Here is a 57,064-nt window from a genome sequence, read left to right as displayed (position 1 = left end):
GACGAGCGACGTCGACGATTCGATCGGTTGAATGGATGTCATGTTGTTTGCTCCCCTTCCGTTACGCGCGATCCGCGACCCGTTCGCCCAGCAGGCCCGACGGACGGAACACCAGCACGACGATCAGCACGATGAAGGCGAACACGTCCTGGTAGTTGCTGCCGAATACGCCGCCCGTGAGGTTGCCGATGTAGCCGGCCCCGAGCTGCTCGATCAGGCCGAGCAGCACGCCGCCGACCATCGCGCCGCCGAGGTTGCCGATCCCGCCGAGCACCGCCGCGGTGAACGCCTTCATGCCGGGGATGAAGCCCATGTAGAAGTGCACGTTGCCGTATTCGGACGCGATCATCACGCCGGCCAGCGCGGCGAGCGCGGAGCCGATCATGAAGGTTGCCGAGATCACGAAGTTCGGGTTCACGCCCATCAGGCTCGCGGTGTTCGGGCTTTCGGCGATCGCGCGCATCGCGCGGCCGAGCTTGGTCTTGTGCACGAGCAGCAGCAGGCCGCCCATCACGATGAACGCGACCGCGATGATCACGATTTCAGTGACCGAGATCACGGCGCCGGGCGTCGTGTCGGTCGCCTTGATCACGTTGATCGGGTCGGTCGGCAGCAATTGCGGGAACGGCAGCGGGTTGCGCGACCAGATGATCATCGCGGCCGTCTGCAGCAGGATCGACACGCCGATCGCGGTGATCAGCGGCGCGAGGCGCGGCGCGCGGCGCAGCGGACGGTACGCGACGCGCTCGATCGTGAAGCCGACGAACGCACAGACGACCGCGGCGATGCCCAGGCCGATCGTCAGCGTCGCGACGTTGCCGAGTCCGGGAAAGTGGTTCTGCAGCACGGTGATGGCCGACAGTGCGACCATCGCGCCGATCATCAGCACGTCGCCGTGCGCGAAGTTGATGATGCCGAGAATGCCGTACACCATCGTGTATCCCAACGCGATGATGGCGTACACACTGCCGAGCACCAGCCCGTTGAGAACCTGCTGGACGAAAATATCCATTTAAAGCTCCTTGGCCCATGCTGCCGGAGGACGTTGCGCCCCGCCGGTAAGCGAGGAATCGCGCCTTCTCGGCGACACTGCGGGTACTAGTTCGATACCGGTAAGGGTGGATCGTCCCGGCGCGCGCCGCCCGGCCTGTACGGCCGGGCCTGCCGCCGGAGCGGATACGAAAACGGCACCGCACTGTTTCGGTGCCGTCGTGAGTCCCGTCGCTAAATCGTCACGACATCGAGGACGGTGTTCGTGGCCTCCTTGAAGTCGTGGGGCAGCATGCCGAGACGGCCGTCGTCCGGTTGCCCGGCATCCGTGCCTTGGCCCGTCCGGTGCCACGCAAACATCGCGCCCGGACGGAGCGGATTCCGCGCCGCGTCGCCCGGCAAGGCGTTGCGGCAATCGCGCCCGACTTCCGTCAGGACTGCATCGGAATCCATCGTACGAACCAGGCTGCGCGCCCCGACACGGGCGGTCGCGGCGGCATGCCGTTTCGTCGAATCGAATCGAAGGGGGGACAGTGGCCTCGGCACGCTGCGGGCAACGCCGCGATCGTCCGGCATCCGTCGACCGGCCGCTTGCCGCGACGCAGCCTGCATGCCCGCTGCCGGCCCGCTCGTCGGGCCAAGCGCGTTGATTTCCTCGATCGTCAAACGTGCCCCGTATTCCTTGTCCCTGCCCAGTTGCGCGAGACGGCGCGCCGATGGCGCCGCACGTCCGCTTCCGGCGACGCGCCCGCCGCTGGCCGATGGCGCCGCGAACCCCGCAGCTTCCCTGCCCGCCCCGTCGTCGCTCTTTTTGCTGCAGCCGGCAAGGATTGCAACCGGTGCGGCGACGGACACGGCGTAAGCCAACTTCACATGCATTGAATGGTCTCCCGCGCCTTGCCAAAACCCGATTTCAAAGCCATTCCGGCTTGAAAACGGGCGCATTGTAACTCCATTTACAGGACGCCAATATTCCTGATTCGATGGGGTTTTCCTGCATTGCAACCAATTTTGAGACACGATTGAGCGCGCCGGGAGCAACCGGGTTGCACCACGATTGGGAATCATGGTTGCGATCGCAATTTCGACACACAAAAAAAGCGCGCCGGGAGGCGCGCTTCGGTATTCCGCGGGTGCGATGCGGCAATCAAGTGGCGGGCGGCAGGTTCAACCCGCGCGGCAGCGGAAACGACACGTTTTCCTCGATGCCGTCGAGTGCGCGGACGTTGCGCACGCCGAGTTCGCGCAGCCGTGCGATCACGGCCTGGGCGAGCACCTCGGGCGCCGACGCGCCGGCCGTCACGCCGATGCGGCGCTTGCCGGCGACCCATGCCGGATCGATCTGGTCGGGCGCGTCAACCATGTACGCGGCCACGCCGCGCTTTTCCGCCACTTCGCGCAGCCGGCTCGAATTCGAACTGTTCGGGCTCCCGACCACGATCACGACATCGCATTGCGGTGCCATGAACTTCACCGCGTCCTGGCGGTTCTGCGTCGCATAGCAGATGTCCTGCTTCTTCGGTTCGCGGATCTTCGGATACTTCGCCTTCAGCGCGCCGATGATTTCGGCCGCGTCGTCGACGGACAGCGTCGTCTGCGTGACGAGCGCGATGCGCTCGGGATCGGCGAGCTCGAGCTTCTGCACGTCCTCGACGCTTTCGACGAGGTGCATGCCGCGCTCGACCTGGCCCATCGTGCCTTCGACTTCGGGATGGCCCTTGTGCCCGATCATGACGATGTCGACGCCGTCCTGGCGCATCTTCGCGACCTCGACGTGCACCTTCGTGACGAGCGGGCAGGTTGCGTCGTAAATGCGCAGCCCGCGTACGTCGGCCTCGTCGCGCACGGCTTTCGACACGCCGTGCGCACTGAAGATCACGGTATTGCCGGCCGGCACTTCCTCGAGCTCTTCGACGAAGATCGCGCCCTTCTTCTTCAGATCCTCGACCACGTACTTGTTGTGGACGATTTCGTGACGAACGTAGATCGGCGCACCGTGCATCGCGATGGCGCGCTCGACGATCTCGATCGCGCGGTCGACGCCCGCACAGAAGCCGCGCGGCTGGGCCAGCAGGATTTCGGCGTCGGCGGCGACGGTCTGCCCGGACAGCATATCGGTGGTACTCATGATTACAGGATTCCGATGATTTTCACTTCGAACGTGAGCGCCTGGCCCGCGAGCGGATGATTGAAGTCGAACAGTGCCGAGGTCTCGCCGACTTCCTTCAGCACCCCCGCGTAGCGCCCGCCATCCGGTGCATTGAACTCGATGAGTTCGCCCGGCGTGAAATCGTCGCCGACCATTCCGTTCTCGCGCAGCGTCGACAGCGTCACGCGCTGGAGCATGTCGGGATTGCGGGGGCCGAACCCCTGATCGGGGGCTAGCTGAAAAGTCGAGTGGTCGCCGACCCTGAGCCCGAGCAGAATCTGTTCCAGCGATGGCGCCAGTTGCCCCGCGCCCAGCAACAGCGTGGCCGGCTTGTCCGAGAAGGTGTTGACGATGTCGGCGCCGTCGGCCAGTGCCAGCCGGTAATGCAACGTGACGTGGGAACCGGGCTTCACTTCGGATAGATCGATGAGGCTCATGAATTACTCGTTCAGTCGGCGCCCGATACGGCCGAATGGCCCGGCGCAAAGCCAATATTGTAAGTCACCTGAGCGTGCAAGGCGGAAAGTGCGACGACGTTGCGCACGCCGCCTGCCGCCAATGGAGTTCCGATCATGCCGTCACCCCGCCCCATCCTGCCGTCGGCCGAATGCCGCGACACCGCCGACACGCCGGCCGATCCGCCCGGCCGCGTCATCCCGATCAACCGGCGCAGGCGCCGCACGGGCGACTGGCGGCCCGAGCGGCCGCGCGAACGGCTGGTGGAACGCGGGCCGGCCGCGCTGACCGACGACGAGCTGATCGCGCTGCTGCTCGGCACCGGCAAGCCCGGGCACGACGTATTCGTCACCGCCCGCGGACTGGTCGAGCAGTTCGGCACGTTGCACGGGCTGCTCGAAGCGACCACCGACGATTTCGAGGCGCATCCCGGCATCGGCCCCGCGCGCTCCGCGCGCCTCGTCGCGGTCACCGAGATCGCGCGGCGCATGCTGGTGGAGAAAGCGGAAGAACGGATGCAGATCGACTCGCCCGGTGCCGTCGAGGATTGTTTGCGACTGAAGATCGGCACGCGCCAGTACGAAGTGTTCATCGCGGTCTACCTGGACGCGCGCAACTGCCTGATCGACATGGAGGAAATCGCGCGCGGCTCGCTTACGCGCATGGCCGTCTATCCGCGCGAGATCGTGCGCCGCGCGATGAAACACAACGCCGCGGCGCTGATCGTCGCGCACAACCATCCGTCGGGCACGGTGCAGCCGAGCGCGGAAGACCGCCGCCTGACCCGCGTGCTGAAAGACGCGCTCGAGCTCGTCGACGTGCGGCTGCTCGATCACATCGTCGTCGGCGTCAGCGATACTTTTTCGTTCGCGCGGGCCGGTTGGCTGTAGACTGTGGCGCGGCGGCCCATCCCAAGGCGCCGCAACGGCGAAGCGAAATTAGGTTTGATTTTTCTGAACTTTTTCTGCTAGAATCGCCGTCTGTCTTTTTTCCAACCAGTTCTAGCCATCGAAGGGCCTTGTCTGTAAGGGCTACGGCGTTCTGAGTGCAGCCATGGATCACGTGGCGGTGCGATGGAACCTTCACCGGCGATCGAACCCCGAATTTAGCGTATTAGGAGTGCTCTCATGGCACGCGTATGCCAAGTAACTGGGAAAGCGCCGATGAGCGGCAACAACGTTTCCCACGCCAACAACAAGACGAAGCGTCGCTTCCTGCCGAACCTGCAAAACCGCCGGTTCTGGGTAGAGAGCGAAAACCGCTGGGTGCGCCTGCGCGTCTCGAACGCCGGCCTGCGCCTGATCGACAAGAACGGCATCGATTCCGTGCTCGCTGACCTGCGCGCACGCGGCGAAGCCTAAGCCCAAGGAGCACAATCATGGCAAAAGGCGCCCGCGACAAGATCAAGCTCGAGTCGACCGCTGGTACGGGTCACTTCTACACGACCACGAAGAACAAGCGCAACATGCCGGAAAAGATGGCGATCAAGAAGTTCGATCCCGTCGTCCGCAAGCATGTGGAATACAAAGAAACCAAGATCAAGTAATCTCCGGTTTCTGCCAGCCTGACGGCGACCGAAAAGCCCCGCATCTGCGGGGCTTTTTGTTTTGGCGCGCGCGCTCGCGCCCGACGCGGTATGCTCTCCCCTTTCCGCGGCGACGGCCGACGGAACGCAAGATCAAAAAGCGTAACGATGGAGATGCAGCATGAAATTCGACGTGGCGATCGTCGGCAGCGGCCTGGCAGGGCTGTCGGTCGCACTCAACCTGGCCAGCACGCGACGTGTCGCGTTGATCGCGAAACGTTCGATGATGGAGGGGGCGAGCGATAACGCGCAGGGCGGCATCGCGGCGGTCCTCGACTCGGCGGACAGCATCGAGAACCACGTCGACGACACGCTGGTCGCCGGTGGCGGCTTGTGCGACGAAGGCGCGACGCGCTACATCGTCGAGCACGGCCGCGAAGCGATCGAATGGCTGATCTCGCAAGGCGTGCCGTTCACGAAGGACGACGCGGCCGAACTCGGCTTTCACCTGACGCGCGAAGGTGGCCACAGTCACCGCCGGATCATCCATGCGGCCGATGCGACCGGCCATGCGGTGCTGGCGACGCTGTCGGCGCGCGCGCGCCAGCATCCGAACATCACGTTCTTCGAAAACCACCATGCGATCGACCTGATCACGTCGGACCGGCTCGGCCTGCCCGGCCGCCGCTGTCACGGCCTGTATGCGCTCGACGTCGACAACGACCGGACGATCACGATCGAGGCACCGCATACGGTGCTCGCCACCGGCGGCGCCGGCAAGGTCTATCTGTATACGACGAATCCCGACACCGCGACCGGCGACGGCATCGCGATGGCGTGGCGTGCCGGCTGTCGCGTGTCGAACATGGAATTCATCCAGTTCCACCCGACCTGCCTGTTTCATCCGTACGCGAAGTCGTTCCTGATTTCGGAAGCCGTGCGCGGCGAAGGCGGCCTCCTGAAGCTGCCCGACGGCACGCGCTTCATGCCCGCGCACGATCCGCGCGCCGAACTCGCGCCGCGCGACATCGTCGCACGCGCGATCGACTTCGAGATCAAGAAGCGCGGGATCGACTGCGTGTATCTCGACATCAGCCACCAGCCGGAAGCGTTCCTGCGCGAACATTTTCCGACGATCCATGCGCGCTGCCTCGAATTCGGCATCGACATCGCGAAACAGCCGATCCCCGTCGTGCCGGCCGCGCACTATACGTGCGGCGGCGTCGTCACCGATCTCGCCGGCCGCACCGATCTCGCCGGCCTGTATGCGGTCGGCGAAACGTCGTACACGGGGTTGCACGGCGCGAACCGGCTCGCGAGCAACTCGCTGCTCGAATGCCTCGTGATCGGCCGCGCGGCGGCCGGGGCGATCGAGGCGGCCGGCTTCGACGCCGACGCGCCCGCCGCGCTGCCCGCCTGGGACGAAAGCCGCGTGTCGGATGCGGACGAGGAAGTCGTCGTTGCACACAACTGGGACGAACTGCGCCGCCTGATGTGGAACTACGTCGGCATCGTGCGCACCGACAAGCGCCTCGAGCGCGCGAAGCACCGGCTGTCGCTGCTGCGCGACGAGATCCACGAGTACTACGCGAATTTCCGCGTGACGCGCGATCTGCTCGAACTGCGCAACCTCGTCGACGTGGCGACGCTGATCGTGAAGAGCGCGCACTCGCGCCGCGAAAGCCGCGGGCTGCACTACAGCCGCGACTGGCCGCATACGCTGCCGAAGGCATTGCCGAGCGTGCTCACGCCGCGCGTACGCCGCTGAGCGGCGCGCCGCCCTTCCCCGTCGCGTCCGCAGCAGAAGAAAAAAGCCGTTGGCGTTTGCGCGCCAACGGCTTTTGTCTGATCGAACGACGTTCGATCAGTCGACAATCCGCATCGAATAGTCCGTCGCCCGCACGTCCTTCGTCAGCGCACCGATCGAGATGCGATCGACGCCCGTCTCCGCGAACGTGCGCACCGTATCGAAATTGACGCCGCCCGATACTTCGAGCACGGCCTTGCCATTCGCCACACGCACCGCTTCGCGCATCATGTCGAGCGTGAAGTTGTCGAGCAGCACCGACTGCGCGCCATGCGCGAGCGCCGTGTCGAGCTGCGCGAGCGTCTCGACTTCGACCTGCACGGGCACGCCCGACTCCAGCGCGAACGCCGCATCGAGCGCCTCGCCGACACCGCCAGCCGCCGCGATGTGGTTCTCCTTGATCAGGATGCCGTCGTCCAGCGCGAGACGCTGGTTCTCGCCGCCGCCCACGCGCACGGCGTACTTCTGCGCGAGCCGTAGCCCCGGCAGCGTCTTGCGCGTATCGAGGATCTTCGCGCGCGTGCCTTCGACGCGATCGACGTAACGTCGCGTCGCGGTCGCGACGCCCGACAGCAGTTGCAGGAAGTTCAGCCCGTTGCGCTCGGCGGTCAGCAGCGCGCGCGCCGGCCCTTCGAGTTCGCACACGGTCGAATCTGCCGTCATCCGGTCGCCTTCGCGATAGCGCCATTGCACGACGATCGACGGATCGATCCGGGCGATCACGGCGTCGAACCACGGTACGCCGCACAGCACGGCTTCCTCGCGCACGATGATCCGCGCACGGCGGCGCTCGCCGGCCGGCACGAGCCGCCCGGTCTGGTCGCCGGTGCCGACATCTTCGGCGATCGCATCGGCCACGTTGCGCGCGATCGCTGCGTCGAATGCCGCGCCGTATTGCGCGCGGACGGCTTCGAACAGCGGGGAGACTGCAGTCGCGGCGCCTTCCGCCGGGCCGCCCCCAGGGAAGGCGGCCGCCCCCTCGGGGGGGGCCGAACGAATGTGAGCGTGGGGGCCGTTCATTACGCCGCCCCCACGTTCGCAAACAGTTGCTGGTCGCGCTGCAAGTCGCCGCTCGCCTGCACGCGCTTCTTGTGCGCGGCCGCGAATTCGAGCATCCGGTCGATCGGCAAACGCGCGCGCTCCCCGATCGCGGGATCGACGAAAATCTCGTTGTGGCCGCGTTCGAGCACGTCGGCCAGGTTCGCGAGGCCGTTCATCGCCATCCACGGACAGTGCGCGCAGCTCTTGCAGGTCGCGCTGTTGCCGGCCGTCGGCGCCGCGATGAAGGTCTTGCCGGGCGCCGCAAGCTGCATCTTGTGCAGGATGCCGAGATCGGTGGCGACGATGAAGCGCTTCGCGTCGAACTTGACGGCCGCGTCGATCAGTTGCGTGGTCGAACCGACGACATCGGCCTGCGCCACGACGTTTTCCGGCGACTCGGGATGGACGAGCACCTTCGCGTCCGGATATTCGGCGCGCAGCAGATCGAGCTCGATGCCCTTGAACTCGTCGTGGACAAGGCACGAGCCCTGCCACAGCAGCATGTCCGCGCCGGTCTTCTTCTGGATATAGCTGCCCAGATGGCGGTCGGGCGCCCAGATGATCTTTTCGCCGCGCGCGTGCAGGTCGGCCACGATCTCGAGACCGATCGACGACGTGACCATCCAGTCCGCGCGCGCCTTCACGGCCGCACTGGTGTTCGCGTAGACGACGACGGTACGGTCCGGATGCGCATCGCAGAAGGCCGAGAATTCGTCGACCGGGCAGCCGAGGTCGAGCGAACAGGTCGCGTCGAGATCGGGCATCAGGATCCGTTTGTTCGGGCTCAGGATCTTCGCGGTTTCGCCCATGAAGCGCACGCCGGCGACGACCAGCGTCTGCGCGTCGTGATCGCGGCCGAAGCGAGCCATTTCGAGCGAATCGGCCACGCAGCCGCCGGTTTCGTCGGCCAGTTCCTGCAGTTCGGCATCCACGTAGTAGTGGGCGACCAGCACGGCCTTTTCACGGGCGAGCAACGCCTTGATGCGCGCCTTCAGCGCAACGCGCTCCTCGGCGGACGGCGCCTCGGGCACCTTGGCCCACGCCTGTCCCACGCCGCATACGGTCCCTGCGGCGACGGGCCGGTCGTACTCGACGGGTTTGATCGTCGATTGCATCTCCATATCTCCTGTCGATCAGAGTTAGCGCTTCAGCGCTTACTCTAATCCCATGCTTCGCGGTCGATCAGCGTTAGCGCTTCAGCACTTACTCCGATCCCATGCTTCGCGGTCGATCAGCGTGGGCGCTTCGGCGCCCTGCCCCGATCCCATCCCTTGCACTCGCCCGGGGCGCCCACTCGCCATCTCCCCAAGCCTCATACCCATTCAGGCGCTGCCGATCCGTCAAAAACCGGTGGCCCAAATGAAAAAACCCCGCCAACGCGGGGTTTGTGACGTCCTGAGATTCTAATCGATTTCGAATCAGGCGTAGCGACGCAGGCGCATCGCGAATTCCTGCAGCGCCTTGATGCCGCTTTGTTCTGCACGATGGCACCAATCCTGCAATTGCGCGAGAAGTTGTTCGCGCGACGCGGTCGAACGATCCCAGATCGCGGCGAGATCCTGGCGCAGCTGGAAGTACGTATGCAGCTTCTGGCTGTTCGCGAAGATTTCCGGCAGCAGCTTTTTCTGCGGCTCGTCGAGGCCGTCGGCATCCTTGTGGAACCACTTGCGCGCGCTGCGCATCAACTGATACTTCTCGCTCGAACCGAGCTCCTTCAGGTGCGCGAGCTCCTGGCGGTACGCACGCTTCACGGCCTTGCCGTAGCGCGCCATCACTTCGTAGCGGTTCGACAGCACGGCCTGCAGCGTTTCCTGGTCGAGCACCGTCTTCGGCTTGTTCAGGCGCGGCGTGGGCGCAACCTTCTTGACCTTGGCGAGACCGAATGCCGACATGATCCGGATGTACATCCAGCCGATGTCGAACTCGTACCACTTGTTCGACAGCTTCGCCGACGTCGCGAACGTGTGGTGGTTGTTGTGCAGTTCTTCGCCGCCGATCACGATGCCCCACGGGAACAGGTTCGTGCTCGCGTCGGCCGAGTTGAAGTTGCGATAGCCCCAGAAGTGACCGAAGCCGTTGACGACGCCCGCCGCCCAGAACGGGATCCACACCATCTGCACGGCCCACACGGTCAGGCCGAGCACGCCGAACAGCGCGACGTCGATCACCATCATCATGCTGATGCCGAGGATCGGGTACTTCGAGTAGAGATTGCGCTCGAGCCAGTCGTTCGGCGTGCCGTGGCTGAACTTGCGCATCGTCTCCTCGTTCTTCGCTTCCGCGCGGTACAGCTCGGCGCCCTCGAGGAACACCTTCCAGATGCCGCGCGTCTGCGGGCTGTGCGGATCTTCCTCGGTTTCGCACTTCGCGTGGTGCTTGCGATGAATCGCGGCCCACTGGCCGGTCAGCATCCCGGTCGTCATCCACAGCCAGAAACGGAAGAAATGGCTCGCGATCGGATGCAGCTCCAGCGCGCGGTGCGCCTGGCAGCGGTGCAGGTAGACCGTTACGCCGATGATCGTGACGTGCGTGACGGCGAGCGCGAACAGCGCGACCTGCCACCACGAAAAATGCAGAAGCCCGTGGGAAAGAAAATCGAGCAGGGAATTCAACAAGGCAGTTACCTGTGATGAGAGCGACGCCGGCTCACGCCAGCGTCAGAAAAATGAAAGCATACCGCGTGTAGACCAGAATTTTACTTCAACCGTTCCAAGTCTTTGTAAAAAATGAATATTTTCTTGCCTTGACGCAATCCGCGCGGTCCACGGGCGGACTGGAAAAGGTCTACGATCCGGTTTCGACCGCGGAATCGGTACGATCGACCGCACCCGCCCGCTACGCCGCCGGTGTGCGCGCGTCCAGCGCACCATTGGCAGCCGCCGGATCGCCCCCGGCCGCCATGCCCGGCGCGGGAAAGCCGTCCGGCAGCCCGACCACGCGCACTTCGCGCTGCGGAAACGGAATCGAAATCCCGTGCTCGCTGAACAGCCGCCAGATGTTGCGGTTCACGCTCGAGCGCACGCCCGACGTGCCTTTCGCCGCATCCTCGATCCAGAAGCCGAGCTCCAGGTCGATCCCGTCCGCGCCGAAACTCACGAGATACGGAGTCGGCGCCGGCTCGGCCAGCACGCGCGGCACGTCCTTCGCGGCGTCGGCGAGCAACGTGAGCGCCCGCTCGACGTCGCTCGTGTACGCGACCTGCACCGCGACTTTCGCGTAGCCGCGCGTCAGGTACGACGACTGGTTCTGCACGACGTCGGTGATCAGCTTCTCGTTCGGGATCAGCGTCTCGTTGCCGTCGAGGCCGCGCACGACCGTGTAGCGCGTGCGGATCTGCGTGACGACGCCCTGCAGCCCGCCGACGCTGATCGCATCGCCGAGCCGCAGCGAGCGGTCGAGCAGGATGATGAAGCCCGACACGTAGTTGCTCGCGATCTTCTGCAACCCGAAACCGAGGCCGACGCCCACCGCGCCGCCGAACACGCCGAGCACCGTCACGTCGATGCCGACGAGCGACAGCCCGATCAGGATCGCCGCGAACACGAGCAGCGCGCGGCCGACCCGCGACAGCACGACCTTCAGGTTCGCGTCGAGCGTGCTCGCGCGCGACAGGCGATCCTCGAGCACCGAGCCGAGCCACATCGCGACCATCAGCGTCACGCAGACCCACAGCGCGCCGGAAATCACCGACAGCAGCGTGAGGTGCGCAGTCGCGACCCGGAACTGCACGCTGTCGAGCCAGCCGAGCACGTCGTGCTGGATGCCGAGCACGGTCATCACCATCGCGGCCCACACGACGGTCGACACGATCTTCTCGACGATCGACAGCCATGCGTGCGTGTGGCCGTCGCGCGCGAACACGCGTCGCGCGAAGAAGAACAGCACGTAGATCAGCCCGATGCCGAACAGCGGCACGAGCGCGAGCGACAGCAGCGACGTCGACATGAACGGGTCGAACGCGAGCTGCGCGCCGCCGACGAACACGCTGCCGAACAGCGGAAACAGCGCCCGCTTCAGGCTTTGCGCGCCCGCGCCCGGTGCGCGTCCAGCGGCCCGACGCCGAGCGTCGATCCGGCCGTGCACGAAGCGCGCGGTTACCCACGCGAAACACAGCGCCCCGACGAGGATCGCCGCCTGCCAGATCATCACCGGCTGGTGGAAATCGCGAATCACCGACGCCAGCCGGTGCGACAGCAGGCGACTCTGCAGATTCTCCATCGTCCGTCCGGGCGTCGTTACTGCGCGGCGCGGCGTTCGAGCACCGCGGCGAAGAAGCCGTCAGTCGCGTGACGATGCGGCCACAGCGACAGGTAATCGCCCGTCTCGAGCGCGATGCGCTGGTCGGCCAGCACCTGCTGCGCCGGCACCAGCACGAAGTCGGGATGATCGGCCAGGAACTGTTCGACGATGCGCTCGTTCTCGGCGTCGAGCACGCTGCAGGTCGCGTAGACGAGCCGGCCGCCCTTCTTCACGAGCCGCGCGGCGCTCGCGAGGATCGACGCCTGTTTGGGCGTCAGCTCGTCGATCGCGGTGCGCGTCTGGCGCCACTTCAGGTCCGGATTGCGGCGCAACGTGCCGAGGCCGCTGCACGGCGCGTCGACCAGCACGCGGTCGATCTTGCCCGCGAGCCGCTTGATCTTCGCGTCGTGCTCGCTGTCGATCAGCACCGGGTTCACGTTCGACAGCCCGCTGCGCGCGAGGCGCGGCTTCAGCTTCGCGAGGCGCTTTTCCGAGATGTCGAACGCATACAGGCGCCCGGTCGAGCGCATCATCGCGCCGAGCGCAAGCGTCTTGCCGCCCGCGCCCGCGCAGAAATCGACGACCATCTCGCCGCGCCGCGGCGCGACCAGCGAGCACAGCAGCTGGCTGCCTTCGTCCTGCACCTCGATCGCCCCTTCCTCGAACAGCTTCAGGCGCGTCAGCGCCGGCTTGCCGACCACGCGCACCCCGAACGGCGCGAACGGCGTCGCGCCCGCGTCGATGCCGCTCACGCGCAGCGCTTCGATCACCTGGTCGCGGCTCGCCTTCTGCGCGTTGGCACGCAGGTCGAGCGGCGCCGGGTAGTTCAGCGCGGCGGCGAGTTGCGCGAGCTCGTCGGCGTCGAAACGGGCCGACAGCGCCTGGTGAATCCAGTCGGGCAGATTCGTGCGAATGCGCACGGGCAGGCTCGCCGGATCGATCTTCGACACGTGCTCGAGCCATGCGGACTCGGTGTCGGACAGGAACGGCTTCAGCGCATTGCGACCGACCGTCTGCATCAGGCCGAGCAGCGTGAGGCGTCGCGCGGGCGTGCCCGTGCCGCTCTCGGCCAGATGCGAAAACTCCATCTTCCGGCGCAGCACCGCGAACACGGCCTCGGCGATCACACCGCGCTCGGCATGCCCGAGCTTCGGGTGCGCACGGAAGAACCGGCTCGTCGTCGCGTCGGCGGGGCCGGCGAACTTCAGCACCTCGGCCAGCAAAGTCTCGGTCTGGCCGATCAGGAATCCGTGCAGCTTCATACGCCCTCACTCGTTTCGGTATGCGGTTCATCCGCGAAAATCCAGCGCGCCTCGTCGGGCGCCACCACTGCACGGCCGTTCTCGAGGCGCAACCGGCCGTCGACGAACCAGCGCACCGCGCGCGGATACAGCACGTGCTCGACCGCCAGCACGCGCCGCGCGAGTGCCGCTGCGTCGTCGCCGGCGCGCACGGGCACCGCGCCCTGCGCGACGATCGCGCCGCTGTCGAGCTCGGGAATGACGAAATGCACGCTCGCGCCATGCAGAGCGACGCCGGCATCCAGCGCCTGCTGGTGCGTGTGGATGCCCTTGAAGCTCGGCAGCAGTGACGGATGGATATTCAGCAGCCGGCCCTCGTAACGTCTGACGAAAGCGGGCGTGAGGATGCGCATGAAGCCGGCGAGGACGACGAGATCGGGCGAGAAACGATCGATCTCCGCGGCGAGCGCCGCGTCGAAGCTGTCGCGGCCGTCGAACGACCGGTGGTCGACCACCGCCGTCGCCACCCCGTGCGACGCGGCAAAAGCCAGGCCGGCCGCGTCGGGCCGGTTGGCGATCACGGCGGCGACCTCGGCCGGCCAGCGTTCCTGCGCGCACGCGCGGACGATGGCCTCCATGTTGCTGCCGCGACCGGAAATCAGGATCACGAGTTTTTTCATCCGCGAATTTTACCATTCGCCCTCGCGTTTCCCGCCTTCTCGGCCGCCGGCCCGCCCGAACGTTTATAATCTTCTGCTTTGCGGCATCCCACCGCCCATTCCCCGACGCTGCATCCGCTATCGTGAAAGTCTTCCGCGGCCTGCCCAACGCCGAGAGCCGCGCCCCGTGCGCGCTGACGATCGGCAACTTCGACGGTGTCCATCGCGGCCACCAGGCCTTGCTCGCGCGCGTGCGCGCGGCAGCGGACGCGCGCGGCCTGCCCGTGTGCGTGATGACGTTCGAGCCGCACCCGCGCGAATTCTTCAACCCGGCCGGCGCGCCGCCGCGCATCGCGATGCTGCGCGACAAGCTCGAGGCGCTGCGCGACCACGGGGTCGACCGCGTCGTCGTCGAGCACTTCAATCACACCTTCGCGAGCCAGTCGCCGCAGGCGTTCGTCGAGCGCACACTGGTGAACGGGCTGCACACGCGCTGGATGATGGTCGGCGACGATTTCTGCTACGGCGCGAAACGCGCGGGCACCTTCGACACGCTGAAGGCAGCCGGCGAGCAGTACGGCTTCGAAGTCGAGCAGATGGGCACGGTCGCCGGCAGCGACGGCACGCGCATTTCCAGCTCCGGTGTGCGCGCGGCGCTCACCGCCGGCGATCTCGACGCGGCCGCGCAGGCGCTCGGCCACGGCTACTTGATCAGCGGCCACGTCGCGCACGGGCTGAAGCTCGGCCGCGATCTCGGCTTTCCGACGCTAAACCTGCCGATCGCGCACAAGCGGCCGGCGCTCAAGGGCATCTTCGTCGTGCAGGTGCACGGCCTCGGCCCCACCCCGCTGCCGGGCGTCGCGAGCCTCGGGCTGCGCCCGACGGTCGACGATTCCGGCCGCACGCTGCTCGAAGTCCATCTGCTCGACTGGCACGGCGACGCATACGGCAAACTGATCCGCGTCGAATTTCTGAAGAAGCTGCGCGACGAGGCGAAGTTCGACGATCTCGAGGCGCTGTCGCGGGCGATCGCGCTCGACGTCGCGAATGCGCGCGCGTACTTCGCCGAGCGCGACCGTGCGCCGGGCAGCCGCGCGACCGGCTTCGCGACGTCGGCCACCGACCGAATTAGCTGATCCGGCCGGCGGCGCACCGCGCCGCACCCTCGCGCCGCCGACGCGCGCGCATCCCCGATTCACGACGCACGAGCGTCCCCCGATTTAGATAGCGATCCCATCATGAGCAACAAGAAAGCCGATTCGAAACCGCAGGCCAAGTATCCGGTCAACCTGCTCGACACGCCGTTCCCGATGCGCGGCGACCTGCCCAAGCGCGAGCCGCAGTGGGTCAAGGAGTGGGAAGAGCGCGGTATCTACGACAAGATCCGCGCGGCCAGCAAGGGCCGGCCGAAGTTCATCCTGCACGACGGCCCGCCGTATGCGAACGGCGACATCCACCTCGGCCACGCGGTCAACAAGATCCTGAAGGACATCGTCGTCAAGTCGCGCAACATGGCCGGCTTCGACGCACCGTACGTGCCGGGCTGGGATTGCCACGGGATGCCGATCGAGATCCAGATCGAGAAGCAGTTCGGCAAGTCGCTGCCGGCGGCCGAAGTGATGAGCAAGGCGCGCGCGTACGCGACCGAGCAGATCGAGAAGCAGAAGGTCGGCTTCAAGCGCCTGGGCGTGCTCGGCGACTGGGCCAACCCGTACAAGACGATGAACTTCGTGAACGAGGCGGAAGAAATTCGCGCGCTCGGCAAGATCATCGAGAAGGGCTACGTGTACCGCGGGCTGAAGCCGGTCAACTGGTGCTTCGACTGCGGCTCGGCGCTCGCGGAAGCGGAAGTCGAGTACAAGGACCGCACCGATCCGACGATCGACGTGATGTTCCCGTTCGCGGAACCCGAAAAGACCGCGCAGGCGTTCGGCCTGGCGGCGCTGCCGCGCGCCGAGGGCGGCATCGTGATCTGGACGACCACGCCGTGGACGATTCCCGCCAACCAGGCGCTGAACCTCCATCCGGAAATCGTCTACGCGCTGGTCGACACCGAGCGCGGGCTGCTGATCATCGCGGAAGAGCGCGTCGAAGCCTGCATGACCGACTTCAAGCTGACCGGCCGCGTCGTCGCGACCGCGCCCGGCGTGAAGCTCGCGAACCTGCGCTTCCACCACCCGCTCGCGTCGGCCCACCCCGGCTACAAGCGCACCGCGCCCGTCTACCTCGGCGACTACGTGACGACCGACACCGGTACCGGCGTCGTGCACTCGTCGCCCGCGTACGGTATCGAGGACTTCATGTCGTGCAAAGCGCACGGAATGACCGATTCCGACTTCATCAACCCGGTGATGGGCGACGGCCGCTATATCGAATCGCTGCCGCTGTTCGGCGGCCTGTCGATCTGGGATGCGAACCCGAAGATCGTCGACGCGTTGAACGCGGCGGGCTCCCTGCTGCGCAGCGAGAAGTACACGCACAGCTACATGCACTGCTGGCGCCACAAGACGCCGATCATCTACCGCGCGACGTCGCAGTGGTTCGCCGGCATGGACGTGAAGCCGCACGACGGCGGCAAGACGCTGCGCGAAACCGCGCTCGAAGGCGTCGACGCGACCGCGTTCTACCCGTCCTGGGGCAAGCAGCGTCTGTTCAGCATGATCGCGAACCGTCCGGACTGGACGCTGTCGCGCCAGCGCCAGTGGGGCGTGCCGATGGCGTTCTTCGTGCACAAGGAAACCGGCGAGCTGCACCCGCGCACGCTCGAGCTGCTCGAGGAAGTCGCGAAGCGCGTCGAGCAATCGGGCATCGAGGCGTGGCAGTCGCTCGACCCGCGCGAGATGATCGGCGACGATGCGAACCTGTACGAAAAAAACCGCGACACGCTCGACGTGTGGTTCGACTCGGGCACGACGCACTGGCACGTGCTGCGCGGCTCGCACAAGGATCAGCTGCAGTTCCCGGCCGACCTGTACCTCGAAGGCTCGGACCAGCATCGCGGCTGGTTCCATTCGTCGCTGCTCACGGCATCGATGCTCGACGGCCGCGCGCCGTACAAGGGCCTGCTCACGCACGGCTTCACCGTCGACGGCGAAGGCCGCAAGATGAGCAAGTCGCTCGGCAACGGCATCGACCCGCACGAAGTCGCGAACCGCCTCGGCGCGGAAATCATCCGCCTGTGGATCGCGTCGACCGACTACTCGGGCGAGCTCGCGATTTCCGAGGAAATCCTGAAGCGCGTGACCGAAGGCTATCGCCGCATCCGCAACACGCTGCGCTTCCTGCTCGCGAACCTGTCGGATTTCGACTTCGCGCAGCACGCGGTGCCGGTCGACGAATGGCTCGAGATCGACCGCTATGCGGTCGCGTTCTCGCAGCAATTGCAGACGGAACTGCTCGGCCACTACGAGAAGTACGAATTCCACCCGGTCGTCGCGAAGCTGCAGACGTACTGTTCGGAAGACCTCGGCGGCTTCTACCTCGACGTGCTGAAGGATCGCCTGTACACGAGCGCCGCCGATTCGCGCGCGCGCCGCTCCGCGCAGACCGCGCTGTACCACCTGACGCATGGCCTCTTGCGCGTGCTCGCGCCGTTCCTGTCGTTCACGGCCGAAGAAGCGTGGAAGGTATTCCAGCCTGCCAGCGACACGATCTTCACGGAAACCTACTATGCGTATCCGGAAGTCGCCGGCTCGGCCGCGCTGATCGAGAAGTGGGCGCTGCTGCGCGACGTGCGCGGCAACGTGACCAAGGCGCTCGAGGAAGCGCGCACCGCGAACCGCATCGGTTCGTCGCTGCAGGCCGAAGTGGCCGTGCACGCGAGCGGCGCGCGCTACGACGCGCTCACGAGCCTCGGCGACGACCTGAAGTTCGTGCTGATCACGTCGGCCGCGACGGTCGTCAAGGTCGACGACGAAGCGCAGGAAAGCGTCGACGTGGCCGCGTCGAAGTACCAGAAGTGCGAGCGCTGCTGGCACTACCGCGAAGACGTCGGCGCGCACGCCGAGCATCCGACGCTGTGCGGCCGCTGCTTCTCGAACCTGTTTGAAAACGGCGAAATCCGGAGCGCTGCTTAAACCATGGCGAAGACCCTGTCGAAACCGGCCAGCGGCGCGCTCGCGCCCTGGCTCGGTATTTCGCTGATCGTGATCCTGTTCGATCAACTGTCGAAGATCGCGATCCTGAAAACGTTCGCGTACGGCGCGCAGCATGCGCTGACGTCGTTCTTCAACCTCGTGCTGGTATATAACCGCGGCGCCGCGTTCGGCTTCCTGTCGACCGCGAGCGGCTGGCAGCGCTGGGCGTTCACCGCACTCGGCGTCGGTGCGACGCTCGTGATCTGCTTCCTGCTGCGCCGTCACGGCCAGCAGCGGCTGTTCAGCCTGTCGCTCGCGCTGATCCTCGGCGGCGCGCTCGGCAATGTGATCGACCGGCTCGTCTACGGCCACGTGATCGACTTCCTCGATTTCCACCTCGGCGCGTGGCACTTCCCGGCGTTCAACCTCGCCGATTCCGCGATCACGGTCGGTGCGGTGCTGCTGATCTACGACGAGCTACGGCGCGTGCGCGGCTCGCGCTGAGCGCGCATACTCCGTGTCGACGGCCGGCTTCGCGCCGGCCGTTCCGTTTGACCCCAGGAGGCCTGAGTTGGCACACGCAGAACTCGCAGGAAAACACCTCGTTCTCGGCCTGACGGGCGGCATCGCCTGCTACAAGATCGCCGAGCTCACGCGCCTGCTCGTGAAGGCCGGCGCGACCGTGCAGGTCGCGATGACCGACGCGGCCACCCAGTTCATCACGCCCGTCACGATGCAGGCGCTGTCGGGCCGGCCCGTCTATACGAGCCAGTGGGATGCGCGCATCGACAACAACATGGCGCATATCGACCTGTCGCGCGAAGCCGACGCGATCGTGATCGCGCCCGCGTCGACGGATTTCCTCGCCAAGCTCGCGCATGGGTTCGCCGACGATCTGCTGTCGACGCTGTGTATCGCGCGCGACTGTCCGCTGCTCGTCGTCCCCGCGATGAACCGCCAGATGTGGCAGAACCCGGCCACGCAACGCAATGCCGCGCAACTGCGCGCCGACGGCGTGTCGGTGCTCGGCCCGGATTCGGGCGCGCAGGCGTGCGGCGAAGTCGGCGACGGCCGCATGCTCGAACCCGAGGCGATCTATGAAGCGATCGTCGCGCACTTCGCGCCGAAGGTGCTCGCGCACCGTCGCGTGCTGATCACGGCCGGGCCGACGTTCGAACCGCTCGACCCCGTGCGCGGCCTGACGAACCGCTCCAGCGGCAAGATGGGGTTCGCGCTCGCCCGGGCCGCGCAGCAGGCCGGCGCCGACGTGCATCTCGTCGCCGGGCCGGTCGCGCTCGACACGCCGTGGGGCGTCTACCGTCAGGACGTGCAGACCGCGCAGCAGATGTACGACGCGGTGATGCATGCGGTCGCCGACGCAGACATCTTCATCGCGGTGGCCGCGGTCGCCGACTGGCGCGTCGATCAGCCGGCCGAGCACAAGATGAAGAAGACGGCCGACCGCAAGATGCCGGCGCTCGCGTTCGTCGAGAACCCCGACATCCTCGCGTCGGTCGCGGCGCTGCCCGATGCGCCGTTCTGCGTCGGTTTCGCGGCCGAAAGCGGCGACCTCGACGTGCACGGCGACGAGAAGCGCAAGCGCAAGAACGTGCCGCTGCTCGTCGGCAACCTCGGCCCGCTGACGTTCGGCCGCGACGACAACGAAGTCGTGCTGTTCGAGGCCGCCGGCCTCACGCGCCTGCCGCGCGCGCCCAAGGACGAACTCGCGCATGCGCTCGTCGCGGAAATCGCGAAGCGCCTGCCCGACAACCGCCTGATCTGATCCCCGCGAGGCGGCCCTTGCCGCCGCGCCCTTCCCGACCGATTCGACGACCGCATGAAACTCGACCTGAAGATTCTCGACGCGCGCATGCGCGACTACCTGCCCGCCTACGCGACCACCGGCAGCGCCGGCCTCGACCTGCGCGCCTGCCTCGACGCACCGGTCACGCTGCAGCCGGGCGAAACCACGCTCGTGCCGACCGGCCTCGCGATCCACCTCGCCGATCCCGGCTATGCGGCGCTGATCCTGCCGCGCTCGGGCCTTGGCCACAAGCACGGAATCGTGCTCGGCAACCTCGTCGGCCTGATCGATTCCGACTACCAGGGCCAGTTGATGGTCTCGACGTGGAACCGCGGCCAGACCGAGTTCGTGCTGAACCCGTTCGAACGGCTCGCGCAACTCGTGATCGTGCCGGTCGTGCAGGCGCAGTTCAACATCGTCGACGAATTCCCCGCGAGCGATCGCGGCGCCGGCGGCTTCGGCAGCACCGGTCGCCACTGAGCCACGCAGCACGAAAAGATGGGGCCTCGCGGCCCCTTTTCCTTTTCATGCGCCGTCACTTGCCGGTCAGTTGCGCGCTTCGCGCGAGCGCCGGCTCACGCCGCCGCGCCTGCGCGATGCTGGCATAGACGACCATCGCGACCAGCACGCCGAGCAGCACAACGGAACCTTGGTAAGTGTGAAGAATGGCATCGGCCGCCGCGGCGGCGCGGTCAACGCGCGTGTTGGTGCCGGTAATGCAGTGCGTAGGCGAGCGTCAGCAGCACGACGAATACGACGCCGACCGCCATCGTCATCCGGAATTCGCGCGTGAAAGCGGTCGTCAGCAGGATCGCGGCCACGAGCCCGGCGCCGAGCAGGCTGCCGAACGGGTGCCCCCACATCCGGAACGCGAGCGCGGGGCCGCGATACCGCGAACGGAACCGCAGATGCGTCACGAAGATCATCAGCCATGTGAACAGCGCGCCGAACATCGCGATCGCCATCATCACCGTGAACGCGGTGTCGGGCGCGAGCGCGACCAGCACGGCCGCCACCGCGACGCCGCTCGTCGAGATCCACAGCGCCGCGCGCGGCACGCCGTTCGCGCCGAGCCGGCCGAACACCGCGGGCGCGAGGCGCGCGCGCGACAGGCTGAACATCATCCGCGTCGTCACGTAGAGCTGGCTGTTCATCGCCGACAGCGCCGCGATCAACAGCACGAAGTTGATCACGCCCGCCGCGTACGGCACGCGCGTCGCGGCCATCACCTTCACGAACGGGCTTTCGTCGGTGCCGGCCTGCGTCCACGGCACGATCGCGAGCATCAGCGCGAGTGTCAGCAGGTAGAACAGCACGAGCCGGAACACGGTCGAGCGGAATGCGCGCGTGACCGCGTGCTGCGGATCGCGCGCCTCGCCGGCCGCGATCGCGACGGCTTCGATGCTCATGTAGCTGAAGATCGCGACGATCACTGCGACCCACGTCCCCCACGGCCCCTTCGGCATGAAGCCGCCGTGCGCGGTGTAGTTCGCGAAACCGATGCCCGCTGCGGCCGGCGCCGACCAGACGAGATAGCCGCCGAGCACGATGAACACGACGATCGCCGCGATCTTCAACAGCGAAAACGCGTATTCGACCGTCCCGTACAACGTCACGCTCGCGAGGTTCACCGCGATCAGCAGCGCGGAGAAGCCGATCACCCAATACCAGCCGGGCACGGCCGGGAACCAGTACTTCATGAACACGGCGATCGCGCTGATCTCGGTGCCGATCGCGAACACGACCGCGAACCAGTACGCATAACGCACGAGAAAACCCGCGAGCGGGCCGACGTAATGCTCGGCGTACGCGCCGAACGAGCCGGCCGTCGGATGCGCGACGGTCATTTCCGCGAGCGCGCCCATCAGCAGCAGCGCGATCAGCGCGCCGATCGCATAGGAAACCAGCACGCTCGGGCCGGCGAGCCCGATCGCGAACCCGCTGCCGAGGAACAGCCCCGTGCCGATCGCGCCGCCGATCGCGATCATCGCCATCTGCCCCGACGTCAGCGCATGGCGCAACCCTTGTTCGCGCGCGACGATATCGTCGAACGACCGTTGTTGTTGTGTCACTGCGTTACCACTCCCCTGCACCACCATCGCGCCGCCGGCGCCGGATAAAACGAAACGGCGCGGAGAACTTCCCGCGCCGTTCGCATGAACAACGAATTATCGCTTACTCGACTTCGACCGTCTCTTCGTTCGGCTTGTGCGGCGGATTCGCCAGCTTGTCGAACGACAACTGCACCTTGTCGGCCTCGTCGACGTCGACCGTCACGTGGCCGCCGTTCAGCAGCTTGCCGAACAGCAGTTCGTCGGCCAGCGCGCGCCGGATCGTGTCCTGGATGAGCCGCTGCATCGGCCGCGCGCCCATCAGCGGGTCGAAACCGTGCTTCGCGAGATGCTTGCGCAACGCGTCGGTGAAGAGCGCGTCGACCTTCTTCTCGTGCAGCTGCTCCTCGAGCTGGATCAGGAACTTGTCGACCACGCGCATGATGATTTCCTCATCGAGCGAACGGAAGCTGATGATCGCATCGAGGCGGTTGCGGAACTCCGGCGTGAACAGCCGCTTGATGTCGGTCATCTCGTCGCCGGTTTCGCGGCGCGTCGTGAAGCCGATCGTCGCCTTCTGCATCGATTCGGCGCCCGCGTTCGTCGTCATGATGATGATGACGTTACGGAAATCCGCCTTGCGGCCGTTGTTGTCCGTCAGCGTGCCGTGGTCCATCACCTGCAGCAGCACGTTGAAGATGTCCGGATGCGCCTTCTCGATTTCGTCGAGCAGCAGCACGCAATGCGGCTTCTTCGTGACTGCTTCGGTCAAGAGGCCGCCCTGGTCGAACCCGACATAGCCCGGCGGCGCGCCGATCAGACGGCTGACCGCATGACGCTCCATGTATTCCGACATGTCGAAGCGGATCAGCTCGATGCCGAGCGTGAACGCGAGCTGACGCGCCACTTCGGTCTTGCCGACGCCCGTCGGGCCGGAGAACAGGAACGCGCCGATCGGCTTGTCCATCTTGCCGAGGCCCGCGCGCGCCATCTTGATCGAGGCCGCAAGCGCGTCGATCGCCGGATCCTGGCCGAACACGACGCTCTTCAGGTCGCGATCGAGCGTCTGCAGCTTGCTGCGGTCGTCCTGCGACACGCTTTGCGCCGGCACGCGCGCGATCTTCGAGATGATTTCCTCGATCTCGCTCTTGCCGATCGTCTTCTTCTGCTTCGACTTCGGCAGGATGCGCTGTGCGGCGCCCGCTTCGTCGATCACGTCGATCGCCTTGTCCGGCAGGTGACGGTCGGTGATGAAGCGCGCCGACAGTTCGGCCGCGGCCGACAGCGCGCCCGACGAATACTTGACGCCGTGGTGCTCCTCGAAGCGCGACTTCAGCCCGCGCAGGATCGCGACCGTCTGCTCGACGCTCGGCTCCGTCACGTCGACCTTCTGGAAGCGCCGCGACAGCGCCGCGTCCTTCTCGAAGATGCCGCGATATTCGGTGAACGTGGTCGCGCCGATGCACTTGAGCGTGCCCGACGACAGCGCGGGCTTCAGCAGGTTCGATGCGTCGAGCGTGCCGCCCGATGCAGCGCCCGCGCCGATCAGCGTGTGGATTTCGTCGATGAACAGGATCGCGTGCGGACGCTCCTTCAGTTCCTTGAGCACCGTCTTCAGACGCTGCTCGAAGTCGCCGCGATACTTGGTGCCCGCGAGCAGCGCGCCCATGTCGAGCGAGTACACCTGCGCGTTCGCGAGGATGTCCGGCACTTCGCCGCGCGTGATCCGGTACGCGAGGCCTTCCGCGATCGCGGTCTTGCCGACGCCGGCTTCGCCGACGAGCAGCGGGTTGTTCTTGCGGCGGCGGCACAGCACCTGCACGACGCGCTCGACCTCGGGCTCGCGGCCGATCAGCGGATCGATGCGGCCGTCCTTCGCCATCTGGTTCAGGTTCTGCGTGAACTGCGCGAGCGGCGTTTCCTTCTGCGCGTTCGCGTCTTCGCTTTCCGCGTTCGCGTCGGACGACTTCGCGGCTTCGCCGCTGTTCGTCTTCGCGATGCCGTGCGAAATGAAGTTCACCACGTCGAGGCGCGTGACGCCCTGCTGCTGCAGGTAGTACACGGCGTGCGAATCCTTCTCGCCGAAGATCGCGACCAGCACGTTCGCGCCGGTCACTTCCTTCTTGCCGTTCGACGTCGACTGGACGTGCATGATCGCGCGCTGGATCACGCGCTGGAAACCGAGCGTCGGCTGGGTATCGACATCGTCGGTGCCCGGGACGGTAGGTGTGTTGTCGTGGATGAAATTGCGCAGGTTCTGACGCAGGTCCTCGATGTTTGCCGCGCACGCGCGCAACACCTCGGCCGCCGTCGGATTATCCAGCAGGGCCAGCAGCAGATGCTCGACCGTAATGAACTCATGGCGCGCCTGGCGTGCTTCCATGAACGCCATGTGCAGGCTGACTTCCAATTCCTGGGCAATCATGCTTCCTCCATCACGCACTGCAGCGGATGCCCTGCCTGCCGCGCATGGGTAACGACTTGCTCAACCTTGGTCGACGCGATGTCCCGCGTATAGACCCCACAAACCCCTCGCCCTTCGCGATGGACCTTCAGCATGATCTGCGTGGCCGTCTCGCGATCCTTCTTGAAATACTCCTGGACCACCATCACGACGAACTCCATCGGCGTGAAGTCGTCGTTCAGCAGCACCACCTTGTACATCGAAGGCGGCTTGAGCTTCTGCTGCTTGCGTTCCAGGACGGTACTGTCCTGCTTGTCCGGGATAATCGCCATACACCCATTCTAAACAACTCGGACAGGCCCGCAATCCTGCCATTACCCGACCGACCGGCCGGCGCCCTCCCCGGTATCCCGGAACACGCGATCGCCCTCGCGCCATACGAAAGCCGGCTGCGGTGCCGGCTTTCACGCGTGGCGCGGAACACGAACCGTCAGGGGGAATCGCACCGGAACGTCGTGTCCGCATCCAGTATCCCACAAGCCGGGACGACTCGAACGCGTGTCACTCGAGCCTGGTATATGAGCCGATTATGCGGCTTTTCAAGCCCTCGCGCTTGGCCGCATGCTGCAAAGCAAAGCCGGAAAAACCCTGAAAATGGGTTCTTTACAACGACCCTCTAAACGTCGAAAAATTCCACTTGACACTCCAATAAAGAGCGCCAACAATCAAGCTGGCACTTTTTTCAATTCGCCGATTGGCGAAACGAAAGAGGCCGAGGTGAGCTTGTGAGGGGGGAACGGCTGTATTTTCAGTCGTTTAGCTTTTCGAGCGTGCTCGTGGTAAGTAGCAGCGACTGTGTGACAGGGGAAGTAGGAAAATGGCAACTGGTATCGTTAAGTGGTTCAACGACGCGAAGGGCTTCGGCTTCATCACTCCCGACGAGGGCGGTGAGGATCTGTTTGCGCACTTCTCGGCTATCAGCATGAATGGTTTCAAGACGCTGAAGGAAGGCCAGAAGGTGAGCTTTGACGTCGTTCAAGGGCCGAAGGGCAAGCAAGCGTCGAACATCCAGGCCGCATAAAGGCATCGGATATCGGACGAAGAAACCCGGCGCACAGCGCCGGGTTTCTTTTTTGAGGCCGGCCAATCGATAATCGATTGGCCGGCCTTTTCGTTCAATCCCGATAATTGAACGCACATTGTCTCGTCACGCATGCGGATCGCGTATCGAATCCGCACGTGGAACACATTCGCGGTTTCGTTACACGACCTTCAGCGTACCCATCATGCCGAGATCCTCGTGTTCGAGAATGTGGCAGTGAAACATGCGCTCTCCGGGCATGTCTTGCGTGACGAGAATCGACACGGTTTCACCGCTGCGCACGTTCACGGTATCGCGCCACGCGCGGAACGGTTCGCTCGTGCGCGAACCGGCCGACGCCCGCTCGATGACCTGGAACTGCGTGCCGTGCAGATGGAACGGGTGATCCATGTCCGTCGTATTGCGGATCTCCCAGCGCTCGACGTCGCCGCGACGACTCGTCAGCGTCGCGCGGTGCGGCGCGTAGGTGTCGCCGTTGATCGTGAAGCGCATGCCGGCCGGGCGGCCGTGCGTCGCGCCGTTCATCATCGCGTCCATGTCCATTTCTTCGCCGAACGCGACCGTCTTGTGCGCCACCGGTTCGCCCAGCGGCCGCACCGCGCGCAGCGTGGCAGGCAGCGCACGGGCCTCGGCGGGCGCAAACGCGACATCGGCCAACGCCAGCGCCGGATCGGGCGGCAGACTGCCGTGGCCGTCGTCGTGCGACATCGCCATCTTGCGGCGGTCGTACTCGGCCGCCTGCAGCACCGCGCGCGACGCGCGCTCGCCGGCGCGCACCAACAGCTCCGCGCGCTCGCCCGGCGCAATCAACAGCGACGTCGCGCGCCGCGGCGCGTCGAACAACCCGCCATCGGTGCCCACGTGCTCGAACGCGCGGCCGTCGTCGAATGCGATACGCAAGTAGCGGGCGCTGCACGCGTTCCAGACACGCCAGCGTTCGTCGCCCGCGACGTCGATGCGCGGCCGACGCGCGCCGTTGACCAGCACGAACTGGCCTTCACGGCCGTTCATCCAGTCCATCATGTCGTTCGGCGCAATCGTGCCGTCGCGTGCAAGCTTCAGGTCCGACACGAACAGGTGGCGCTCGGGCCAGCCGGCAAGCGGATCGTCGGCGGCGCGCACGACGAACGGGCCGGCCAGCCCGCGGAACACCTGCTCGGCGGTCATCATGTGCGGATGCGGGTGGTACCAGTAGGTGCCGGCGCTGCCCTTCGGCAGCGTGAAGCGATACACGCGCGACGCGCCGGGCGCGACGGGATCGGACGGGTTGCCGTCCTGGTCGGGCGGCACGGGCAGGCCGTGCCAATGGATCGTCGACGGCTGCGGCAGCTTGTTTACGAACCGGATCTCGACCGTATCGCCCTCCCGCACGTCGATCAGCGGGCCGACGACGGGGCCTTGCGTGCCCGCGCCGAACTGCCAGAAGGTGGTCGGCCGCGCACCGTGCAGCATCGAACGCGCGACGGGCTGCGCCACCAGCGTGGCGCGGAACGTGCCGGGCTCGCGACTTTCGTTGGCCAGCGTGCGCAACGTCGCCAGCGGCGCGCCGGCCGGCAGCGCGTCGGAGGCCGCCAGCGCGACCCGCGCGGGCTTACCGTGCTGCGCGTGCGCTGACGTCCCTGACATACCCGGCATGCCCGGCATGTCGGTCATCGAATCCATGCCGGCCATGCCCGCGTGACCGGCATGCTGCGCCCACGCAGTGCGTGCGCATAGCGACGCGGCCGCGACGCCAACGGCGTGCGACAGGAAGGTTCTCCGTCTCATCAATCGATCCTCGTTATTCATGCGGCGCCGCGCGGCAGCCGCGGCGGTCGCGTCATCATAACCGCAGGCCTTCATCGAAAAACGCCGTCGCCGGGCGGGCGGCGATACGCCGCAGCAGAGCGTCGCGACCGGGCCGGACACAAGCGCCACGCTTGGCATCGCCGAGCGGCGCTTCGGCAACCATCGCTGCCCTCTCCCCGTGCCTTGCACCCGCCGTGCAAACGAGCTTCGCGCGTTCCGCCTCGACCTCGCGCTTGCTCCCGCTGCATCGACGATCCGCAAACCGGCCAATTTTTCACGATGCGGAACAAGTCACTGCGTTATAAAAATTCGTGGTGCAGGGCACAAATTTCCCGTTTCGCGATGCCGAAAAACGTTCCGCAATACAAAACAACAGAAATAATTATTTGTTTTTAAAATAGAAAATTTGTTTGGAGAAGCCGTTCTACCTACACCATCCGAGCAGGTCCCGGACGTAGACTTTGTTCCATGCACTGACGCTTCGCCACGACGTTCGTTCGATACGAAACGCGGCGCAAGCAGCCAGTCGGGCCACAGCCGGCCGAGCCGGCAGGCGGCACACCAGAATCGCTCGTGATCAGAAAGGGAGAACGGAAATGAAGGGATTTCGCTTTGGTTCAGCGCTCGGGTCGTTCTACATCCTGCCGGCAAACGGCGGCTGGGAAGCGACGTTCGGCAACGCCCTGCTCGGCGCATTCTCGTGCCCGGAAGCGGCGGCCGACCACATCTCCCGCGGCGACTGCGCGCAACCGTCCGAACTGGACACGGCCACGCTCGAAGTGCCGGACGAAATCGCGGAATGGGAAATCGTTCACGTCTGAATGGCAAGCCTGCAACGACAAACGCCCCGGGCGACCGGGGCGTTTTTCTTGAGTGCCGGGCGGCGAACGGTTCAACCCGCCGCGCCCGCACATGCATCGGCTCGCGCGATTGCGCGGCCGGCGTCAGGCAACCGCGTCGACGATGCCGTTCAGCGTCGCGCTCGGGCGCATGGCCTGGCTCGTCAGCTCGACGTTCGGACGGTAGTAGCCGCCGATCGCCTGCGGCTTGCCTTGCGCGGCCGCCAGCTCTTCCAGGATGCGCGCTTCGCTGTCGGACAGCGCCTTCGCCACGCCTTCGAACTGCGCCTTCAGCGCGGCGTCGTCGGTCTGCTCGGCCAGCGCCTGCGCCCAGTACAGGCACAGGTAGAAATGGCTGCCGCGGTTGTCGAGGCCGCCGACCTTGCGCGCCGGCGACTTGTTCTCGTCGAGGAACTTGCCGGTCGCCTGGTCGAGCGTCTTCGCGAGGACGAGCGCCTTCGGGTTCCGGTAAGCGTTGCCGAGATGTTCGAGCGACGCGGCCAGCGCGAGGAATTCGCCGAGCGAATCCCAGCGCAGGAAGCCTTCCTCGACGAACTGCTGCACGTGCTTCGGTGCGGAGCCGCCCGCCCCCGTTTCGAACATTCCGCCGCCGGCCATCAGCGGCACGATCGACAGCATCTTCGCGCTGGTGCCGAGTTCCATGATCGGGAACAGGTCGGTCAGGTAGTCGCGCAGCACGTTGCCGGTGACCGAAATCGTGTCCTTGCCCGCGCGAATGCGCTCGAGCGAGAAACGCGTCGCTTCGACCGGCGTCATGATGCGGATGTCGAGGCCGTTCGTGTCGTGATCCTTCAGGTAGCGTTCGACCTTCGCGATGATCTGCGCATCGTGCGCGCGCGCCGGATCGAGCCAGAACACGGCCGGCGCGCCGGTCGCGCGGGCGCGGTTGACGGCCAGCTTGACCCAGTCCTGCACCGGCGCGTCCTTCGTCTGGCACATGCGCCAGATGTCGCCCGACTCGACTGCGTGCTCGAGCAGCACGTTGCCGGCTTCGTCGATGACGCGCACGACGCCGTCCGCCGGGATCTGGAACGTCTTGTCGTGCGAACCGTATTCTTCGGCCGCCTGCGCCATCAGGCCGACGTTCGGCACGCTGCCCATCGTGACCGGATCGAACGCGCCGTGCTGCTTGCAGTCCTCGATCACGGCCTGGTAGACGCCCGCGTAGCAGCGGTCCGGAATCACGGCCTTCGCGTCGTACAGTTGACCGTCCGGGCCCCACATGCCGCCCGAATCGCGGATCATCGCCGGCATCGATGCGTCGACGATCACGTCGCTCGGCACGTGCAGGTTCGTGATGCCCTTGTCCGAGTTGACCATCGCGAGACGCGGGCGCACCGCGTATTCGGCCTTGACGTCGGCCTCGATCGCTTCGCGCGTGTCGGCCGGCAGATCCTTCAGGCGCGCGTACAGATCGCCGATCCCGTTGTTCGGGTTGAAACCGACCTTCGCCAGCACGTCCGCGTGCTTCGCGAGCGCGTCGCGGTAGAACACCGACACGAAGTGACCGAACAGGATCGGGTCCGAGACCTTCATCATGGTCGCCTTCAGGTGCACCGAGAACAGCACGTCCTGCGCCTTCGCGTCGGCGATCTGCGCTTCGATGAAGCTGCGCAGCGCCTTGCGGCTCATCACCGAAGCGTCGATCACTTCACCGGCCTTCACGGCCGTCTTTTCCTTCAGCACCTTCTTCACGCCGTCGGCCGTCGTGAGTTCGATCTTCACGCTGCCGGCATCGGCGATCAGCGCCGACTTCTCGCTGCCGTAGAAGTCGCCTTCGGTCATGTGCGCGACGTGGGCCTTCGACGTCGGCTTCCACGCGCCCATCTTGTGCGGATGCTTGCGTGCGTAGTTCTTGACCGACAGCGGCGCGCGGCGGTCGGAGTTGCCTTCGCGCAGCACCGGGTTCACCGCACTGCCCTTGATCTTGTCGTAGCGCGTCTTGACGGCCTTCTCTTCGTCCGTCGACGGATCTTCCGGATAGGCCGGCAGCGCGTAGCCCTGCGCCTGCAGTTCGGCGATCGCGGCCTTCAGTTGCGGCACCGATGCGCTGATGTTCGGCAGCTTGATGATGTTCGCTTCCGGCTTCAGCGTGAGCTGGCCCAGCTCGGCCAGATCGTCGGAACCCTTCTGCTCCGACGGCAGGACGTCTGCGAATGCCGCGATGATGCGGCCGGCGAGCGAGATGTCGCGCGTTTCGACGGCGACGCCGGACGAACGCGTGAAGGCCTTGACGATCGGCAGCAGCGAATAGGTCGCGAGCGCCGGCGCTTCGTCGGTGAGGGTGTAGATGATCTTGGGCGAAGTGGACATGGTGGTCAAAGCATTGCTACGTGATGATGGGACTGAGGAGCGCCGGCGGTAACCGGCGGGGAGCGACCGGGTCGATCGCGAAAGGGGCGCGCCGGTTCAGCCGGGCGGTGGTGTTGCGAGGGCCGTCATGGTCTACCTTGCAGGGCTTGCGGGCCGCATCGCGGCGCCGCGGCCCGCATGCCGGGCCGCCCTGCCAACAAAACCTGCCATCCACGAAACGCTCCGGCGCCGGCAGTCAGCGCCGGGGCGGCCGGCAACCTGCCGGCCCACCCCGGAAGGGGTCTTACATGTTCTCGATCAGCACTTCGCCGAAACCGGAGCACGATACCTGCGTCGCACCTTCCATCAGGCGCGCGAAGTCGTACGTGACGCGCTTCTGCAGGATCGACTTCTCCATCGCGGCGATGATCGTATCGGCTGCTTCCGTCCAGCCGAGGTGACGCAGCATCATTTCCGCCGACAGGATCTCGGAACCCGGGTTCACGTAATCCTTGCCTGCGTACTTCGGCGCCGTGCCGTGCGTCGCCTCGAACATCGCGACCGAATCCGACAGGTTCGCGCCCGGCGCGATCCCGATGCCGCCGACCTGCGCGGCCAGCGCGTCGGAGATGTAGTCGCCGTTCAGGTTCAGCGTCGCGATCACGTCGTATTCGGCCGGGCGCAGCAGGATCTGCTGCAGGAACGCATCGGCGATCGAATCCTTGATCACGATCTCGTTGCCCGTCTTCGGGTTCTTCACGCGCATCCACGGGCCGCCGTCGATCAGCTCGCCGCCGAATTCCTTTTGCGCGAGCGCGTAGCCGGCATCACGGAACAGGCCTTCCGTGAACTTCATGATGTTGCCCTTGTGCACCAGCGTGACCGACTTGCGATCGTTGTCGATCGCGTACTGGATCGCCTTGCGCACGAGGCGCTCGGTGCCTTCGGTCGACACGGGCTTGACGCCGATCCCCGACGTTTCCGGGAAACGGATCTTCTTCACGCCCATCTCGTCCTGCAGGAACTTGATCACTTTCTTCGCCTGCTCGGAGCCCGCGGCCCATTCGATACCCGCGTAGATGTCTTCCGAGTTCTCGCGGAAGATCACCATGTCGATCTTCTGCGGCTCGCGCACCGGCGACGGCACGCCCTTGAAGTACTGGACCGGACGCAGGCACACGTACAGGTCGAGTTCCTGGCGCAGCGCGACGTTCAGCGAACGGATGCCGCCGCCGACCGGGGTCGTGAGCGGCCCCTTGATCGACACCACGTATTCCTTCAGCACCTGCAGCGTTTCGTCCGGCAGCCACACGTCCGGACCGTACACCTTGGTCGCCTTCTCGCCCGCGAAGATCTCCATCCAGTGGATCTTGCGCTTGCCCTTGTAGGCATGCGCGACCGCCGCGTCGACGACCTTGATCATGACCGGCGTGATATCGAAGCCCGTACCGTCGCCTTCGATATAGGGAATGATCGGCTGATCGGAAACGTTGAGCGAGAAGTCCTTGTTGACGGTGATCTTGTCACCGCCCTCCGGAACCTTGATGTGCTGATACGGCATGATCGACTCCAGTGACGTGGCTGAGCAGGTGATGCTGGTCGAAACTGCGCGCGCGGCGGGGGCGCGGCATGGCCACCCCGTGACGGCAACAGCGAGCCGCTATTCTAGCGCCCCAACCGGGCACTTCGGCGCGAACCGCGGCACTGCGCATCAAGACCTCACTTATGTCTTATATAAGACAGAGGACTTGCCGTTCCGTATTATGCATTAAGATTCCGCCATTTGCCATAGACCGCCCGCCCCGGCTTCCCGCGGGGCGCCGGGCGGCCCCCGCCATGAACCTGATCGCCCTCAACAAGCCGTTCGGCACGATTTGCCAGTTTTCCGCGCACGAGACGCGGCCGTCGCTCGGCGACTGGGTAAAAACGCCCGGCGTGTACGCGGCCGGCCGGCTCGACGCGGACAGCGAGGGGCTGCTGCTGCTCACCGACGACGGTGCGCTGCAGGCCCGCATCGCGGAGCCGCGCCACAAGCTGGTGAAACGCTACTGGGCGCAAGTCGACGGCGCGCCGGGGCCCGCCGACCTGAAGGCGCTCGCACGCGGCGTCGACCTCGGCGACTACGTGACGCGCCCGTGCCGCGCCGAATTCATCGAGCCGCCCGACACGCTGTGGCCGCGCAATCCGCCGATCCGCTACCGCGCCGCGATCCCGACCACCTGGATCGAGCTGGCGATCACCGAGGGCAAGAACCGGCAGGTGCGCCGGATGACGGCGGCCGTCGGCTTCCCGACGTTGCGCCTGGTGCGCGTCGGCATCGGCGCGCTCGATATATTCGCGCTCGGCATTGCGCCGGGCGAAACGATCGCCCTGCCGCCGCGCGCGCCGTGGGACGGTTTCGCGCCCGCCGGATGACGCATCCGGGATGCGCGAATTTTTTCGTCGTCTTTTTCGTCAACCGCCCGCGGAGATCGCGCGTTAAACCACGCAGATGCCAACCTTAGCTATCCGGCATTGGCAGCCGAACCCGTGTTTGCGTCACGAAAGCGACGTTTTATTCGAATACGATTCGGCGCCCGCAGCGCAAAGAGAAATTTCTCGAAGCGTCTGTCAACCGAAAGGTGGATGGCACCGTTAGACGACATGACTCCTATTGCCGGGTCATTTGGTTAATTAACTAAAGCTGAGGAACACAACATGAACAAACTGATCGCCGCTCTGGTCGCTGGCCTCTTCGCAACGGCTGCTTTCGCACAAGCTTCGGCTCCGGAAGCTGCTCCGGCAGCAGCAGAAGCTGCTTCGGCACCGGCTAAGCACGCTGCCAAGAAGCACCACGCTGCCAAGAAGCACCACAAGGCATCGAAGAAGGCTGCAGCAAGCGACGCAGCAGCACCGGCAGCTGCTTCGAACTAAGTAAGCAAGCTGTAATAACGCAGTCAAGAACACGCAGTTCTGCCGTTCTTACGGCGTTGAAAGGCAGATCACCGCAAGGCGATCTGCCTTTTTCTTTTTTGTGCCCGCCGGCGCGCATCGCGTACCATGCGGGTCTCGTTTTCCAGACAGGAGCCATGCTGTGCCATTCTCCCTGCGCCCGTCGCTCGGCCGCCTTGCGCGCGCCGCCGTGTTTCCCGCCGCCCTCGCCGTCCTCGCGCTCGGCATGCAGGCCGCCGGCGCGCAAGTGCCGCCTGGCGCCAAGCAGCCGAGCGAGTTCCCGCGCGTGAAGCTGCGCGCCGGCATGTATGTGATCGACGCGGCCGTCGCCGCCAACGACGCCGATCGCGAACAGGGGCTGATGTACCGTTCGCAGCTCGCGCCGAACGAAGGCATGCTGTTCGTCTTCAACGAGAACGCCGTGCACTGTTTCTGGATGAAGAACACGCTGATTCCGCTGTCGATCGCGTTCATCCGCGCGGACGGCACGATCACCGACATCGACGAGATGAAGGCCGAGACGACCGACAACCACTGTCCGCGCAACAACGGCGTCTATGCGCTCGAAATGAGCAAGGGCTGGTTTGCCGCGAAGGGCATCAAGCCCGGCATGAAGCTCGACGGCCTGCCGCGGGCCCAGTAACGGCAACGGCCCGCGCGGCGGCATCGCGCCGCGCACCGACCGCAAGCCGGCCGCCCGTGGCGCGCCGGTTTTTTTTCGCCCGCCGGCGGCGGTGCGCGCCTTGATTCCGCCTGCGCCGGCCGCATCTGCAAAAGCCACGCGCAAGCGCTATGCTTGAAGTCTCGCTTGTTCCAGCCCGGGCCGGCTCCAGCCGGCCCGCTTACGATCCGAACCACCAGGAGGTTCACGTGCCCCGCAAAACCCCCATCGAGCGCTATCGAAATATCGGGATCAGCGCTCACATCGATGCCGGCAAGACCACGACGACCGAGCGCATCCTGTTTTACACCGGCGTGAGCCACAAGATCGGTGAAGTGCACGACGGTGCGGCCACGATGGACTGGATGGAGCAGGAGCAGGAACGCGGCATCACGATCACGTCGGCGGCGACCACGGCCTTCTGGAAAGGCATGGCCGGCAACTATCCGGAACACCGGATCAACATCATCGACACGCCCGGGCACGTCGACTTCACGATCGAAGTCGAGCGTTCGATGCGCGTGCTCGACGGCGCGTGCATGGTCTACGACTCGGTCGGCGGCGTGCAGCCGCAATCGGAAACCGTGTGGCGCCAGGCGAACAAGTACAAGGTGCCGCGCATCGCGTTCGTCAACAAGATGGACCGGATCGGCGCCGACTTCTTCCGCGTGCAGAAGCAGATCGGCGACCGCCTGAAAGGCGTCGCCGTGCCGATCCAGATTCCGATCGGCGCCGAAGATCATTTCCAGGGCGTCGTCGATCTCGTGAAGATGAAGGCGATCGTGTGGGACGACGAAAGCCAGGGCGTGAAGTTCACGTACGAGGACATCCCCGCGAACCTGGTCGAGCTCGCGCACGAATGGCGCGAGAAGATGGTCGAGGCCGCGGCCGAAGCGAGCGAGGAACTGCTCGAGAAGTATCTGCACGACCATGAATCGCTGACCGAGGACGAGATCAAGGCCGCGCTGCGCCAGCGCACGATCGCCAACGAGATCGTGCCGATGCTGTGCGGCAGCGCGTTCAAGAACAAGGGCGTGCAGGCGATGCTCGACGCGGTGATCGATTACCTGCCGTCGCCGGTCGACGTGCCCGCGATCCTCGGCCACGATTTCGCCGATCCGGAAAAGCCGGCGGAACGCCACCCGAGCGACGACGAGCCGTTCTCGTCGCTCGCGTTCAAGATCATGACCGACCCGTTCGTCGGCCAGTTGATCTTCTTCCGCGTGTATTCGGGCGTCGTCGAGTCGGGCGACACGGTGCTCAACGCGACGAAGGACAAGAAGGAGCGGCTCGGGCGGATCCTGCAGATGCACGCGAACGAGCGCAAGGAAATCAAGGAAGTGCGCGCGGGCGACATCGCGGCGGCCGTCGGCCTGAAGGAAGCGACCACCGGCGACACGCTGTGCGATCCGGCCAAGCCGATCATCCTCGAGAAGATGGAATTCCCGGAGCCGGTGATCTCGCAGGCCGTCGAGCCGAAGACGAAGGCCGACCAGGAAAAGATGGGCCTCGCGCTGAACCGCCTCGCGCAGGAAGATCCGTCGTTCCGCGTGCAGACCGACGAAGAGTCCGGCCAGACGATCATTTCGGGGATGGGCGAGCTGCACCTCGAAATCCTGGTCGACCGGATGAAGCGCGAGTTCGGCGTCGAAGCGACGGTCGGCAAGCCGCAGGTCGCATATCGCGAGACGGTACGCACGACGGCCGCCGACGTCGAAGGGAAGTTCGTCAAGCAGTCGGGCGGTCGCGGCCAGTACGGCCATGCGGTGATCACGCTCGAGCCGAACCCGGGCAAGGGCTACGAGTTCCTCGACGAGATCAAGGGCGGCGTGATTCCGCGCGAGTACATCCCGGCGGTCGACAAGGGCATCCAGGACACGCTGAAGAGCGGCGTGCTCGCGGGCTACCCGGTCGTCGACGTGAAGGTGCACCTGACGTTCGGCTCGTACCACGACGTCGACTCGAACGAAAACGCGTTCCGGATGGCCGGCTCGATGGCGTTCAAGGAAGCGATGCGCAAGGCAAAGCCCGTGCTGCTCGAGCCGATGATGGCCGTCGAGGTCGAGACGCCCGAGGACTTCATGGGCAACGTGATGGGCGACCTGTCGAGCCGGCGCGGCATCGTGCAGGGGATGGAGGACATCGCGGGCGGCGGCGGCAAGCTGGTGCGCGCCGAGGTGCCGCTCGCGGAGATGTTCGGCTATTCGACGTCGCTGCGCTCGGCGACGCAGGGTCGTGCGACGTACACGATGGAGTTCAAGCATTACGCGGAAACGCCGGCGAACGTGTCGGAAGCCGTGATCAACGCGAAGACGAAGTAAGCGCCGCGCGCGCCCCGGCGCATGCACGCGAAGCCCGTCCGGTTCCGGACGGGCTTTTTTTCATCCGGCGCGGCGCATCGCGCTCGCGACTTGTTGATCGATACGCCGAGCTTTTTTTCGCGTGCCACAATGGATGGCGAATCGTCAGATGGAACCCGCCCGATGCCGCCCACCCCTGCCCTGCGCCGCCTGCTGGCCCTCTATGCCGGCCTGATCGCCGCGAACGTCGCCGTCTGGCTGTGGGCGCTCGCGGTGCTGCGCGACCATCCGCTGCTGCTCGGCACCGCGGCGATCGCGTACGGGCTCGGGCTGCGTCATGCGGTCGACGCGGATCACATCGCCGCGATCGACGTCGCGACGCGCAAGCTGATGCAGGACGGCCAGCGTCCGGTGAGCGTCGGCCTGTTCTTCTCGCTCGGCCATTCGACGATCGTGATCGCCGCGACGCTCGGCATCGCGCTCGCCGCGTTTGCGCTGCGCGACCGGTTCGATGCGTTCCGCGAGATCGGCGGCACGATCGGCACGGCGGTATCGGCCACGTTCCTGCTGGTGCTCGCATGCGTGAACCTGGCGATCCTGCGCGACGTGTGGCGACGCTATCGCGGCGCATCCGGGCACACGCACGACGGCGCGCATGATCATCGTCCCGCCGGACTCGTCTCACGGTTGCTGCGCCCGTTGTTCCGGTTCGTGTCGAAGAGCTGGCACATGTATCCGGTCGGCGTGCTGTTCGGGCTCGGTTTCGATACTGCAACCGAAATCGGCCTGCTCGCGATCGCCGCCGCGCAGGCCAGCCAGGGGCTGCCGGTCTATACGATCATGCTGTTCCCCGCGCTATTCACCGCCGGCATGACGCTGATCGACTCGACCGACAACGTCCTGATGATTCACGCATACGGCTGGGCAATGGACGATCCGCAGCGCAAGCTGCTCTACAACGCGAGCATCACGTTCGTGTCGGCGGCCGTCGCGCTGGCGATCGGCGGGATCGAGGCGGCCGGCCTGCTGGCCGACAAGCTGTCGCTGACGGGCCCCGTGCGCGACACGCTCGATGCGCTCGGCGAACGCTTCGGCTCGATCGGCTACGGCATCGTCGCGCTGTTCCTCGTCTGCTGGATCGCGTCGATCCTGTTCCACCGCTGGCAACGTGCGGCCGACGCGCCTGCGCGCTGAACGACGCGCCCGACGTTTCATTCCGGAAACAAAACGCCCCCCTGCGACGTTGCAGGCGTGGTCACGCGACGACGCCCGCCTTTCGCCACGGGCCCAAGCGGCCGATGGCACGAATCTCGCAGATAGGGATTCGCACGGCGGGCCCGCGTGCCGATTCGCATTCGCGGCTGGCGTCAAGCGCCGGCCCGACGGCCATCGGCCGACGATAGGACAACGAATCTTTTACGCCCCCCTGCACCACACGTAGATCGTCGCGCGGCAACGAGGCATCGCGCGCATGGGGAGGCCATGATGCATAAGACGAAACAACCGTTCCGCGCGGCGGGACGGCGCCCTCGTGCAACCTTGCTGGCCGCGGCCGCGTTTGCGTGCTGCTGCTCGTATGCCGTCGCACAGAACACCACGCCTGACACCACGCCCGACGCGAACGCCAGCGCGGACACCATCATGACGCTGGTCGAGAACGCATCGCCGTGCGCCGCCAATCCGGCCGCGTGCGCGGCGCACGTTTATGCCGGCCGGGGCGTCGGTAATGGCGGTGCCGGTGCGAGCGGCAGCGGCAGCGGCAATGGGAATGGAAACGGCAGTGGCACCGGTAGCGGCGGTGGCGGTGGCAACGGTAGCGGCGGAAATAACGGGAACGGGGCCGTCGGACCGGCCGGTGTCGGTGGAACGACAGGCGGAACTTCAGGCAGTACGAGCGGCACGGGCCGGGGAGGCAATGCGTCGGGTAACGGTGGTTCGGGTGGCGGCACTTCGGGTGGCGGCACCTCGGGTGGCGGTACTTCGGGTGGCGGCACCTCGGGCGGTGGTACCTCGGGCGGCGGTACTTCGGGTGGCGGTACTTCGGGTGGCGGTACTTCGGGTGGCGGTACTTCGGGTGGCGGTACTTCGGGTGGCGGTGGCCACGGTGGTGGTGGCGATGGTGACGGCGGCGGCCACGGTGGCGGCCACGGCAACGGCGGCGGCAATGGCAACGGCGGTGGTGGTCACGGCAATGGCGGCGGCAATGGTGACGGCGGTGGCGGCCATGGCAATGGCGGCGGCCATGGTGACGGTGGTGGCGGCCATGGCAATGGCGGCGGCAATGGTGACGGCGGTGGCGGCCATGGCAACGGCGGTGGTGGTCACGGCAACGGTGGCGGCCATGGTGACGGCGGTGGCGGTCACGGCAATGGCGGCGGCCATGGCAATGGCAATGGCGGTGGCAACGGTGGAGGCGGTCACGGCAATGGCGGCGGCAACGGCAATGGCAACGGCAGTGGCGGAGCCGGCAATGGCGGCGCTAACGGTGTCGGCAACGGCCGTGGTAATGGTGGCAATAGCGGCGGCGCGGGCAGCGGTGGCGGAAACGGTAACGGCGGTGGGGGCGCGGGTCACGGCGGCGGGAGCGGCGGCGCCAATGGCACCGGCGGCCACGGCAATGGCGGCGGCAACGGTAACGGCAATGGCAGTGGCGGCGCCGGCAACGGCGGGGCCAACGGCGTCGGCAACGGCCGTGGCGCCGGTAACGGCAACGGCGGCGGTCACGGCAACGGCGGATCGTCCGGCGGCAATCACTGACCCGACGAAGCGTTGCCCGGCCGAATACGGTCAGAGCATCTCGAGCGCGCGCTTGCTGCGCGGCGGACGGAAATACGCGTCAAGCTGCGCGCGCTCGTCATCGCTCAACACCAAGTCGAGCGCGGCGCGGTTGTCGCGCACGTGTTCGATCCGCGACGCCTTCGGAATCGCGAATACAGCCGGCTGCGCGAGCACCCATGCCAGTGCGACGCGCATCACCGACACGCCGCGCAGCCGCGCGATCTCGTCGAGCGGCGAGCGTTTGGGCAGCCGCCCGTGATCGACCGGGCTATACGCCATCGCCGGAATCCGATGGTCGGCCAGCCACGGCAGCAGGTCGAATTCCGGGCCGCGTCGCGCGATGTTGTAGAGAATCTGGTTGGTTGCGCACGCACCGCCGCCCGCCTCGCCGACGAGTTCGGCCATGTCGGCCGTATCGAAATTGCTCACGCCCCAGTGGCGGATCTTGCCCGCACGTTGCAACGCGTCGAAGCCCGCGACGGTTTCTTCGAGCGGCACCGAGCCGCGCCAGTGCAGCAGGTACAGGTCGAGGCGGTCGGTACGCAGGCGCTTGAGGCTCGCGTCGCACGCGGCGACGACACCGCGCCGGCTCGCATGGTGCGGATAGACCTTGCTGACGAGAAACACGTCGTCGCGCAGGCCCGCGAGCGCGTCGCCAACGAGCTCCTCGGTCGCGCCGTCGCCATACATCTCGGCCGTATCGACCAGCGTCATCCCGAGTTCGATGCCCTCGCGCAGCGCGGCGATCTCGTCCGCGCGCCGCGCCGGCCGCTCGCCCATTTCCCAGGTGCCCAGGCCCAGCTTCGGAATCGTCTCGCCGTTCGGCAAGGCGACCGTGGCGATCGTGTCTGTCATGCGTTCCTCGTTGCGGATTCGTGGCCGCACACCGCGGCCGAAGCATCGGATACGACGCATCAGTGTAGTCAATCGGTGCGCCCCCAGCCTATTACACGGCAAAAACCGGCTATAACGGCGCGGCATGATGACTTAGAATGGCCGCAACCTGATCGATACCCATTGTATGAAGGCACCCACGGACGACCGCTGGCAGGACCTGCGCCCCGACCCCGACAACGATACGCCGCTCTACCTGCAGCTCGCCCGCAAGCTCGGCGACGCGATCCACGACAACCGCTGGACGGCCGGCGAAGCGCTGCCCTCCGAGCGTGTGTTGTCCGAAGCGCTAGGCGTGTCGCGCATCACCGCGCGCAAGGCGATCGCGCTGCTCGTCGAGCAAGGCTTGATCCGCCGCACACAGGGCGCGGGCAACTTCATCCAGCCGCGCTACGAGGATCCGCTGTCGCGGCTGTCGAGCTTCAGCGAAATGCTCGAGCGCCGCGGCTTCAAGCCGAGTTCGCAGTGGCTCGCGCGCGAAATCCAGCCCGCGAACCGCGACGAAGTGATCCAGCTCGGACTGTCGCCGGCCGCATCGGTTACACGCCTGAAACGCCTGCGTCTCGCCGACGGCATCGTGATGGCCGTCGAGAACTCGACGTTCCCCGCCACGCTGATTCCCGACCCGCAGGCGATCGTCGGCTCGCTGTACAGCTATCTCGAAGCGCGCGGCACGCCGATCGTGCGCGCGCTGCAGCATTTCCGCGCGGTCAACGCGACCGACGAGATCGCCGAGCAGATGGGCATCGCCCCGCACGACGCCCTCCTGCTGATCACGCGGATCGGCTATACGTCCGACCAGCGCGCGATCGAACTGACCGATACCTACTGCCGCAACGACTACTACGATTTCGTCGTCGAACTGCGCAAGTAACGCGAGCGCGCGTCGCCGCCGGCCCTCACAGCCAGCGTGCGTCGTCGGTGCCGAGCGGCACGGGCGGACGCGCGAACGACGGCGGCGTCGCCGACAACCGCTCGGCCGGCCGCACGGTGTCGAGCACGCCGAACGGCGATGCGATGCGGTCGATCCGGTCCCGCACGTCGGCAAGCGCGAGATCGGGCGCGTGCAGCTCGTCCGGCACGACACCGAACGACTGCAGCCAGCGCCCCGTCTGCGCGAGCGACATCCGCACGTGCCAGCTTCCCCCTTCGCGCGCCCGCCGTGCGAGCGCGATCATCGCGCCGAACGCCGCCAGATACCCCGTTGCGTGATCGAGCGCCTGGCACGGCAGATGGCGCGGCCCGCTCGCCTGCACGGCCTGCTGCTCCTGCCAGGCGATTCCGCTCGCCGACTGCACGAGGCTGTCGAACCCGCGCCGCGCCGCCCACGGTCCTGCATGCCCGTACGCCGACACCGACACGTAGACGATGCCGGGTCGCCGCGCCGCCAGCGCCTGCGGCGCGAAGCCGCGCGCCGCGAGCGCGCCGGGCCGATACGACTGCAGAAACACGTCCGCATCGCGCGCCAGGGCGTGCAGCGTATCGACGCCTGCCGCGTCGCGCAGATCGACCCACGTCGAACGCTTGCCGCGCCCGTTGTCGATCACGAGCGGCGCAATGTTCGGCAGGTGCGGACCGTTGACGAGCAGCGTCTGCGCGCCGTGCGACGCCAGCGTGCGGCCCGCGACCGGCCCCGCGATGATGCGCGTGAGATCGAGCACGCGCACGCCCGCCAGCGGCTGGCCGGCCTCGCCGCGGCCGATCGGCTCGGCCGGTGCGTCGCCGATCCGTTCGATCTCGAACAGCGGCAGCGACGCGATCGCGCGCGCCTGCTCGTGAACCGCCCATTCGTCAGGGGTTCTGATCAATGCCGCGCACAGGCCGGCCTCGGCCAGCGCGGTGTCGAGTGCCGCGCCGTCCCACGTACGGATCGCCGCGGCCACGTCGGCGGGCTGCGAGCCGCAGCCGAGCACGTCGAGAATGCCGTGCAGGTGATGCGGGAAATTCGCGTGCAGTTGAATCCAGCGTCCGTCGCCCGTCTCGAAGAAGCCGGTCACCGGATGGCGCAACTCCGGCGGCGGCCCGTCGTCCACGCGCAGGTAGCGTTCGCTGCGGAACGCCACGAGCGCGTCGCGCACCGACACGTCGACCGTTTGCGCCACGCCCGTTCGCAGCCGATGGCATTCGGCCGCCGCGAGCCCGGCTGCGGCGATCGTCGCGGCGGCAAGCGTGCCGACATGAAACGTCGACGGCAGCGCCGGGTCCTGCCCGGTCACGGTCGTCCGGGCCAGCGCGTCGCGCGCGCCGTCTGCGAGTTGCCAAAGATGCGCCAATGCGAATTCGGGTGTCATGGTGAAGGAGACGCCGTTGGGGAGACGAAATCGAGTCTAGAATTCGCGACGGGCACGATCAATCTTGATTGCGCGAATCAATACATAACGAATAGTTGTAGCGAGCCCGCGCTTCATGCGCGGCAACAGGAGCAACCGGCATGACATCCGTCAGTGCACAGGAAGCCGCCGGCATGCTCGGCGTCAGCGTGAGCACCCTCTATGCATACGTGAGCCGCGGCCTGCTGCGCTCGCTGCCCGACGGCACGACCAAGCGCCGCCGCTACGACGCAAACGAGGTGCGCCTGCTCGCGCGCCGCCGCGCCGACGCGAAGCGCGCGGGCGGCGTCGCCGAACGTTCGCTCGACTGGGGCGTGCCGGTATTGGAATCGCGGATCACGCAGATCGCCGACGGCCGCCTGCGGTACCGCGGCGCCGATGCGATCGCGCTGGCCGACGCAGCGACGCTCGAAGAAACGGCCGCGCGGCTGTGGGACTGTCCGCCCGCGCGGCTGGCCGCCACGTCGCTCGCATCGACCGGTTTCGATGCGGCGCAGTGGGACGACTGGGCGCGTCGCTGGACGCATCTCGCACCGCTCGAACGGGCGCTGGTGCTGCTGCCGGCCGCGGCCGCATCGCTGCCGCGCCTGTGGGCGCAAGGGCGCAATGCGCAGCTCGATTCCGCAGCGCTGCTGCTGCGCGTCGCGACGGCGGCGCTCGTCGGCATCGCGCCGGGCGACGCACCCGTGCACCGCCAGCTCGCGGCCGCGTGGCGCGTGCGACGGCGCGACGAAGCCGACCTGCTGCGGCGTGCGCTCGTGCTGTGCGCCGATCACGAACTGAATCCGTCGACCTTCGCGGTGCGCTGCATCGCATCGACCGGCACCCATCTGTTCGGCGCGATCTCGGGCGGGCTCGCGGCGCTGTCGGGGCCGCGCCACGGCGGCGAGACGTTCCGCGCCGGCACGCTGCTCGACGAAGCCGCCCGCGCCGCCGATCTCGATCGCTACCTCGCGCTGCGGCTGGCGCACGACGAACGCGCGGACGGCGGGCGCACGGCCCTGTCCGGCTTCGCGCACCCGCTGTACCCCGACGGCGACCCGCGCGCGCGGGCGCTGCTCGATGCACTGCACGCTTCGACGCCCGAGCAGCCGGCGCCGCGCATGGCGCGCATGCTCGCTTCGCGCGTCGAAGCGGCGACGGGCCTGCGGCCGACGATCGATTTCGCGCTCGCGGTGCTGGAGCGCACGCTCGCGCTGCCCGACGGCGCGGCGTTCACGCTGTTCGCGGCCGGTCGCACGGCCGGCTGGATCGCGCATGCGCTCGAACAGTACGCGGACGGAAAGCTGATCCGGCCGCGGGCGCGCTACGTCGGCAGCGACGCGGCTGCGTGACGCCGGCCGCCGCGCCATGCGGCGAACGGGCGCCACCATGCAAACACGCCGCGCTCGGCCGGCACGGCGAGCGGGCCGAACGCGAACGTCGCGCCGCGCGGCCCGGCGCTGACCCACGCGCGCGTGCCGGGCAGCAAGGTCAGCGATGCGCCCGCGCCCAGCCAGTGATCGTCGGGCCGTCCCTCGACGGTCACCCACACGTCGCCTTCGGCCACCTCGAGCAGCGTGCGATCGACGATCCGCCACCGTCCGGCCGGCTCGTCGCCGTCCATCACGTAAAGTCGCAGTTCGCGCATGGCAGCCTCCTGGTCGCACGGGGTCGATGCCTCCAGTATTTCGGATAGCGGCGGCGCACGGACAGATACGGCCGCAGACACTTTCGGCTGAACTGTACTGGCCGCCCGACGGAGACAGGCATCCGGCGGCCGGGCCGGGCGGGCCACCCGACACAGCGCCCCGAACTGCACGGCGCGGCGGCTTTCCCTACAATGTCGGCTGTCCCGCGCCACCGTCCCCGCCGTCATGTTCCAACGCCCACCCGCCGCCGCTCCCGGCGAAAAGAACCTCACCGTAATGCTCTGGCTCGTTGCGACGGGCTTCTTCATGCAGACGCTCGACGCGACGATCGTCAACACGGCGCTGCCGTCGATGGCCGCGAGCCTCGGCGAATCGCCGCTGCGGATGCAATCGGTCGTGATCGCGTACTCGCTGACGATGGCGGTGATGATCCCCGTATCGGGCTGGCTTGCCGACACGTTCGGCACGCGGCGCGTGTTCTTCAGCGCGATCCTGGTGTTCTCGCTCGGCTCGCTGCTGTGCGCGAACGCCCATACGCTGACGCAGCTCGTCGCGTTCCGCGTCGTGCAGGGCGTCGGCGGCGCGATGCTGCTGCCGGTCGGGCGGCTCGCGGTGCTGCGCACGTTCCCGGCCGAGCGCTACCTGCCCGCGCTGTCGTTCGTCGCGATTCCGGGCCTGATCGGCCCGTTGATCGGGCCGACGCTCGGCGGCTGGCTCGTGAAGATCGCGTCGTGGCACTGGATCTTCCTGATCAACGTGCCGGTCGGCGTCGCGGGCTGCATCGCGACCTTCTATTCGATGCCCGATTCGCGCAACCCGGCCGCCGGCCGCTTCGACCTGAAGGGCTATCTGCTGCTGACGATCGGGATGGTCGCGATCTCGCTGTCGCTCGACGGGCTCGCCGATCTCGGCATGCAGCACGCGGCCGTGCTGGTGCTGCTGATCCTGAGCCTCGCGTGCTTCGTCGCGTACGGGCTGTACGCGGTGCGCGCGCCGCAGCCGATCTTCTCGCTGGAGTTGTTCAAGATCCACACGTTCAGCGTCGGGCTGCTCGGCAACCTGTTCGCGCGGATCGGCAGCGGCGCGATGCCGTACCTGATCCCGCTGCTGCTGCAGGTGAGCCTCGGCTACTCGGCGTTCGAGGCCGGGCTGATGATGCTGCCGGTCGCGGCGGCCGGCATGTTCTCGAAACGGATCATCACGCGCCTGATCACGCGGCACGGCTACCGCAAGGTGCTGCTCGCGAACACGATCATGGTCGGCGTGATGATGGCGAGCTTCGCGCTGATGCGCGACACGGTGCCGGTGTGGGTGAAGGTCGTGCATCTCGCGCTGTTCGGCGGCTTCAACTCGATGCAGTTCACCGCGATGAACACGCTGACGCTGAAGGATCTCGGCACCGGCGGCGCGAGCAGCGGCAACAGCCTGTTCTCGCTCGTGCAGATGCTGTCGATGAGCCTCGGCGTCACGGTCGCCGGCGCGCTGCTCGCGACGTTCACCGGCATGCTGCGCACCGTGACGCCGAGCAACACGCTGCCGGCGTTCCATGCAACGTTCATCTGCGTCGGGATCATCACGGCCGCGTCCGCGTGGATCTTCGCGCAGCTCGCGCCCGAAATCCGCAGCACCGCGCGCAAGACCGACCCGTCCGAGCGCGCGTGACGCGCGGTGCGCGCCGAATCGGGCTCGCGCGCACCATCGCGGTGCAACGCGGCCGGGCACGCGTGCGCGTACCGACCGCGAATGGCGGCCGCACGCGGCGCGCTGCCGTGCATGCTTCTTGCTCGCCTATTCTGTAGGTAAACTGGCAGTCTTCCTTCGGCCGACATCATGAGCATGATCGAAATCGATCCCCCCGGCTTTCAGCCGCCCCGCCCCGTCGCCGGCGACGACGGGAACCGGCGCACCGTGCTGTACGGCGGCTACACCGTGTTCAGCGTGTTCCAGCCCGTTTTCTCGGTGTCGCACCGGCGCGCGATCGGCTATCACGCGTCGCTGCGCGCGCACGACGAGGAAAGCCGCCAGGTGGCGTCGCACGAGGTATTCACGCAGGCGGCGCGGCGCGGCGACCTGCTGGAGCTCGGCCGGCTCGCCGAATCGTTGCATCTCGGTAACTTCCACGCGTTCGACAGCCACGACGAATGGCTCTTCCTGAGCCTGCATCCGGCCGCGCTGATGGACACCATCTACGGCGACGCGCTGCTCGCGAACCTGAAGGCGCTCGGGCTGCCGCCGCACCGTGTGGTGCTCGAGGTGCCCGAACAGGCCGGCGGCGAGACGCCGCGCTATGCGGCGATCATCGACGGGCTGCGCAAGGCCGGCTTCCTGATCGCACTCGTCGGCTTCGGCGCGAAGCATTCGAACATCGATCGCGTGTGGCATTTGCATCCGGACATCGTCACGCTCGACCGCGGCATCCTCGCGCAGGCGAGCGAGCACTCGCATCTCGAGCGCGTGCTGCCGGGGCTCGTGTCGCTGCTGCACGAATCCGGCCAGCTCGTGCTGATGGGCGGGCTCGCGACCGAACGCGACGCGCTGATCGCGCTCGAATGCGACGTCGATTTCGTGCAGGGCCAGTACTTCGCGGGGCCGAGCGTCGATCCCGTGCAGCCGCAGGCCGCCGCGGGCTGCATGGACACGCTGTCGGCCGCGCTGCGGCTGCGCGTCGCGCAGCGCGAGCGCACGCAGGCGGAACGGCTCGCACCGTACGTCGCCGCGCTCGAGGAAGCGAGCCGCAAGCTCGGCGCGGGCGAATCGCTCACCGACGCGGCCGCCGCCGTGCTCGGGCTGCCGGAGACCGCGCGCTGCTTCCTGCTCGACGCGTCGGGCCGCCAGATCGGCGACAACGTGCTCGCGCGCGGCAGCGTGTCGCAACGCGCGAAACGCTTCCGGCCGCTGCTGCATTCCGAAGGCGCGAGCTGGGAACGCCGCCCGTATTTCATCGACGCGATGCGCGCGCCGGGCGGCGTGCATCTGACGGCGCCGTACCTGTCGATCAACGAGGCGCACCTGTGCGTGACCGCATCGATCGCCGCACCGGCCGCGACGGGCATGCAGGTGCTCTGCGTCGACATCAACTGGGAAGCGGCACTCAGCCGCGAATGAGCCCGATGGCGCGCCGCGTTCACGCGTCGCCGCCCGCCTTGCGCACGATCAGCCGGTGCACGCGCTTGCCGGACGACGCGCTGACGACCTCGTGTTCGTCGATCACATGCACGCCGGCGCCCAGCGCCGCATGCATCCGCGCCGAGTCGAGCGGCGTATAGAGGCGGCCGCGCTCGTCGCGCAACACGCCGTTTCCGGCCACCCGCCAGCTCAGGTACAACGTGCCGCCCGGCATCAGCAGCTCGGCCAGCCGCGCGGCGGCCGCCGCTGCGCCCGCCTGTTCGAGATGCATGACGACCGTTTCGCACAGCACGTTGCGAAACGCGCCGGACGGTACGCCGGCCAGCGCCGGCAGCACGGCCAGCTCGAAAACCAGACCCGGATGGTGCCGTCGCGCCTCGTCGAGCAGCGCGGCGCTCGCATCGTAGCCGCGCACGTCGAAGCCGCGCGATGCGAGCCAGGCCGTGTCGCGCCCCGCGCCGCAGCCGACGTCGGCGGTCAGCCCCGGCGAGAAATGCTGTTCGAGCAGCGCGTACATGTCGTCGGGCGCGGCCTGATCGAGCCAGTCCTGCGCGTATTGCGCGGCATGGGCCTCGTAGGCATCGAGAGTCGGGCGATCCACCATGGCGATTGCTCCGCAAAGGCGTCGTATGACGCACTCCGCATCTTAGCCGTTACGCACGGCCCGCGCCGACGGCGGATGGTGCGACGCCGGCCTACGCGGCCCGTACATGGCCCACGCGCGGCGCCTGCGCGGACAGGTCGGCCCACAGCGCATCGCCGCGCCACGCCGGGCGCGCCGCCGCGCGTTCCGCGTCGTGGACGAGCGCGCCGAGTCGCGCATTGACCGGCGCCGGCGCACCGAAGCGCCCGGCCAGCCGCACGATTTCACCATTGATCCAGTCGACTTCGGTCGCGCGGCCCGCCGCGAGGCGGCCGCCGAGATAGCAGCCGACCGCGCCTGCGCCGAACACGCAGACCGGCCCGGCCGGCCTGTCAGACATGCGAATGCGCGCCGCCGTGCACCGGGCCCGCGCGCCGCTCGACTTCGCGGCGCACGTCGCCGCGCAGCCCCGCGAAGAACGCGACCTCGGCGACGACGAACAGCGGCCCGACGATCAGGCCGACCAGATCGTCGACGAACGCGGGTTTGCGGCCTTCGAACCAATGCCCGACGAACTGCACGATCCAGCCGACCACGAACGCGCCGACGCCGATCGCGAGCCATTGCGCGGTCGGCAGCAGCGCCAGCGCTTGCGCGGCCCACAGGCCGAGCGCGAGCAGCACGGTCATCACGATCCCGAACCGCAGGTCCAGACGCAGGTAGAACGCCGCGGACACGACGGCGAGCAGCAGCGCCGGCGACAACGCAATGCCGGCCAGCGCGCCGATCGCCGGCCGCGACAGCAGCACCTCGACCGCGAACACGATCATCGGGATGCCGACCAGATGCGTCGCGATGTTGCGCGCGTCGCGATGGTAGGCCGCATACTGGGAAAGATGGTCTTCGAGGGTTTTCATGGCGTCTCCTGATCGGCTATCGAGCGCTATGATGCGCGTCACGCCCGAGAACCTCTGTCAGCTACCCGACATCGCGTGCCCATGCCTTCCTCGCTCGCCCCGTACCTGCCGCAGATCGAAGCGAACCCGTGGTTCGCCGCGCTGCCCCCCGCGCTGCGCGCCGAACTGATCGCCCGCGCGACGCTGCGCCGTCTGCCGTCCGGCCACGCGCTGTTCCGGCGCGGCGACCCGCCGTGCGGGCTGTACGCGGTGCTGGCCGGTTCACTCACGATAGGTGCGGTCGATCCGCAGGGCAAGGAAACGCTGCTGACGGTGGCCGAGCCGATCACGTGGTTCGGCGAGATCGCGTTGTTCGACGGCCAGCCGCGCACGCACGACGCCATCGCGCTCGACGACGCGCTGCTGCTGCACGTGCCGCAGGCCGCGCTGCTCGCGATCCTCGATACGACGCCGCAGTACTGGCGGCAGTTCGCGCTGCTGATGGCGCAAAAGCTGCGCCTGAGCTTCCTGACCGTCGAGTCGATGAGCGTGATGCCGGCCGCGCAACGGCTCGCCGCGCGACTGCTGATGATCGCCGAAGGCTACGGCGGCATCAGCGCCGGGCGCACGCACGTCCGGCTGTCGCAGGAAACGCTCGCGTCGATGCTGTCGCTGACGCGGCAGACCACCAACCAGTTGCTGAAGGCGCTGCAGGCCGACGGCGTCGTGCGGCTGCACGTCGGCGAGATCGAGCTCGTGGACATCGACGCGTTGCGCCGCGCGAGCGGGCTCGGCGACGGCACGTACTGAACGCCGCACGACGGCCTCGATCAGCCTCCATCGGCCTCGATGCGCTGCCCGCGGCCGCCGAGTTGCGCTATCGTGGCGGCTCGTTCCGTCCGCCGCCCGCACCGCCTTGAACACGTCGACCCTCCCCGCCCCCGCCCGCCATCCGTGGCCCGTATTCGTCGCGTTCCTGCGGCTCGGCCTCACGTCGTTCGGCGGGCCGGTCGCGCATCTCGGCTACTTTCGCGCGGAATTCGTCACGCGGCGCGGCTGGCTCACTGAGCGCACTTATGCGGATCTCGTCGGGCTGTGCCAGTTCCTGCCGGGTCCGGCGAGCAGCCAGGTCGGGATGGCGATCGGTCTCGCGCGTGCCGGCTATGCCGGCATGTTCGCCGCGTGGCTCGGTTTCACGCTGCCGTCGGCGCTGCTGATGATGCTGTTCGCGCTCGGCGTTCACGCGTCGGGCGCGCCGATCGAAGCCGGTGCGCTGCACGGGCTGCGCATCGTGTCGGTCGCGGTGATCGTGCAAGCGGTGTGGGGCATGGCGCGTACGCTGTGCCCGGACGCGCGACGCGTCACGCTGATGGCCGCGGCCGCGTGCGTCGCGCTGCTCGCGCCGGCCGCCTGGACGCAGATCGCGGTGATCGTCGTGGCGGGAGCGGCCGGGCTCGTGCTGCTGCCGCAACCGGCGCGCGACGCGCATGAACCGTTGCCGCTGCACGTGTCGCCGCGGGCAGGCGTGCTGTGGCTCGCCGTGTTCGCGACGCTGCTCGTCGCACTGCCGTTCGCGGCCCGCGCGCTGCGCTCCGACACGCTCGCCGTCGTCGACGCGTTCTTCCGCACGGGTGCGCTCGTGTTCGGCGGCGGCCATGTGGTGCTGCCGCTGCTGCAGGCGGCGGTGGTCGCGCCCGGGTGGGTCGGCGATTCGGCGTTTCTCGCCGGGTATGGGGTCGCGCAGGCCGTGCCGGGGCCGTTGTTCACGTTCTCGGCATTCCTCGGTGCGTCGCTGCGCGATGCGCCGAACGGCTGGCTCGGCGGCACGATCGCACTCGTGTCGATCTTCGCGCCGTCGTTCCTGCTCATCGCCGGCACCGCGCCGTTCTGGGAGCGCCTGCGCCGCAGCGCGCGGATGCAGGCCGCGCTCGCCGGCGTGAACGCGGCCGTCGTCGGGCTGCTGCTCGCCGCACTCTATCGCCCGGTCTGGACCGACACGATCGTCGCGCCGCGCGATCTGGCCGCCGCGCTGGTCGCCTTCGTCGCGCTGGTGTTCTGGCGCGTGCCGCCGTGGGCCGTCGTGATCGCGAGCGCGGCGTTCGGCTGGCTGCTCGGCATGGCCGGCTGATCCGGCCCACGCGCCGCGTTCGGGGCGGGACAAAAAACAAAAAGCCCTCGAAACGAGGGCTTTTTTCGATGCCGCGCGCCGCGGCGGCGCGCAGGCGCCGGACTTACGCGAAGTTCTTCGCTGCGAAGTCCCAGTTCACGATGTTCCAGAACGCTTCGACGAACTTCGGACGTGCGTTGCGGTAGTCGATGTAGTACGCGTGTTCCCACACGTCGATCGTCAGCAGCGCCTTGTCGGCGGTCGTCAGCGGCGTGGCTGCGTTGCTCGTCGACACGATGTCGAGCGAACCGTCGGCCTTCTTCACGAGCCATGCCCAGCCCGAACCGAACGTGCCGACTGCGGCCTTCGTGAACGCTTCCTTGAATGCGTCGTACGAACCCCACTTCGCGTTGATCGCATCGCCCAGCGCGCCCGTCGGTGCGCCGCCGCCGTTCGGCGACAGGCTGTTCCAGAAGAACGTGTGGTTCCAGATTTGCGCGGCGTTGTTGAAGATGCCGCCCGACGACTTCTTCACGATCTCTTCCAGCGGCAGGTTTTCGAATTCCGTGCCGGGGATCAGATTGTTCAGGTTCGTCACATAAGCCTGATGATGCTTGCCGTAGTGGTACTCGATCGTCTCTTTCGAGATGGTCGGCGCGAGTGCGTCTTCAGCGTACGGGAGCGGCGGGAGCGTATGAGCCATGGCGATTCCTTCGTTGAGTATGTAGGGAGGCTTGTGTTGAATGCTGCCGAGCGTCCGATTGTAGGCGAGGACGAATATCCCCGCAAACTCGCGGGCCATTTATCCGCGGTATGCGGAAAAGCGATGCTGGCGCAACGCCCGGCAGGGCGAACCCGACGATGCGCAGTATTCGTGCCCGGCCGCGCGGCACGCGTTGCGGCGTGCCTCGCGTTTTGCTCGCACCGCTTACGTCAGATCGTATCGGTCAGCCGTGGCTGCACGTCGGCGAGCGACACGTCGGCCGAGCCTTCGGCGAGATGCACGGTCAGCCGCCGCTGCGGCTTCAGCGCATTCGGCGCGCGCACCGCGCGGCCCGTCTGCGCATCGATCAGCGCCGCATAGCCGCGCTCGAGCGTGCGCTGCGGGCTCAGCACCTCGAGCCGCGCCGCACAGGCTGACACACGCGCCGTGTCGCGTTCATGACGACGCTGCAACGCGCTCGCGAGCCGTTGCGACAGCCCCGCGAGCGCGTGGCGCGCCTGTGACGGATCGGGCCGCGCGCGCTGCCAGCGCAGCTGCGCGAGCGCGAAACGCGCACGTGCATCGCGCACCGGCCGCGCCGCGGCCGATGCCAGCCGCACCGCGAGCTGCTCGACGTGCGTGCGCTGCCGCTGCAGCCGCTCGGCCGGGCTCACGAGCCGGCGGGCGAGCCAGTCGAGCTGCTGCGCACGCTGCTCGAGCCGGCGCGCCATGCCGCGCGCAAGCGCACGCCGGCGGTCGTCGACCTCGCGCAGCAGCAGCGCGCGCTGCGGGCTCGCGAGTTCGGCCGCGCCGGTCGGCGTCGGCGCGCGCAGGTCGGCCGCGAAGTCCGCGATCGTGAAGTCGGTTTCGTGCCCGACGCCGCTCACCACCGGCAACTCGCTCGCCGCGATCGCGCGCGCCAGCGCTTCGTCGTTGAACGACCACAAATCCTCGATCGAGCCGCCGCCGCGACAGACCAGCAGCACGTCGACCTCGCGCCGCGCATTCGCGGTCGCGACGGCCGCGACGAGCTTTTCGGCGGAACCGGCGCCCTGCACGGGGGCCGGATAGACGATCACCGGAATGTGCGGCGCGCGCCGCGCGAGCGTGGTCAGCACGTCGCGCAGCGCGGCGGCCTGCAGCGACGTGACGATGCCGATCGCGCGCGGGTGCGCCGGCAACGGCCGCTTGCGCTCGGGCGCGAACAGGCCCTCGCCTTCGAGCTGCGCCTTCAGCCGCAGGAACGCCTCGTACAGACGCCCCTGCCCGGTGCGCCGCACCGCTTCGACATTGAGCTGCACTTCGCCGCGCGGCTCGTACATCGTGACGACCGCGCGCACCTCGATGCGGTCGCCTTCGCGCGGCGTGAATTCCGCGTATTGCGCACGGCCGCGGAACATCACGCAGCGCATCTGCGCCTGCTGGTCCTTGATCGAGAAATACCAGTGGCCGCTCGCGGCGCGCGTGAAATTCGACACTTCGCCGGAAATCCACAGCAGCGGAAACGAACGCTCGAGCATCGTCGAAATCGCACGATTGAGCGCCGAAACAGGAATCACTTCGTCGCCGCCGCGCGTGGCGCCGGGTGCGGAAAAAGGAGAATCGGAAAGCATGGGCGGTCGGATGAATGCTGGCGGCGTCACGATAGTCCGACATGCACGCGACGTCCAGCGCCGCCGCATTCGCCGCCGCGCACGGAAAAGGTGTCCACACTCTGGCATTCGTCCGCGTAAAACGCTCGGAAACCGCTAAAAAATCCAGACAATTCTTCGTAACGCGTTGATTTTTATAATTTTTTAAAGCTTTCAGAATGATTCCCATCCGATTCGATGCCCGCCGGACGGGCGTTTGAGGCAATCGACCAGGGAGTTTTTCACAGAGTTATCCACAGGCCGGCCCGATCCGGCCCCGCACGCCGCGGCGGCCGGTCGCGCTTGCCGCGCCCGCGTGCGGCGCGCTAGAGTGCCGCCTTCCACGGACCCCGCGGCATGCGCCGCCCAACGGAGAATCCGCCTTGACGAATCCGTCCCTCGCCGCGACGCACGACGCGCCGCGCCCGGCCCGATGAGCGCGCCCGGCGGCCCGCTCGCGCGACTCGAAGCGCGCCTGACACGCGAATGGCAGCGGCGCGGCGCGCTCGCGTGGGCGCTCACGCCGTTCGCATGCGTGTTCGGCCTGTGCGCGGCGCTGCGGCGCACCGCTTACGCGCAAGGCTGGAAGCAGCCGGTCGACGTCGGCGTGCCGGTGGTCGTGGTCGGCAACGTGACCGTCGGCGGCACCGGCAAGACGCCGACCGTGATCGCGCTCGTCGACGCGCTGCGCGCGGCCGGCTTCACGCCCGGCGTCGTGTCGCGCGGCTATGGCGCGAACGTGAAGGCGCCGACCGCCGTCACGCCGGCGTCGCACGCGGGCGCGGCCGGCGACGAACCGCTCTTGATCGCGCGCCGCACCGGCGCGCCCGTGTGGGTATGCCCGGACCGCGTCGCGGCCGCGCAGGCGCTACGCGCCGCGCATCCGGACGTCGACGTGATCGTCAGCGACGACGGCCTGCAGCATTACCGTCTCGCGCGCACCGTCGAACTCGTCGTATTCGACCACCGACTCGGCGGCAACGGCTTCCTGCTGCCGGCCGGCCCGCTGCGCGAGCCGCTGTCGCGGCACCGCGACGCGACGCTCGTCAACGATCCGTACAGCGGCGCGCTGCCGCCGTGGCCCGACACCTACGCGCTCGCGCTGACGCCCGGCGCCGCGTGGCACCTCGACCAGCCCGCGCTGCGCCGCCCGCTGTCGCAATTCGCGAACGAACGCGTGCTCGCCGCGGCCGGCATCGGCGCGCCGGAGCGCTTCTTCGCGACGCTGCGCGCGGCCGGCCTCGCGCCGGCGACCCGCGCGCTGCCCGACCATTACGCGTTCGCCGACAATCCGTTCGTCGACGACGCCGTCGATGCGATCCTGATCACCGAGAAGGATGCAGTAAAATTGGGCGCTTCCTGGCGCGACGCCCGACTGTGGGTGGTCCCCGTCGAAGCCGCGCTCGACCCTCGCCTCATTGCCCTCGTTGTGGAGAAACTCCGTGGACGCTCGCCTGCTTGAAATCATTGTGTGCCCTATCTGCAAAGGCCCGCTCCACTACGACCGTGCCGCGCAGGAGCTGATCTGCAACGCGGACAAGCTCGCCTACCCGATCCGCGACGGCATCCCGGTGATGCTCGTCGACGAAGCGCGCCAAACCGTCGAAGGCACGCCGGTCGACCCGGCCGGCCGCTGAACCGCCGCGCCGCTCGCCCGGCGCGCCGATTCGAAACCGACGGCCCGGCCCCGGCCGGGTCGCCGCACTCCGCCGGGCGACCGGCTTCCGGCGTCGCCCGCCCCGTTCTTCCCAACGCTCCCCGATGACTCACCCGCAACCCTTCATCGCCGTCATTCCCGCCCGGCTCGCGTCGACGCGGCTCCCGAACAAGCCGCTCGCCGATCTCGGCGGCAAGCCGATGGTCGTGCGTGTCGCCGAGCGCGCGCGCGAGGCGGGCGCGCAGCAGGTACTCGTCGCCTCCGACGCGCAGAGCGTGCTCGACGCGGCGCGCGATCACGGCTTCGAAGCGGTGCTCACACGCGCCGATCACCCGTCCGGCACCGACCGGCTCGCGGAAGTCGCGGCGGCCTTCGGCTGGCGCGACGACACCGTCGTCGTCAACGTACAGGGCGACGAACCGCTGATCGACCCCGTGCTCGTGCGCGACGTAGCGTCGCACCTGGCCGCGCATCCGGCGTGCGCGATCGCGACCGCGGCTCACCCGATCCACGACGCGGCCGACGTGTTCAACCCGAACGTCGTGAAGGTCGCGCTCGACGCGCAGAGCGTCGCGCTGTACTTCTCGCGCGCGCCGATTCCGTGGAGCCGCGACGCCTACCAGCCGCACTGGCCGAACGTCGCGGCCATGCCGGCACCGGCTTTCCCGGTCTATCGGCACATCGGCCTCTATGCGTATCGCGCGCGTTTTCTGCGCACCTATCCGTCGCTCGCGCAGGCGCCGATCGAACAGGCCGAGCAGCTCGAACAGCTGCGCGCGCTGTGGCACGGCGAGCGCATCGCCGTGCTGATCACCGAGTCCGCGCCCGAAGCCGGCATCGACACGCCGGCCGATCTCGCGCGCGTGCAGGCCCTTTTTCAGCCGGGTTCAAAATAACCCGTGGCATAATCAGGCGATTGTGCGAGCCGTCCGCGACCAGCGCGTCCTCGCTTGACCCCGCCCGTGGCCTTGCCGGCAGCCGCGCGTCGCCCTGGCCGACGCGCCGCATCAGACCGATCCGCCGCGCGCCGGGCAAGCCCCGCGCCCGCTGTCGCCGACGCCTTCGTGTCTCGCCACACGAATCTACATACTTGGAGATATCACCATGCGTTTGATCCTGTTGGGCGCGCCCGGCGCGGGAAAGGGCACCCAGGCAAACTTCATCAAGGAAAAATTCGGCATCCCGCAAATCTCGACGGGCGACATGCTGCGTGCCGCCGTGAAGGCCGGCACGCCGCTCGGCGTCGAGGCGAAGGGCTACATGGACGCCGGCAAGCTCGTGCCGGACGCGCTGATCATCGGCCTCGTCAAGGAACGCCTGAAGGAATCCGACTGCGCGAACGGCTATCTGTTCGACGGCTTCCCGCGCACGATCGCGCAGGCTGACGCGATGAAGGAAGCCGGTGTCGCGATCGACTACGTGCTCGAGATCGACGTCCCGTTCTCGGAAATCATCGAACGCATGAGCGGCCGCCGCACGCACCCGGCATCGGGCCGCACGTACCACGTCAAGTTCAACCCGCCGAAGGTCGAAGGCCACGACGACGTGACGGGCGAACCGCTGATCCAGCGCGACGACGACAAGGAAGAAACCGTCAAGAAGCGTCTCGAAGTGTACGAAGCGCAGACCAAGCCGCTGATCACGTACTACGGCGACTGGGCGCAGCGCGGCGAGGAGAACGGCCTGAAGGCGCCGCAATATCGCAAGATCTCGGGCCTCGGCACCGTCGACGAAATCCGCGAGCGCGCGTTTGCCGCACTGAAGTAAGCAGCGCGTCGCGCACCCGCAAGCCGCCCGTTCCGGGCGGCTTTTTTTTGCCTGCCGCGATGTGCACGATCGCGCACGTGTCGCCGCTGCGCTGTGGCACCCCGTACGATCGGGCGAACGCGCGGGTTGCGCCGGCGGCGCGATCCGGATGCGGCCGACGTCGCCGCACGCGCAAGAAAAACGCCCGCGATGCGGGCGTTTTTTTCGTGTGCCGGCAGCGGCGCGCGGGCAACTCAATCTTCGCCGTCGCGCTGCATCCGCTGCCGCAATTCGCTGACCTGCGACTCGACGACGGTCGCATCTTCCGCCTCCGGCCGCTCGCCGAGATACTGCTCGAGATCCTCGAGCGCGGGACGCAGGTAGTCGAGCCGCGCATACGCGAAGCCGCGGTCGCGCACTTCGTCGAGCTGCTCGGGCAACAGGATCACGAGCCGCTGCTGCACCGCGAGCAGCCGCTGCCAGCGTTCCGTCTGCAGGTAGATCGTCTTCAGGTTGCGCAACATCCGCGCGATGATCTCGCGGCTCGTCGCGGGCTGCAGCAGCGCGCGCAACGCGCTGTCGACCGCACCGGCCGCACGCGCGACG

Annotated in this window: 52 protein-coding genes and 1 pseudogene (2 of these 53 running past the window's edge); 27 read left to right on the top strand and 26 right to left on the bottom strand. The window is 67.2% G+C overall.

Annotated elements, in window-relative coordinates; genetic code table 11:
• The 5 genes from WT24_RS26135 to WT24_RS26115 all read right to left on the bottom strand — a co-directional run.
• On the bottom strand, positions 1-42 hold the beginning of the coding sequence (locus WT24_RS26135) for an ABC transporter ATP-binding protein (RefSeq protein WP_059504738.1). 1,128 nt of this gene lie to the left of the window's left edge; 42 of the gene's 1,170 nt are visible here — the first part of the coding sequence; the start codon lies at positions 40-42; the stop codon falls past the left edge of the window.
• A 19-nt stretch (positions 43-61) separates the two neighbouring features.
• A complete protein-coding gene (locus WT24_RS26130) occupies positions 62-1,012 on the bottom strand; it encodes a branched-chain amino acid ABC transporter permease (RefSeq protein ID WP_034208173.1) in 951 nt (316 codons plus the stop codon).
• Between the two features lie 212 nt (positions 1,013-1,224).
• Positions 1,225-1,869 (bottom strand): hypothetical protein, encoded by a 645-nt coding sequence (locus tag WT24_RS26125; protein WP_059504736.1) that lies wholly within the window; start codon positions 1,867-1,869, stop codon positions 1,225-1,227.
• A 268-nt stretch (positions 1,870-2,137) separates the two neighbouring features.
• Positions 2,138-3,118, bottom strand: a complete 981-nt coding sequence (gene ispH / locus WT24_RS26120) for a 4-hydroxy-3-methylbut-2-enyl diphosphate reductase (protein WP_059504734.1) — start codon at positions 3,116-3,118, stop codon at positions 2,138-2,140.
• A gap of 2 nt (positions 3,119-3,120) precedes the next feature.
• Positions 3,121-3,576 carry a peptidylprolyl isomerase gene (locus tag WT24_RS26115; protein ID WP_034208176.1) on the bottom strand — a complete coding sequence of 152 codons (456 nt, stop codon included), beginning with the start codon at positions 3,574-3,576 and terminating at the stop codon, positions 3,121-3,123.
• A gap of 135 nt (positions 3,577-3,711) precedes the next feature.
• Between WT24_RS26115 and radC the strand changes: the two genes are divergently transcribed.
• The 4 genes from radC to nadB all read left to right on the top strand — a co-directional run bounded on the left by radC (position 3,712) and on the right by nadB (position 6,888).
• Entirely contained in the window at positions 3,712-4,485 is a 774-nt protein-coding gene (gene radC / locus WT24_RS26110) for a DNA repair protein RadC (protein ID WP_060036263.1), read from the top strand.
• 237 nt (positions 4,486-4,722) lie between these two features.
• Positions 4,723-4,956 carry a 50S ribosomal protein L28 gene (gene rpmB / locus WT24_RS26105; RefSeq protein WP_004186391.1) on the top strand — a complete coding sequence of 78 codons (234 nt, stop codon included), beginning with the start codon at positions 4,723-4,725 and terminating at the stop codon, positions 4,954-4,956.
• A 17-nt stretch (positions 4,957-4,973) separates the two neighbouring features.
• Positions 4,974-5,141 (top strand): 50S ribosomal protein L33, encoded by a 168-nt coding sequence (gene rpmG / locus WT24_RS26100; RefSeq protein WP_006478046.1) that lies wholly within the window; start codon positions 4,974-4,976, stop codon positions 5,139-5,141.
• Positions 5,142-5,301: 160 nt separating this feature from the next.
• On the top strand, positions 5,302-6,888 hold the full coding sequence (gene nadB / locus WT24_RS26095; protein ID WP_059504730.1) for an L-aspartate oxidase: 1,587 nt from the start codon (positions 5,302-5,304) through the stop codon (positions 6,886-6,888).
• A 96-nt stretch (positions 6,889-6,984) separates the two neighbouring features.
• On the opposite strand, the gene nadC is transcribed toward nadB, so the two are convergent.
• The 6 genes from nadC to purN form a co-directional block, all read right to left on the bottom strand.
• Positions 6,985-7,947, bottom strand: coding sequence for a carboxylating nicotinate-nucleotide diphosphorylase (gene nadC, locus WT24_RS26090; RefSeq protein WP_082742293.1), 963 nt, complete (start codon positions 7,945-7,947; stop codon positions 6,985-6,987).
• Entirely contained in the window at positions 7,947-9,083 is a 1,137-nt protein-coding gene (gene nadA, locus WT24_RS26085) for a quinolinate synthase NadA (protein ID WP_059795979.1), read from the bottom strand. Before nadA ends, nadC begins: the two co-directional genes overlap by 1 nt.
• Positions 9,084-9,386: 303 nt before the next feature.
• Positions 9,387-10,583, bottom strand: coding sequence for an acyl-CoA desaturase (locus tag WT24_RS26080; RefSeq protein ID WP_059504729.1), 1,197 nt, complete (start codon positions 10,581-10,583; stop codon positions 9,387-9,389).
• A gap of 220 nt (positions 10,584-10,803) precedes the next feature.
• On the bottom strand, positions 10,804-12,186 hold the full coding sequence (locus WT24_RS26075) for a mechanosensitive ion channel family protein (RefSeq protein ID WP_060036262.1): 1,383 nt from the start codon (positions 12,184-12,186) through the stop codon (positions 10,804-10,806).
• Between the two features lie 17 nt (positions 12,187-12,203).
• The gene (locus tag WT24_RS26070; protein ID WP_059504725.1) at positions 12,204-13,469 is read right to left on the bottom strand and encodes an RsmB/NOP family class I SAM-dependent RNA methyltransferase; all 1,266 of its coding nucleotides are present in this window, start codon (positions 13,467-13,469) and stop codon (positions 12,204-12,206) included.
• Positions 13,466-14,128: a phosphoribosylglycinamide formyltransferase gene (gene purN, locus WT24_RS26065; protein ID WP_034208183.1), complete on the bottom strand. Its 663-nt coding sequence runs from the start codon at positions 14,126-14,128 to the stop codon at positions 13,466-13,468. The genes WT24_RS26070 and purN overlap by 4 nt, the downstream gene beginning before the upstream one ends.
• Positions 14,129-14,250: 122 nt before the next feature.
• Here purN and WT24_RS26060 point away from each other — a divergent pair, with 122 nt between their 5' ends.
• The 5 genes from WT24_RS26060 (at position 14,251) to dut (ending at position 20,467) form a co-directional block, all read left to right on the top strand.
• Positions 14,251-15,243, top strand: a complete 993-nt coding sequence (locus tag WT24_RS26060; RefSeq protein ID WP_059504721.1) for a bifunctional riboflavin kinase/FAD synthetase — start codon at positions 14,251-14,253, stop codon at positions 15,241-15,243.
• Positions 15,244-15,345: 102 nt separating this feature from the next.
• Positions 15,346-18,183: an isoleucine--tRNA ligase gene (ileS, locus tag WT24_RS26055; RefSeq protein WP_060036261.1), complete on the top strand. Its 2,838-nt coding sequence runs from the start codon at positions 15,346-15,348 to the stop codon at positions 18,181-18,183.
• A gap of 3 nt (positions 18,184-18,186) precedes the next feature.
• Positions 18,187-18,687, top strand: coding sequence for a signal peptidase II (lspA, locus tag WT24_RS26050; protein ID WP_034208186.1), 501 nt, complete (start codon positions 18,187-18,189; stop codon positions 18,685-18,687).
• Between the two features lie 67 nt (positions 18,688-18,754).
• A complete protein-coding gene (gene coaBC / locus WT24_RS26045) occupies positions 18,755-19,966 on the top strand; it encodes a bifunctional phosphopantothenoylcysteine decarboxylase/phosphopantothenate--cysteine ligase CoaBC (RefSeq protein WP_027808191.1) in 1,212 nt (403 codons plus the stop codon).
• A 54-nt stretch (positions 19,967-20,020) separates the two neighbouring features.
• Complete coding sequence (gene dut, locus WT24_RS26040) at positions 20,021-20,467, top strand: dUTP diphosphatase (protein WP_059504717.1); 447 nt, start codon at positions 20,021-20,023, stop codon at positions 20,465-20,467.
• Positions 20,468-20,679: 212 nt separating this feature from the next.
• On the opposite strand, the gene WT24_RS26035 is transcribed toward dut, so the two are convergent.
• From WT24_RS26035 to clpS, 3 genes are all read right to left on the bottom strand, one after another.
• On the bottom strand, positions 20,680-22,059 hold the full coding sequence (locus WT24_RS26035; RefSeq protein ID WP_060036305.1) for an amino acid permease: 1,380 nt from the start codon (positions 22,057-22,059) through the stop codon (positions 20,680-20,682).
• A gap of 103 nt (positions 22,060-22,162) precedes the next feature.
• The gene (gene clpA / locus WT24_RS26030) at positions 22,163-24,463 is read right to left on the bottom strand and encodes an ATP-dependent Clp protease ATP-binding subunit ClpA (RefSeq protein WP_059504715.1); all 2,301 of its coding nucleotides are present in this window, start codon (positions 24,461-24,463) and stop codon (positions 22,163-22,165) included.
• Positions 24,460-24,774 (bottom strand): ATP-dependent Clp protease adapter ClpS, encoded by a 315-nt coding sequence (gene clpS / locus WT24_RS26025; RefSeq protein ID WP_006398529.1) that lies wholly within the window; start codon positions 24,772-24,774, stop codon positions 24,460-24,462. The genes clpA and clpS overlap by 4 nt, the downstream gene beginning before the upstream one ends.
• 545 nt (positions 24,775-25,319) lie before the next feature.
• Here clpS and WT24_RS26020 point away from each other — a divergent pair.
• Positions 25,320-25,523 (top strand): cold-shock protein, encoded by a 204-nt coding sequence (locus WT24_RS26020; protein WP_034208192.1) that lies wholly within the window; start codon positions 25,320-25,322, stop codon positions 25,521-25,523.
• A gap of 180 nt (positions 25,524-25,703) precedes the next feature.
• Here WT24_RS26020 and WT24_RS26015 read toward each other — a convergent pair whose 3' ends face one another.
• A complete protein-coding gene (locus WT24_RS26015; RefSeq protein ID WP_060036304.1) occupies positions 25,704-27,311 on the bottom strand; it encodes a multicopper oxidase family protein in 1,608 nt (535 codons plus the stop codon).
• A 617-nt stretch (positions 27,312-27,928) separates the two neighbouring features.
• Between WT24_RS26015 and WT24_RS26010 the strand changes: the two genes are divergently transcribed.
• On the top strand, positions 27,929-28,153 hold the full coding sequence (locus WT24_RS26010; RefSeq protein WP_034208193.1) for a hypothetical protein: 225 nt from the start codon (positions 27,929-27,931) through the stop codon (positions 28,151-28,153).
• A 123-nt stretch (positions 28,154-28,276) separates the two neighbouring features.
• Here WT24_RS26010 and WT24_RS26005 read toward each other — a convergent pair whose 3' ends face one another.
• Entirely contained in the window at positions 28,277-30,505 is a 2,229-nt protein-coding gene (locus WT24_RS26005; protein WP_060036260.1) for an NADP-dependent isocitrate dehydrogenase, read from the bottom strand.
• A gap of 283 nt (positions 30,506-30,788) precedes the next feature.
• Complete coding sequence (icd, locus tag WT24_RS26000; RefSeq protein ID WP_006478026.1) at positions 30,789-32,045, bottom strand: NADP-dependent isocitrate dehydrogenase; 1,257 nt, start codon at positions 32,043-32,045, stop codon at positions 30,789-30,791.
• Positions 32,046-32,320: 275 nt separating this feature from the next.
• On the opposite strand from icd, the gene WT24_RS25990 reads away from it, so the two are divergent.
• The 6 genes from WT24_RS25990 (at position 32,321) to WT24_RS35485 (ending at position 39,133) form a co-directional block, all read left to right on the top strand.
• The gene (locus tag WT24_RS25990) at positions 32,321-32,899 is read left to right on the top strand and encodes a pseudouridine synthase (protein WP_006490892.1); all 579 of its coding nucleotides are present in this window, start codon (positions 32,321-32,323) and stop codon (positions 32,897-32,899) included.
• Between the two features lie 282 nt (positions 32,900-33,181).
• Positions 33,182-33,397, top strand: coding sequence for a hypothetical protein (locus tag WT24_RS33655; protein ID WP_011352970.1), 216 nt, complete (start codon positions 33,182-33,184; stop codon positions 33,395-33,397).
• 160 nt (positions 33,398-33,557) lie between these two features.
• Positions 33,558-34,058, top strand: a complete 501-nt coding sequence (locus WT24_RS25985) for a DUF192 domain-containing protein (RefSeq protein ID WP_059824900.1) — start codon at positions 33,558-33,560, stop codon at positions 34,056-34,058.
• Between the two features lie 227 nt (positions 34,059-34,285).
• A complete protein-coding gene (gene fusA, locus WT24_RS25980) occupies positions 34,286-36,397 on the top strand; it encodes an elongation factor G (protein WP_059504705.1) in 2,112 nt (703 codons plus the stop codon).
• 162 nt (positions 36,398-36,559) lie between these two features.
• Positions 36,560-37,570, top strand: coding sequence for a HoxN/HupN/NixA family nickel/cobalt transporter (locus WT24_RS25975; RefSeq protein ID WP_179949396.1), 1,011 nt, complete (start codon positions 36,560-36,562; stop codon positions 37,568-37,570).
• Between the two features lie 291 nt (positions 37,571-37,861).
• Positions 37,862-39,133 (top strand): hypothetical protein, encoded by a 1,272-nt coding sequence (locus tag WT24_RS35485; RefSeq protein WP_082742296.1) that lies wholly within the window; start codon positions 37,862-37,864, stop codon positions 39,131-39,133.
• Positions 39,134-39,163: 30 nt separating this feature from the next.
• On the opposite strand, the gene WT24_RS25965 is transcribed toward WT24_RS35485, so the two are convergent.
• Positions 39,164-40,009 (bottom strand): aldo/keto reductase, encoded by an 846-nt coding sequence (locus WT24_RS25965; RefSeq protein WP_060036257.1) that lies wholly within the window; start codon positions 40,007-40,009, stop codon positions 39,164-39,166.
• A gap of 166 nt (positions 40,010-40,175) precedes the next feature.
• On the opposite strand from WT24_RS25965, the gene WT24_RS25960 reads away from it, so the two are divergent.
• Entirely contained in the window at positions 40,176-40,922 is a 747-nt protein-coding gene (locus WT24_RS25960) for a GntR family transcriptional regulator (RefSeq protein WP_006489667.1), read from the top strand.
• Between the two features lie 25 nt (positions 40,923-40,947).
• On the opposite strand, the gene WT24_RS25955 is transcribed toward WT24_RS25960, so the two are convergent.
• The gene (locus WT24_RS25955; RefSeq protein ID WP_060036256.1) at positions 40,948-42,339 is read right to left on the bottom strand and encodes a CoA transferase; all 1,392 of its coding nucleotides are present in this window, start codon (positions 42,337-42,339) and stop codon (positions 40,948-40,950) included.
• A gap of 140 nt (positions 42,340-42,479) precedes the next feature.
• Between WT24_RS25955 and WT24_RS25950 the strand changes: the two genes are divergently transcribed.
• A complete protein-coding gene (locus tag WT24_RS25950) occupies positions 42,480-43,712 on the top strand; it encodes a citrate/2-methylcitrate synthase (protein ID WP_060036255.1) in 1,233 nt (410 codons plus the stop codon).
• Here WT24_RS25950 and WT24_RS25945 read toward each other — a convergent pair.
• Positions 43,685-44,008, bottom strand: coding sequence for a DUF2917 domain-containing protein (locus tag WT24_RS25945; protein WP_060036254.1), 324 nt, complete (start codon positions 44,006-44,008; stop codon positions 43,685-43,687). The two genes, WT24_RS25950 and WT24_RS25945, sit on opposite strands and share 28 nt — an antisense overlap.
• A 226-nt stretch (positions 44,009-44,234) precedes the next feature.
• Between WT24_RS25945 and mdtD the strand changes: the two genes are divergently transcribed.
• Both mdtD and WT24_RS25935 read left to right on the top strand, forming a co-directional pair.
• Complete coding sequence (gene mdtD / locus WT24_RS25940) at positions 44,235-45,671, top strand: multidrug transporter subunit MdtD (protein WP_034208205.1); 1,437 nt, start codon at positions 44,235-44,237, stop codon at positions 45,669-45,671.
• Between the two features lie 168 nt (positions 45,672-45,839).
• Positions 45,840-47,114, top strand: coding sequence for an EAL domain-containing protein (locus WT24_RS25935; RefSeq protein ID WP_034208206.1), 1,275 nt, complete (start codon positions 45,840-45,842; stop codon positions 47,112-47,114).
• A 19-nt stretch (positions 47,115-47,133) separates the two neighbouring features.
• On the opposite strand, the gene WT24_RS25930 is transcribed toward WT24_RS25935, so the two are convergent.
• The 3 genes and pseudogenes from WT24_RS25930 to WT24_RS25920 all read right to left on the bottom strand — a co-directional run bounded on the left by WT24_RS25930 (position 47,134) and on the right by WT24_RS25920 (position 48,635).
• Positions 47,134-47,739, bottom strand: a complete 606-nt coding sequence (locus WT24_RS25930; RefSeq protein ID WP_060036253.1) for a bifunctional 2-polyprenyl-6-hydroxyphenol methylase/3-demethylubiquinol 3-O-methyltransferase UbiG — start codon at positions 47,737-47,739, stop codon at positions 47,134-47,136.
• A gap of 91 nt (positions 47,740-47,830) precedes the next feature.
• Positions 47,831-48,046, bottom strand: a pseudogene (locus WT24_RS25925) (ketopantoate reductase C-terminal domain-containing protein); the annotation flags it as partial.
• Positions 48,047-48,110: 64 nt separating this feature from the next.
• The gene (locus WT24_RS25920; RefSeq protein WP_060036251.1) at positions 48,111-48,635 is read right to left on the bottom strand and encodes a DUF962 domain-containing protein; all 525 of its coding nucleotides are present in this window, start codon (positions 48,633-48,635) and stop codon (positions 48,111-48,113) included.
• Between the two features lie 81 nt (positions 48,636-48,716).
• On the opposite strand from WT24_RS25920, the gene WT24_RS25915 reads away from it, so the two are divergent.
• On the top strand, positions 48,717-49,424 hold the full coding sequence (locus WT24_RS25915) for a Crp/Fnr family transcriptional regulator (RefSeq protein WP_059504684.1): 708 nt from the start codon (positions 48,717-48,719) through the stop codon (positions 49,422-49,424).
• A 106-nt stretch (positions 49,425-49,530) separates the two neighbouring features.
• Entirely contained in the window at positions 49,531-50,742 is a 1,212-nt protein-coding gene (gene chrA / locus WT24_RS25910; protein WP_060036250.1) for a chromate efflux transporter, read from the top strand.
• Positions 50,743-50,845: 103 nt separating this feature from the next.
• Here the strand turns inward: chrA and sodB are convergent, their stop codons facing one another.
• Together sodB and xseA are read right to left on the bottom strand one after the other, a co-directional pair.
• A complete protein-coding gene (gene sodB / locus WT24_RS25905) occupies positions 50,846-51,424 on the bottom strand; it encodes a superoxide dismutase [Fe] (protein ID WP_006489396.1) in 579 nt (192 codons plus the stop codon).
• A 230-nt stretch (positions 51,425-51,654) separates the two neighbouring features.
• Complete coding sequence (gene xseA / locus WT24_RS25900; protein ID WP_059795748.1) at positions 51,655-53,037, bottom strand: exodeoxyribonuclease VII large subunit; 1,383 nt, start codon at positions 53,035-53,037, stop codon at positions 51,655-51,657.
• Between the two features lie 451 nt (positions 53,038-53,488).
• On the opposite strand from xseA, the gene lpxK reads away from it, so the two are divergent.
• The 4 genes from lpxK (at position 53,489) to adk (ending at position 56,479) form a co-directional block, all read left to right on the top strand.
• Positions 53,489-54,517, top strand: coding sequence for a tetraacyldisaccharide 4'-kinase (lpxK, locus tag WT24_RS25895; RefSeq protein WP_060036249.1), 1,029 nt, complete (start codon positions 53,489-53,491; stop codon positions 54,515-54,517).
• On the top strand, positions 54,498-54,692 hold the full coding sequence (locus WT24_RS25890; RefSeq protein ID WP_006482216.1) for a Trm112 family protein: 195 nt from the start codon (positions 54,498-54,500) through the stop codon (positions 54,690-54,692). The genes lpxK and WT24_RS25890 overlap by 20 nt, the downstream gene beginning before the upstream one ends.
• Before the next feature lie 124 nt (positions 54,693-54,816).
• Positions 54,817-55,608, top strand: a complete 792-nt coding sequence (gene kdsB, locus WT24_RS25885) for a 3-deoxy-manno-octulosonate cytidylyltransferase (RefSeq protein WP_059795747.1) — start codon at positions 54,817-54,819, stop codon at positions 55,606-55,608.
• Between the two features lie 208 nt (positions 55,609-55,816).
• Positions 55,817-56,479: an adenylate kinase gene (gene adk / locus WT24_RS25880; RefSeq protein ID WP_034208216.1), complete on the top strand. Its 663-nt coding sequence runs from the start codon at positions 55,817-55,819 to the stop codon at positions 56,477-56,479.
• 233 nt (positions 56,480-56,712) lie between these two features.
• On the opposite strand, the gene WT24_RS25875 is transcribed toward adk, so the two are convergent.
• Positions 56,713-57,064 carry the 3' portion of a SirB1 family protein gene (locus WT24_RS25875; RefSeq protein ID WP_011546044.1) on the bottom strand. 491 nt of this gene lie beyond the right edge of the window, so 352 of the gene's 843 nt are visible here — the last part of the coding sequence; its start codon lies beyond the right edge, outside the window — the gene reads right to left on this strand; its stop codon occupies positions 56,713-56,715.

Source organism: Burkholderia sp. MSMB1078WGS, assembly GCF_001528895.1.
GTDB lineage: Bacteria > Pseudomonadota > Gammaproteobacteria > Burkholderiales > Burkholderiaceae > Burkholderia.
The sequence above is the reverse complement of the archived record's forward strand: the minus strand, read 5'-3'. Positions and strand labels throughout refer to the sequence as shown.

Coding starts and splice junctions, on each gene's coding strand:
- WT24_RS26130 (WP_034208173.1), bottom strand. CDS start 1,012: ATGGATATTTTCGTCCAGCAGGTTCTCAACGGGCTGGTGCTCGGCAGT.
- WT24_RS25990 (WP_006490892.1), top strand. CDS start 32,321: ATGAACCTGATCGCCCTCAACAAGCCGTTCGGCACGATTTGCCAGTTT.
- xseA (WP_059795748.1), bottom strand. CDS start 53,037: ATGCTTTCCGATTCTCCTTTTTCCGCACCCGGCGCCACGCGCGGCGGC.
- WT24_RS26005 (WP_060036260.1), bottom strand. CDS start 30,505: ATGTCCACTTCGCCCAAGATCATCTACACCCTCACCGACGAAGCGCCG.
- radC (WP_060036263.1), top strand. CDS start 3,712: ATGCCGTCACCCCGCCCCATCCTGCCGTCGGCCGAATGCCGCGACACC.
- WT24_RS25950 (WP_060036255.1), top strand. CDS start 42,480: ATGACATCCGTCAGTGCACAGGAAGCCGCCGGCATGCTCGGCGTCAGC.
- WT24_RS26020 (WP_034208192.1), top strand. CDS start 25,320: ATGGCAACTGGTATCGTTAAGTGGTTCAACGACGCGAAGGGCTTCGGC.
- purN (WP_034208183.1), bottom strand. CDS start 14,128: ATGAAAAAACTCGTGATCCTGATTTCCGGTCGCGGCAGCAACATGGAG.
- dut (WP_059504717.1), top strand. CDS start 20,021: ATGAAACTCGACCTGAAGATTCTCGACGCGCGCATGCGCGACTACCTG.
- rpmG (WP_006478046.1), top strand. CDS start 4,974: ATGGCAAAAGGCGCCCGCGACAAGATCAAGCTCGAGTCGACCGCTGGT.
- WT24_RS26125 (WP_059504736.1), bottom strand. CDS start 1,869: ATGCATGTGAAGTTGGCTTACGCCGTGTCCGTCGCCGCACCGGTTGCA.
- WT24_RS26010 (WP_034208193.1), top strand. CDS start 27,929: ATGAAGGGATTTCGCTTTGGTTCAGCGCTCGGGTCGTTCTACATCCTG.
- nadB (WP_059504730.1), top strand. CDS start 5,302: ATGAAATTCGACGTGGCGATCGTCGGCAGCGGCCTGGCAGGGCTGTCG.
- ileS (WP_060036261.1), top strand. CDS start 15,346: ATGAGCAACAAGAAAGCCGATTCGAAACCGCAGGCCAAGTATCCGGTC.
- clpS (WP_006398529.1), bottom strand. CDS start 24,774: ATGGCGATTATCCCGGACAAGCAGGACAGTACCGTCCTGGAACGCAAG.
- WT24_RS25920 (WP_060036251.1), bottom strand. CDS start 48,635: ATGAAAACCCTCGAAGACCATCTTTCCCAGTATGCGGCCTACCATCGC.
- WT24_RS25975 (WP_179949396.1), top strand. CDS start 36,560: ATGCCGCCCACCCCTGCCCTGCGCCGCCTGCTGGCCCTCTATGCCGGC.
- WT24_RS25945 (WP_060036254.1), bottom strand. CDS start 44,008: ATGCGCGAACTGCGACTTTACGTGATGGACGGCGACGAGCCGGCCGGA.
- WT24_RS25960 (WP_006489667.1), top strand. CDS start 40,176: ATGAAGGCACCCACGGACGACCGCTGGCAGGACCTGCGCCCCGACCCC.
- kdsB (WP_059795747.1), top strand. CDS start 54,817: ATGACTCACCCGCAACCCTTCATCGCCGTCATTCCCGCCCGGCTCGCG.
- WT24_RS35485 (WP_082742296.1), top strand. CDS start 37,862: ATGCATAAGACGAAACAACCGTTCCGCGCGGCGGGACGGCGCCCTCGT.
- WT24_RS26075 (WP_060036262.1), bottom strand. CDS start 12,186: ATGGAGAATCTGCAGAGTCGCCTGCTGTCGCACCGGCTGGCGTCGGTG.
- lspA (WP_034208186.1), top strand. CDS start 18,187: ATGGCGAAGACCCTGTCGAAACCGGCCAGCGGCGCGCTCGCGCCCTGG.
- WT24_RS25935 (WP_034208206.1), top strand. CDS start 45,840: ATGAGCATGATCGAAATCGATCCCCCCGGCTTTCAGCCGCCCCGCCCC.
- ispH (WP_059504734.1), bottom strand. CDS start 3,118: ATGAGTACCACCGATATGCTGTCCGGGCAGACCGTCGCCGCCGACGCC.
- WT24_RS25915 (WP_059504684.1), top strand. CDS start 48,717: ATGCCTTCCTCGCTCGCCCCGTACCTGCCGCAGATCGAAGCGAACCCG.
- WT24_RS26070 (WP_059504725.1), bottom strand. CDS start 13,469: ATGAAGCTGCACGGATTCCTGATCGGCCAGACCGAGACTTTGCTGGCC.
- icd (WP_006478026.1), bottom strand. CDS start 32,045: ATGCCGTATCAGCACATCAAGGTTCCGGAGGGCGGTGACAAGATCACC.
- WT24_RS26115 (WP_034208176.1), bottom strand. CDS start 3,576: ATGAGCCTCATCGATCTATCCGAAGTGAAGCCCGGTTCCCACGTCACG.
- adk (WP_034208216.1), top strand. CDS start 55,817: ATGCGTTTGATCCTGTTGGGCGCGCCCGGCGCGGGAAAGGGCACCCAG.
- WT24_RS25930 (WP_060036253.1), bottom strand. CDS start 47,739: ATGGTGGATCGCCCGACTCTCGATGCCTACGAGGCCCATGCCGCGCAA.
- nadA (WP_059795979.1), bottom strand. CDS start 9,083: ATGCAATCGACGATCAAACCCGTCGAGTACGACCGGCCCGTCGCCGCA.
- WT24_RS25955 (WP_060036256.1), bottom strand. CDS start 42,339: ATGACACCCGAATTCGCATTGGCGCATCTTTGGCAACTCGCAGACGGC.
- WT24_RS26015 (WP_060036304.1), bottom strand. CDS start 27,311: ATGAGACGGAGAACCTTCCTGTCGCACGCCGTTGGCGTCGCGGCCGCG.
- WT24_RS33655 (WP_011352970.1), top strand. CDS start 33,182: ATGAACAAACTGATCGCCGCTCTGGTCGCTGGCCTCTTCGCAACGGCT.
- clpA (WP_059504715.1), bottom strand. CDS start 24,463: ATGATTGCCCAGGAATTGGAAGTCAGCCTGCACATGGCGTTCATGGAA.
- rpmB (WP_004186391.1), top strand. CDS start 4,723: ATGGCACGCGTATGCCAAGTAACTGGGAAAGCGCCGATGAGCGGCAAC.
- lpxK (WP_060036249.1), top strand. CDS start 53,489: ATGAGCGCGCCCGGCGGCCCGCTCGCGCGACTCGAAGCGCGCCTGACA.
- WT24_RS25965 (WP_060036257.1), bottom strand. CDS start 40,009: ATGACAGACACGATCGCCACGGTCGCCTTGCCGAACGGCGAGACGATT.
- sodB (WP_006489396.1), bottom strand. CDS start 51,424: ATGGCTCATACGCTCCCGCCGCTCCCGTACGCTGAAGACGCACTCGCG.
- mdtD (WP_034208205.1), top strand. CDS start 44,235: ATGTTCCAACGCCCACCCGCCGCCGCTCCCGGCGAAAAGAACCTCACC.
- nadC (WP_082742293.1), bottom strand. CDS start 7,947: ATGAACGGCCCCCACGCTCACATTCGTTCGGCCCCCCCCGAGGGGGCG.